This window comes from Streptomyces zagrosensis, assembly GCF_014203645.1.
Taxonomy (GTDB): Bacteria; Actinomycetota; Actinomycetes; order Streptomycetales; family Streptomycetaceae; genus Streptomyces; species Streptomyces zagrosensis.
The window spans coordinates 113,858-171,528 of record NZ_JACHJL010000013.1 but is presented as its reverse complement, the minus strand read 5'-3'; the positions used below and the strand labels follow the sequence as shown (position 1 = coordinate 171,528).

The window sequence follows — 57,671 nt, the reverse complement described above, 5'->3', positions numbered from 1 at the left end:
CGCACCGCGGGCGACGACATCGCCGAGGCCATGGCGCTGCTCGGTATCCGCCCGGTGTGGGACGAGGCATCCCGCCGCGTCACCGGACTCGAACCCATCGCGCTCGACCAACTCGGCCGCCCGCGCATCGATGTGACGCTCCGCATCTCCGGTTTCTTCCGCGATGCGTTCCCGCACGTCATCGGCCTGCTGGACGACGCGGTACGGCTCGCAGCCTCGCTCGATGAGCCCGCCGCCGACAACTACGTACGCGCCCACACCCAAGCCGACCTCGCCGAGCACGGCGACGAACGCCGCGCCACCACCCGCATCTTCGGCTCCCGGCCCGGCACCTACGGCGCGGGCCTGCTCCAACTCATCGACAGCCGCGACTGGCGCACCGACGCCGACCTCGCCGAGGTCTACACCGTCTGGGGCGGCTACGCCTACGGCCGCGGCCTCGAAGGCCGCCCGGCGCGCGCCGAGATGGAAACCGCCTACAAGCGGATCGCGGTAGCGGCGAAGAACACCGACACCCGTGAACACGACATCGCCGACTCCGACGACTACTTCCAGTACCACGGCGGCATGGTGGCCACCGTGCGCGCGCTCAAGGGCACCGCCCCTGCCGCGTACATCGGTGACAGCACCCGCCCGGAGACGGTGCGCACCCGCACCCTGCACGAGGAGACCTCGCGGGTCTTCCGGGCCCGCGTCGTCAACCCCCGCTGGATCGAGGCGATGCGCCGCCACGGGTACAAGGGGGCCTTCGAACTCGCCGCGACCGTCGATTACCTCTTCGGCTACGACGCCACCACGGGCGTGGTCGCCGACTGGATGTACGACAAGCTCGCGCAGAGCTATCTGCTCGACCCGGAGAACCGCGCCTTTCTCCAAGAGGCCAACCCCTGGGCGCTGCACGGCATGGCGGAGCGGCTCCTTGAGGCGGAGAGCCGCGGGCTGTGGGCGGAGCCCGACGCGGAGACGCTGGCCGCGGTGCGTGAGCTGTACCTGGAGACCGAGGGCAACCTCGAAGACGGAGCGGCAGGCAAGGGGGGCGATGACTGAGCGGCTCGCCACCTTGGAGTCGGTGGCCTGGCTGTGCGTACGCGACGGCCGACTGCTCGCCGTACGCACCAAGGGGCGCGATCTGTTCTATTTGCCCGGCGGCAAGCTCGAACCGGGCGAGAGCGGGCCGCAGGCCCTGGCTCGCGAACTGGCCGAGGAACTGGGCGTGTTGGCCGACCCCGGCGCCCTGGTCGAGTCATGTGTCATCGAGGACGAGGCACATGCCCAAGGCGGTCGCCCACTGCGCATGACCTGCTACACGGGCCCGGCCACGGGCGAGGCGCGCCCGGGCCGGGAGATCGCCGAACTTGGCTGGTTCGGGGCCCGTGCGGAGCACGCCACCCGCTGCGCACCGGCGATGCGGCAGGTTTTGACGCGCCTGGCTGCTGATGGACTGGTGACGCGCTAGCCAGTACGCGCCCACGGTCGCGGTCCCGCGGTGCGGGAGGTGCAACAAGGCCGCGGAGGGCGCGGTGAGGACGGGAACAGCACCGAGATAGACCCGCATCGGGCGGGGCGCGGCCGAAAGGTCGCGCCCCGCCCGATGTCTGTCCACCGCGCCCCATTGGCCCCCGGCCGCGTGCCCACACATCGGCGGATACCTGAGCTTTGGTCCGCTCGACACTGCGCTGGGGAAACCAAGAACCACTGTTCCTGCCGTAATATGACCAGCACTCATCTGGCCGCAAGGCAAGGGTCGAGATCCGCGCGTGCGCGTCAGCTCAGTGGGGGGAGAGTTCCGCACTCGCGCGGATTCCAACTCATGAGATGAGGTGGCGAAATGGTCGCTACGCAATCCGGTCACGAACGCTCTGACTGGCTTCGTAAGGCGGCTGGGCGATTGGCAGTGGCCATCGGAGCGAAAGCTCTGTGGGTCCTTATCGTCAAGCTGTTCGACCGTGCCGGAGTTGATGCCTGACTCCGGGTGAGGCGGAACAGGTCCCTCGCCACCCCACGCGCACCGAGGCGGCAGCCTCTCGCAGCGAGGGAGGGGCCTCCGCCTCGCTGTCCTGTAGGGCCCCTTGGGCCTTGGGCCGTCCCGCTCGCCCGCCGGCTCTCGGCACCTGCGCGGTGGGTCACATTGCATGTCGTAGGACGCCCGCCGCGGTCCGGAGGCGACACCTTCCCTTCACACGAAAAACGTGTTGACCCGGGCCGGCCAGGCCGGGGTACGTTTCTCGCATGCATAACCCACAGATCTACGGCTGATACGGCGGCGGGCGCAGCGCCTGTCCCGCCCGCGCCCAGGCGAGTGCGCAGTGTGACCGGCTCTGCCGTCGCGCCGCACCCCGGGTGCCGGCTTGTCGTATCCACCACCCGTAGGACTGCACCGGGAGAACACCCATGTCACGCCAGCGTGCCCATATCGCCATGATCGGCATCCCCGCCGTCAGCCACACCCTGCCCAGCCTGGAGATCATCCGGGAGTTGGTCACCCGTGGCCACCGGGTCACCTACGCCAACGACAAGGCCGTAGCCGACCTGATCATCCCGACCGGCGCCCAACTAGTCCCCTACCGCTCGACGTTGCCGGTGAGCGACAACGACTGGCCGCACGACCCGATCGCCGCCATGAGCCTGTTCCTCGACGACGCCATCCAGATGCTTCCGCAACTACGCGTCGTTTACGCGGACGACCCGGCGGACGTCTACCTGTACGACATCGGCGGCTACGCCGCTCGCGCGCTCGCCGAGGCGCAGGGCGCCCCCGCCGTGCAACTGTCTCCCAGCTACGTGGCCTGGGCCTCCTTCGAGGAGGAGGTGGGAGCCCAGCTCAGGCAACTTCCGGGCGCCGACGCGTACTTCGAGAGGTTCACGGCGTGGCTGGCGGAGTGCGGTGCCACGACGACGGACGCCGAGAGCTTCGGGGGCCGGCCGCGGCGGGCGGTGGCCATGATTCCGCGGGCTATGCAGCCGCACGCCGACACGGTTGACCCGCGGATCGTGAGCTTCGTCGGGCCGTGTTTGGACGGTCCGGACGGCCCAGACGGCTCAGACGGCCGTGCGAACCAGGGCACCTGGACGCGTCCAGCCGACGCCGAGAACGTGCTGCTGATCTCGCTGGGCTCGGCCTACACCCGGCAGGTGGAGTTCTACCGCCGGTGTTTGGTGGCCTTCGGTGACCTCCCCGGCTGGCATGTGGTGCTACAAATCGGCAAGTACACCGATCCGGCCGAGTTGGGGCAGATTCCAGACAATATCGAGGTACACGCGTGGGTGCCGCAGGTGGCGATCTTGCGGCAGGCCGACGCGTTCGTCACGCACGCCGGGATGGGCGGCTGTAGCGAGGGGCTGCACAGCGGCGTCCCCATGATCGCCGTGCCGCAGGGCGCCGATCAGTTCGGCAACGCCGACCGCCTGGTCGAGCTGGGGGTGGCCCGCCGCATCGACACCGAGGACGCCACGGCCGATGCGCTGCGCGCGGCTCTGCTGGAGCTCACCGCGGACCAGGAGGTCGCCCGCCGTCTCGTCTCGCTGCGCGACCAGGCTCGGGCGGAGGGCGGTGCTCGGCGCGCAGCCGACCTCATCGAAGCGGAGCTCTCGCGGGGCTGACCTGCGCCCGGCACCCTTCCACCTCCTTCCGCGCCATCGCGGCGTGGTGATGGCGGCGGGCCGCGGCGGGCTTGGGGCGTGGCCCCGGCTCGCCATGTGCCCCGCGGCTCGCCACGCGGCTGCGGCGGGCCGCTAGTCCAGGGTGGGCCATGCGGGGCGGTGGACCAGTTCGATCCACTCCTGGTCGTACACGCCCGGTACCGTCCTGCCCGCTGCGAGCCAGTGCTCCGCCAACTCCGAGTAGATCGGCATCACGGGCGGTTGGGGCCGCGGTGGCCCGGGCGGAAAGTCCACGCGTACGGGCTGGCTCACCAGCATCGGCGCGGGCATCGGCTGAGCCACGGGCCCGGGCATCGGCATCGGCTGTGGCTGTGGCTGTGGCTGTGCCCTCGGCATGGAATGTGCCATCGGCGCCGGTGGGGGCAGCGGCCGACGGCGAACCGTTTCCTCATGGGTGGTGTACTGCGTCTGCGCCTCAGTGGATGGGCCCAGGGGGCGTCGGCGGTGGGGCGAGGTGGCGCGCCGCGTCGTTGTCACACCAGACCAACGGCGACCGGCGTACGCCGGTCACGATGGGGGCTCCTGCCTCACCCACATCGGCGGACGCTCGAACGGGACATCGATGGCTTGATCGGCGTCCGTTCGTGCGGCCGTAATGACGGCTGTGGAAGGGCCACCAGATTGCCGCGGCGACGCGCGGGGGAGTGGACTAGACCTCTGGAGCGGTACGGGGTACAAATAAGACGCGCGGGAGATCACTGTCCGCGCTCCACAGCGCCCGTTGGGAGGCACCTACATGTCGGCGACGACTGCGGCTCAGCACAACGATCAGCCGGGCCGGATCATGGCCGGTGAGATGGCCGAGCAGCCCGAGGTACTGCGTCGCATTCTGCGTGAGGGCGCGCCGCGCATCCAGGAGGTGGCCGCGGCCATCGCGGCCCGCCACCCCCGCTTCGTCCTGCTGACCGCGCGCGGGACCTCGGACAACGCCGCCCTGTACGCGAAGTACCTCCTTGAGGTGCAGCTCGGCCTGCCGTGCGGGCTCACCTCGATGTCCACGACCACGGCGTACGGGGCCAAGCCCGACCTGCGCGACGTGCTGATGATCACCGTCAGCCAGTCCGGTGGCTCGCCCGATCTGGTGGCCTCGGCCCGGGCGGCCCGCGAGGCGGGGGCGATCACCCTCGCGGTCACCAACAACGCCGGATCGCCGCTGGCGGAGGTCTCCGAGTACCACATCGACGTGCTGGCGGGCGAGGAGAAGGCGCTGCCCGCGACGAAGACGTACACCGCCGAACTGCTGACCCTCTACCTGTTCGTGGAGGGGCTCGCCGGAGGCGACGGCGCGGCGGCCAAGGTGCTGCCGGACCTGGCGCAGCAGATCCTGGCCCGGCAGGAGGAGGTGCGCATCCTGGCGGGGCGCTACCGCTTCGCCGAGCGCATGGTGCTCACCTCGCGCGGCTATGGGTACCCAACGGCCAAGGAAGCCGCGCTCAAGCTGATGGAGACCAGCTACATCCCCGCTCTGTCCTACTCCGGCGCCGATCTGCTGCACGGCCCGCTGGCCATGGTGGACAACGTGTCGCCGGTCATCGCCATCGTGACGGACGGACGCGGCGGCGAGGCGCTCCAGCCGGTCCTTGAGCGACTGCGGGGCCGCGGCGCCGACCTGGTCGTCATCGGTACGCAGGCGGAGGCGGCGAAGGCGTCGGCCGGATTCGCGCTGCCCACCGAGAACGTGGCGGAGGAGGTCCAGCCGATCCTGGAGATCCTGCCGCTACAGATGCTGGCGTACGAGGTGACCATCGCCCGGGGGCAAGACCCGGACGCGCCCCGTGCCCTGGCCAAGGTCACCGAAACCCACTGAGCCATGTCATATCGCCGTGGTGTGCCGACGGGCAGCGACAGCGCTCGTCGGCCGCCGCGTGCTCGGGCCGTCGCCGTGCCCGGCACTTCCTACCCTCGCTGTTGAAAGGCTTTCCATGTCCCTCGTGATGTCCCCGCTGGCCGGGCGTGCCATCGGTCTCGCCGCTGTTCCTGACCCGGTGTTCTCCGGTGCGATGGTCGGCCCCGGCACCGCCATCGACCCGGTACGCGAGGAGGGCGTGGCCGTCGCTCCCGTGGGCGGCGTCATCGTCTCGTTGCACCCGCATGCGTTCGTGGTCGTCGATGGGGAGGGCCACGGGGTGCTCACGCACCTGGGCATCGACACCGTCCAGCTGGCCGGCGAGGGCTTCGAACTGCTGGTCAGCAAGGGCGACACCGTAGAACTTGGCGACCCGGTGGTGCGCTGGAATCCCGCCGAGGTGGAGCGCGCCGGGAAGTCGCCGGTGTGCCCGGTGGTTGCCCTTGAGGCCACCGCCGATGCGCTCAGCGAGGTCGTGGAGGAGGGGGAGATCGCCCCGGACGGCGTTCTCTTCCGCTGGCAGTAGAGCAAGAGCGGGTGGCCGTGGCCACCCGATTGAGGTGCGGGGCGGGGCAACCGCCCCGCGTCGGCGTGTCCGCGCCACATACGCGGACGCGGATGCGCGGGTTTCGTCGGGTGGAACGGGAGATGGGTGTGATGGAGACGGTGCTGCGTGGCGTCGGGGTGAGCGACGGAGTGGCGGTGGGCGAGGTGCGGCACATGGGAACTGCCGTACTGGAGCCGCCAGTGCGCAGTGTCGCGGCCGATGAGGTGGAGCGGGAACAGGCGCGCGCACGGCAGGCAGTGGAGTGGGTGGCCGCCGATCTGGTGGCCCGGGGCAACCTGGCGGGCGGTGAGGCGCAGGCCGTACTCGAAGCGCAGGCGCTGATGGCACGGGACCCGGACCTGGCCACCGATGTGGAGCGGCGAATCGCCGATGGCGGCACGGCCGAGCGCGCGGTGTACGACGCGTTCGCCTCGTATCGGGTGCTGCTCCTTGGCGCGGGTGAGTATCTGGCGGGCCGGGTCGCGGACCTGGACGATGTACGCAACCGGCTGGTCGCACGACTGCTGGGCGTACCGATGCCGGGAGTGCCCGACAGCGACCATCCGTATGTGCTGGTCGCACGCGATTTGGCGCCGGCCGACACGGCGCTGCTCGACCCGGCGCTCGTGCTGGGGTTTGTGACCCAGGAGGGCGGGCCCACGAGCCACAGCGCGATCCTCGCGCGGGCGCTCGGGGTCCCCGCCGTGGTGGCGGTGCCCGGCGCCGGGGAACTGGCCGAGGGCACGCTGGTGGCCCTTGATGGCGCCGATGGACAGGTGGTGGTCGAGCCGAGTGCGCAGCGCCGTGCCGAGTTGGTGGCACGGGCCGAGCAGCGCCGGGCCGCGGTGACGGCGATCAGCGGACCGGGCGCCACGAGCGACGGGCACGCGGTGCCGTTGCTGGCCAACATCGGCGGCGTCGGGGACGTGGCCGCCGCTGTGGCAGCCGGCGCGGAGGGGGTGGGGCTCTTTAGGACCGAGTTCCTGTTCCTGGACGACCATCGCCAGGCGCCATCGGTAGCGGTGCAGGAGGAGGCGTACCGGCAGGTCCTGGAAGCCTTCCCCGGCTCGCGAGTGGTGGTACGGGCGCTGGACGCGGGCGCGGACAAGCCGTTGGACTTCCTGACCCCGGCCGAGGAGCCGAACCCGGCCCTTGGCGTGCGGGGCCTGCGTACTCTTTTGGAGCACCCCGACGTGCTGGCCGGGCAACTTGAGGCGCTGGCGCGAGCCGCGAACGGGCTGTCGGCGCAGCTTGAGGTGATGGCGCCGATGGTCGCCGACCGGGCGGACGCGGCGGCCTTCGCCGCCGCATGCCGCGCGGCCGGGTTGACCGCCAAGGTGGGCGCCATGGTGGAGATCCCCTCGGCCGCCCTGCGAGCGAGCGCGCTGTTGCGCGAGGTGGACTTCCTGTCGCTGGGGACCAACGACCTGGCGCAGTACACCTTCGCGGCAGATCGACAGACCGGCTCCCTGGCCCGGCTTCAGGACCCGTGGCAGCCCGCGCTGCTCGACCTGGTGCACGCCGCGGCGCAGGCGGCGCAGCTAGCGGACAAGAGCTGCGGGGTGTGCGGGGAAGCCGCCGCAGACCCGCTGTTGGCCTGTGTTCTGACCGGCTTGGGCGTGACCAGCCTGTCCATGAGCTCCACCGCCATCGCGCGCGTACGGGCCACGCTGGCCCAGCACACGCTGGGGGAGTGCCAGGCAGCCGCCCGCGCGGCCTTGGCCACCGACACCCCGCAGGACGCGCGCCAGGCCGCGAGGAACGCCCTGGGCGTTGCCTGACGGCCCAGTCACCTTTGCGGTGGCCCTGCTTGCGCGGGCCGCGTAACACGGCTTCTCCAGCACGGCCTTCGCGCGCCGGCCGGACCGCTCTCCCGCGGCCCGGCCGGCGCGCCGTCATGTGCGCCCCCGCTACCGCTCGCGCGAAGCCGGCTGCGTGCCGTAGCCGCGCTGGGCCAACGCTCCGTCGAGTACGTGCTCCACTCCCATCCGGTAGGTGTACGCCGCTTCCAACTGCCGTGATCGGCCCGCCAACTTGGACAGGTGCGGGAACGTGGCCGCGTCCCGATCGGCCGTGGCCACTTCGATGGAGTGCGGTGGCTGCTCGCGGCTCGGCTCGTGGGCCCCCGCCCCGAGGTTCAGATCGGGCCGGGGCACGGTGGACATGACCTGACCCGCCGTGAAGTACCAGATCGTCTGGTGCGTCCAAAACGCGCGCTCATCGCTCAGCCCGAGGCTGACGAGTGCGGCCACGATTTCCTCGGTCATCCAGATTGCCGACACGCCCACCAGGTCGCCGCGCGCGACGATGGGCACCACCCACGGGTTGTCCGTGAACGCCTGGTGCATCAGCGTGCACGCCGCCATGAGCCGTTCCCGGGGTTCGTGTGGCAACGCAGGTCGCGGCAGGTTTCGCGCGACGTGTTCCAGAACCAGGGTCAGCAGTTCGTCCTTGTCCCGCACATGGTGGTAGACGGCCATCGCCGTGCTGTCGAGCGCGATGGCCAGCCGTCGCATGGTGAGCTGTTCCGCGCCCTCCTTGAGGATGATCGCGTACGCCGCCTCGACGATCTGCTCCCGTGACAGCCGCGGTGGCCGCCCTCGCCTTGGTCTAGCCGTGCCGTTGCCGGTCAGCGCTCTGCCCTCATCGTCTCGCCCTCATCGGTCCGCCCCAACTCTCCTTGCCTGCGCCCCGCCCGCCCAGGTCATGCGGGGAAGGCTTGAGGATACTTTTATTATACGTGTACGTTAATTCTCGTCGGGGCGATTCCACGCGGTCGGGACCCGGGTTCGTCGGCGTACGCCGGGCCACGGCGCGATCGGCCACGTCCGCACATCACCGCAAGGGGGAGCAGCATGCGCGAGGAGGGGACGGTGGCCCCGCACGGCGGGCACCGCGACGAGGAGCCCGCGGGCAAAGGCGGGGCGGCCGAAGGGCCAGCGAGCGCCGACCAGGCAGCGCGGGGGAGCACCCCGGTGGGCGACCAGGACAGGGCCGGGGGTGCCACGCTGACCTGCGAACCTTCCGGTGACCCACGCGGTGGTCCGGCCCGCGGTGCGGTGCGGTACGGGTGGGTGCTCGCGGTGGTCGTCGGCGTGCAGTTCATGGTGACGCTCGATGCCTCCGTGGTGAATGTGGCGCTGCCCGCGATGCGGGACGAGTTGGGGTTCACCGAAGCGGGACTGCTGTGGGTGGTGAACGCCTACACCCTGGTCTTCGGCGGCTTCCTGCTGCTCGGCGGGCGGGCCGCCGACCTGTTCGGGCGCCGCCGGGCGCTGTGGCTTGGGCTCGCGCTGTTCGGCCTCGCCAGCCTGGCGGGCGGGCTCGCGCAAACGCCGCAGACGCTGGTCGCGGCGCGCGCGGTGCAGGGGCTCGGTGCCGCGGTCCTCGCGCCCGTCGCCCTGACCATCGTCACCACCGTCTTCCCCGCATCGGGCCGGGCCCGAGCGCTCGGGCTGTGGAGTGCGGCGGGCGCCGCCGGGGGCGCATCCGGGGTGCTGATCGGCGGAGCCCTGACCGAATACCTCAACTGGCGCTGGGTGCTGTTGATCAATGTGCCGATCGTGGTCCTTGCGTTCGCTGCGGGGCGCGAGGTGCCCGATGGGCGCCCCGCGCAGCGGCCCCGCCTCGACCTCGTCGGCGCGCTGCTCGCCACATCGGGGCTGGCCGCGCTCGTCTACGGCGTGGTACGCACCGGAACCGACGGCTGGACCTCGGCGGCCACCCTGCTCACCTTCGGCCTGGCAGCCGTGTTGCTCACCGCCTTCACCTGGCAGGAACTACGCCGCGCCAAGGAGCCGTTGGTACGCCTTGGGCTGCTCGCCCGCCGGGCCGTGGGCGGCGCCAACGTGACGATGCTGCTCCTCGCCTCCGGCCAGTTCGCCAGCTTCTACTTCGTCTCGCTCTACCTCCAACGGATTCTCGACTACGGCCCAGCCGTGACGGGGCTCGCCTTCCTCCCCTTCTGCGTCGGCTTCACCGCCAGCGCCCTGCTCTCCAGCCGGCTGTACGTACGCACCGGGCCGCGGGCGCTGGTGGTGGCCGGGACGGCGGCCGGAGCGCTCGGGTTGCTGTGGTTCAGCCGCATCGACATCGACGGCACGTTCCTGGGCAGCATCCTCGGGCCTTCCCTGCTCACCAGCCTCGGCATCGGCGCCTGCTTCGTGCCGCTGGCCAGTGCGGCAACCACGGGGGGCGTGGCCGGTGAGGCGGGCATGGCATCCGGCGTACTCAACAGCGCACAGCAGGTGGGCGGTTCGCTGGGGCTCGCGGTGACGGCGAGCGTGGCCACCAGCCGTACCGATGCGGCGCGCGGCGACGGTGACGGGGCGCTGGCCGCGCTCAACCACGGGTACGGCACCGCGCTGCTGGTCGCGGCCTGCCTGCTCGCAGCGGCGGCGCTGCTGTCCTGGGTGCTGCCCGGCCGCCAGCCAGGGCCAGCCGCCGACACGGCGGGAGCGGGCCGGGCGGCGCCCGAGGCCAAGGGCTGACGGCACAGCGCGGCTGCTACGCCGCCAGTCGCCGCCACGCTGCTCCGCGCAGCAGTCGCAACCCGTTCAGGCCCACCAGCACGGTTGACCCCTCGTGGCCCGCCACACCGAGCGGCAGCGGCAGATGCCCCACCAGGTCCCAGACCACCAGTGCCCCGATGCACACCGAGGCGATGACCAGGTTCTGCCGTACCACTCGGCGCGCCTGCCGGGAGAGGGCCACCACCGCCGGAACGGTGCGCAGTTCGTCGCGTACCACCACGGCGTCGGCGGTCTCCAGTGCCAGGTCCGCGCCGGCCCGGCCCATGGCGAGGCCGCTGTGCGCGGCGGCGAGCGCGGGGGCGTCATTGACGCCGTCGCCGACGACGAGCACCTTCTGCCCGGCCTCCTCCCAGCCTCGTACGGCCGCCACCTTGTCCTGCGGCAGCAGGCCGGCCCGTACATCGGTGATGCCCGTCTCATCCGCGAGCCGCCTGGCGGCCCGTTCGTTGTCGCCGGTGAGCAAGGCGGGTTCGGCGCCGGTGAGTTGGCGTAGCGCGGTGACGGCATCGGCCGCACCCGCGCGCGTACGGTCCTCGATGGCCAGCACGGCGGTGGGGGAGCCGTCCACGGTGAGGACGACGGCGGTACGGCCCGTGCGCTCTTCATCGGCGACCACCTTCCACGCCTCGGCCACCCCTGGCGGGAGGCCGGCCACGTGGTGTGGCGCTTCGGCTGTTGTCTGCGTCACGTCGGACGCGGGGTGCGGCATGTTGGGCGGCCGTCCCCACACCGGTGCGGCGGCCTGCGGCGCCGTCCCTGACGCGCCCCCCAGGACCGCGGCCGGGCTGCCGACCCGGACCTCCCGCCCCCCGATGACCGCGCGGACCCCGCTGCCAGGGGCGGAGTCGAAGTCGTGCGCGGACTCCAGGGCGAGACCACGTTCGAGCGCCGCGCTCACCACGGCTCGCGCCAGGGGGTGCTCGCTCGGGTGCTCCGCCGCCGCGGCCAGCGCCAGGGCGGCATCCGCGGCGGCCTCGCCGTCCTGGTCGGTCGCGTCGGTCGCGCCGGCCGTGCCGTGGCGCCCGGGCGCCACAAGGACACGCACCGCCGCCACGCGCGGGGCACCTTCGGTGAGCGTGCCGGTCTTGTCCAGCGCCACCTGGGTCACCTCGCCGAGCCGCTCCATCACCACGGCCGACTTGACCAGGACGCCGTGCCGCCCCGCGTTGGCAATGGCCGAAAGCAGGGGCGGCATGGTGGCCAGGACCACCGCGCACGGTGACGCCACGATCATGAAGGTCATGGCGCGCAGCAGTGTCGCGGTGAACTCCGCGCCGAACGCCAGCGGGATCGCGAACAGCGCGAGGGTGGCCACGACGACACCGACCGAATAGCGCTGCTCGACCTTCTCGATGAACAACTGGGTCGGGGCCTTCGTTTCGCTGGCCTCTTCGACCATCGCCACGATGCGGGCGATGACCGAGTCAGACGCGTCCCGATCCACGCGCAGCCGCAGTGCGCCCGTGCCGTTGAGGGTGCCGGCGAACACCGTGTCCCCCGGCTGCTTGGCCACCGGCAGCGGCTCGCCGGTGATGGTCGCCTGGTCCACATCGCTCGCGCCGCTGATCACCGTCCCATCCGCGGGCAGCCGTTCACCGGGACGTACCAACACCGTGTCATGGACCTGCAGTTCCGTGACGTTCACGCGTTGCTCGGCGCCGTCATCGGCCAGCCGCAGGGCGGTGGCCGGTGCCAGGTCGAGCAACCCGCGCACCGAATCGGCCGTGCGCCGGGTCGCCAACGCCTCAAGGGCGCCGGAAACGGCGAAGATGACGATCAGCAGCCCGCCGTCGAGGAACTGGCCGATGCCCGCGGCGCCCAGCGCGGCGACCACCATCAGCAGATCGACGTCGAGTGTCTTGTCCCGCAGTGCCTGGAGGCCCGCCCAGCCCGGTTCCCAGCCGCCCGCCGCGTAGCTCAGCGCGTACAGCGGTCCCCATACCCAGGCCGGGGCCCCGGCCAGGTCCAGCGGGAAGGCCAGCACAAAGGCGAGCGCGGCCAGCGCGGCCCAGCGCACTTCGGGTAGGGCGGCGAGCCGGGTACGCCGCGGCGGCGGTGCGCCGCCAGGCCTGGTGGAGGAGGGTGCGCGGTGCTCATCGACGAGCTGGGCTGCCATGGCGGCGTACCTCTCGGAGGGCGAGGGCGGGCGGACACCCTCCACCATAGCCGTATACATGAAGAGGTCTTCACGTGTAGGTATCCGGCCATGACTACGATGGCGGTATGGGACACGGAGCTAAGGGCGAGACCACGCGGGCGGGACTGCTGGACGCAGAATCGGCCGCCACCATCGCCGCCACGCTCCAGGCCCTCGCGACGCCGTCGCGGCTAATGATGCTCACCCGGCTGCGGCAGGGCCCGTGCCCGGTCACCGAGCTGGCGGAAGCGGTCGGGATGGAGCAGTCCGCGGTCTCCCACCAGCTACGGCTGCTGCGCGCTCTCGGCCTGGTCACCGGTTCCCGACAGGGCCGCCGTATCGTCTACAGCCTCTACGACAACCACGTCGCCCAACTCCTGGACGAGGCCGTCTACCACATCGAACACCTACGCCTCGGCGCCCGCGACCTGCCCTGACCGGGTCAGCTCAGGACCCACGATGTGCCCATGGGGTTTTGGTGCCACAGCCGATGTGTCCCGTCGCCGGCGACCGTAAGCCCGAACTCGTCCCAGCCAGGTCGCCCGTTGTCCGTCCACCACGACCAGACCCTCTCGACGGTTTCCCAAACCCCATCGCCCAGCTCACAGAAGAGGGGATGAGCCCCCTCCTCCTGCACGTACACGGCTTCCCCCCAGCGGCCATCGGGCAGCACCAGGCGGCGCATCGACTGACCCTCCTCGATGCCGTACTGAAGGTTGACTCCAGGAAGATGCGCGGCAAGCAGGAACAAGAAATGGTAGTTGTCGAAGTCAGCCATCGGTACGGCTGTCCTCCCTTCAGCCGCCGACGACAGATCGGCCTCGAAGGCGTCGGATCGTTCATGCCTGGCAGGCATGAAGGAGCCTCCGTGCGCCAGGAAGCGGCCTTCGAGAACGCCCTCCTCCTTGGCGTCTTTGGCGTCCAGAACCACCAGTGCCGAGCTGATCGGACCGAAGACGTTGGCGATGACGCGTCCGCCCGGAGCGATGGCCTGTCGGATCGTGTCCGTCACTCGTGGCAGGCCGAAGGAGAAGACGATCCTGTCGAACTGCCTTTTCCAGCTCCATTTCGTGGCATCCGCCTGGATCACCGTGGGGTTGTGTCCCAACGTGTCCATGCGTTCCTGCGCCAGCGTGGTGGAGCCGATATCACTCGTCACCAACTGGCGTGAGTCGCGCAGGCAGTGCGCGATCAAAGCGGCCTGGTATCCCGTCCCCAGACCCGCGTCGAGAACATCGTGCTCTGATTCGATGCCGAGGGTTTCGAGCATCCGAACGACCAGACCGGGTTGCGTGCTTGACGAGGTGGGAAATCCGTTCCAGCCGCCGTCCACCTGTTTGGCGGTCTTCGGGTCGAGTTCTGTGACCAGGGTCGTGTTCGAGTAGATCGGCGTCAGCCACGCGTCGCCGTCAGTCTCCGTACGTGCCACCCACAGTGTCGGTGCGCCTCCGTGATTCTCGAAGTAGTACGGCAGGAAGACGTGACGAGGCGTGCCGATAACAGCCTCTCGCAACCGGGGCGACTTCACGTCCTCGCGGTCTTCGAGAGCGGCGACGAGCTCGCGTGCGGGACGCGCCCAGTTCACGTTTGACACCAGTCCTCCAGGGTTCGGGAAATTTCGGTGGCCAGGGGGAGGTCGGGGGAGTTGGCCCACGCCCACTGGCCGGACGGATTGGCCTCCAGGAAGATCCACTCCCCGCAGGGTTGGACGATGAAGTCAGCGGCGAAGTAGGCGAGACCCATAGTGGCGGCGTAGTGCTTGAGCGAGGATTCGACCGCACAGGATATGGGGATGCCCCGAGCTTTGCCCTGTCGGAGCTGATGGTGCTCCCGCCCTGGCGTAAGCAGGGCGTCTCAACTCGACTCCACGAAGCGCTGATCGGGGCGTGCCGACAGGAGGCACGGTCCACGCTGCTTGTCGATGTCACGCATCCCAAGGTCGTGCGTCTGTACGAGAGCTGGGGATACGGAAAGGTTGGTGAGCAAAAACCGTTCGAGGACTCACCGGTCTTTGCGGTGATGGTCAAGGAGCTGGCACGCGGCTGATCAGGTGACGTTTAACCTCCTCGGCTTTCCCGTGGCTGAGGGGTAGTTAGGGGAAGTTCACGCACCTTACGTGGAAGTGTGCGGACTCGTTTCCGGCCCCAGGCGCACAGGGGGAGACACGTCGCGTACGTACGTCCGATGCCACCAGGCGCCGGTTTCGCGGAGTTCGTGCCAGGTGGTGAAGCGATAGCGGTACAGGCGGACACGGATATGCGTAGGCGGCTGGTCCGGAAACGGATTGTCGCGGATGAGCCTCATGGTGTCCGGGTCGTTCATGAGGAGTCGTTCGATGAAGCCGTCGAACCAGGAGCGCCCGTAGGCGGGGGACAGGGCCACGAACCAGAGCATCCAATCGAGCCTCCAGTGCCAGGGTGCCCACTGCCGCGGCATCCGGCGTACGTCGCCCGGCTTGCCGTAGAAGCCGTACTCCTGCCACGCGGCGTCGTCGGCGGTGACGGGCTGGACGTTGGTGCCCTCGATGATCAGCTCGTGCCGATGCCGGTTGACGCTGCCGAAGGCACCGTAGGCGCCCGCGATGTGCAGGGAGTTGAACGAGGCGTTCATGCGCTGCTGTTTAACGATCAGATTGCGCGCTGGCCAGTAACTCAACACCAGCACCAACGCCGTCGCGGCAATCACGATCACGGCGAACCACACCGGTGGCCCGCCTCGCTCCGCCGGGTCGGACAGCCCCGCCAGATCGCCGATCAGGCGTCCATCGACGACGGACAGCGCCAAGGCGACGGTGATCCAGTTCAGCCAGGCGAAGTTGCCCGACAGCACCAGCCATAGCTGCGTGACGACGATGGTCAGCGCGGCGACGGTGGCCACCGGCTGCGGGGTGAACAGCGCAAAGGGGACGATGAGTTGCACCACATGGTTGGCCGCCGTCTCCACCCGGTGCAGGGGTGTGGGCAGCCGGTGGAAAAACCAGCTCAGCGGGCCCGGCATGGGCTGGGTCTCGTGGTGGAAGTCCAGGCAGGTCAACTCGCGCCAACAGCGGTCCCCCCGGATCTTGATCAGGCCGGCGCCGAATTCCACCCGGAACAAAAGCCAGCGCACCAGCCACAGCACAAGGACCGGCGGATCGGTGCGCGCGTTGCCGAGGAAGATCGCCAGAAATCCGGCCTCAAGGAGCAGCGACTCCCAGCCGAATCCGTACCAGGTCTGGCCGACGTTGACGATGGACAGATACAGCGCCCACAGTCCGATCCACATCAGTACGGCCGCCCACAGTGGCACGGCGTCGGCGGCCCCGACCAGCACGGCTGCCGAAAGCGCTACGCCCAGCCAGGCGATGGCGGCGAAGAACCGGTCGGAATAGTGGAGCTGGAAGAGGCTCGGAGCGGAGCGGAACGGCACCCGTGCCACGAACCGCGGCACGGGCGTCAGCCCATGCTCGCCGAGCAACGCCCGGAACTGTGAGGCCGCCACGAGGAATGCCGTCAGGTAGAGAGCGGCCAGGGTGCGTTGGAAGGCCAGTCGGCTCCACCAGTAGTCGCCCGCGGTGAACCACTCCATGCCGCACTCTCCTTGCGCCTGTCCTGCTGCGGGAGTAGCTCATCCGTACCATCCCGAGGCGCAGAACGACCCCGCTTCCCGCAGCGACCGCGTGTCGCCCGCGCCCCGAGTGGCCGACTGCCGCGGGTGGCCGGTACGGCGGCGCCGAGTGCATGCGCGGGCCCGACGCGCCGCGTGCCCGCCCGGGTCGGCGCGCTGCACAGCGTGCCGGCCCGGGGCACCGCGTGCTATGGCAGGCCGGGGCCCTCGCAGGTCAGGCCGGGGGTGGGGAGGGCGCCGGTGAGGAGATATGCCGCCGTGGCCCGGTCCACGCAGGGGTTGCCGCGGCTGGCGAAGACGCCGTGGGAGTAGTCGTTCCGCAAGGTGATCAGGCGGGAACCCGGCATGCGGGTTGCCAGTTGCCTGGCCCCTTCCAGCGGAGTGACCGGGTCGTGCTCACTGGCCACAAGGAGCGCGGGCGCCGCGTTGCGGCTACCGAGTGGGGTGCGCTGGCGCGGGTGGTGGTGCCAGTACGCGCAGGCCGTCGCCTCAAGACCGGTCAGCAGGGGCTGGGGATCGAGCCGCCGCAGTGCGCGAATGTCCGATATGACCCGGCGTGGGCTCGGGCCTGGGCCGTCCGCGCACTTCACGATGCGGTTGGCCGCCTCGTAGTTGCGCGAGGATGCGCCGTCGAACGACTCCTTGGGTCGCAGGCTGGCAACGTTGCCAGCCCGTAGGTAGTCGCGCAGGCCGTCGCCGAGCGGAGCCCAACGCTCGGTGCGGCCGAGCGCCCGGTAGACCGCGCGGTCGAATGCGGCCGGGCCGAAGCCGTCCACCGGCCGGGCCGCGAGGCCATCGCGTACGCGCTGATAGGACGCGCGCACCTCAGTGGCCGTAGCGCCGAGCCCGTACCGTTCCGGGTCGCGGGCCAGCCAGCCGAAGAGCACCTCGCGCTGCCGCACCAGGGCCCGAGCCTGACGGAGGTCGAAGTCATGCCAGCCCCAGGGGCCGACAACGCTGTCCAGCACCATCCGGCCGGTGCGCTCAGGGAAGAGCGCCGCATACGCAGCGCCCAGGTAACTCCCGTAGGAGACGCCGAGGAAGTGCGTTCGGCGCTCACCGAGCGCGGCGCGTATCGCGTCCATGTCGCGTGCCGTTGCCTCGGTGGACAGGTGGCGCAGCGCCTTGCCCGCGCCGGTGGCGCAGTCCCGTGCCAGTTGGCGCAGCGAGGCGAGGTGGCGTCGCTCGGAGTCGGTGTCCTTGGGTAGCGGGTCGGTGCCGGAGTCTTCGAAGAGGCCACCCATGGGGCCGCAGTTGGCGGGGGCACTGTGGCCCACGCCGCGAGGGTCGAAGCCGATCACGTCGTACGCGCGCCGCACCTGCTCAGGGAGCTTGGCGCGTTTGGTCACCGCGTAGGGCAGCCCGGAGCCGCCGGGGCCGCCCGGGTTGACGAGGAGTGCACCGCGCCGTTCGGCGGAGGTGCCCGATGCGCGGACCCGGGAGACGGCGATGTGGAGTTGCGGCCCGGCGGGGCGGGCCCAGTCCAGCGGCACGCGCACCGTGCCGCACTCGACTCGTTCGGCGCCGGGCGGGGCGGGCACGGAGGCGGGGCAGTCCCCGAAGTCGATGCCCCCAGGCGAGTCGGGCGAGTCGAGCGAGCCGGATGAGCCGGGCGAGTCTGCTATGCCGGCTATATCGGGTATATCGGGTATGCCGTGCGAGCCGGCTGGTGTCGTCCGGGCTGAGGTCGTGCTGGCCCCGGTCGCCGCGGCGTGGGCCGGGGGGAGTGGGAGGGCTGGCGCGAGGGTTATGGCGCTTGCCATGAGAGCGCCCAGAGCGGCGGCTCGGCTGCGGTTGGTTCTGACGTGGCCAGCGGTGGTTGGCGCACCGGCGGCCGTGGTCGGGAAGGTTTCGGGCACGGCGAAGCTCGCAATCAAACATAAGTGGTTCAGTCAGATGACAATGAAAATGATTATCGGTAGCGTGTGCCTCCGGTCAACACGGTCCCGGTCGCCGGAGGACTCTCCTCGGTGTGCCCGGGCCCCAGTGCGTCATGGCAAAAAGGAGAGTTGTGGGTCACCTTCTGATGATCGAAAGCTGGGTCGGGTCCATGAGCCGGCTGCTGCCGCGCGCCGTGCGGGAGAGCGGGCACGAGTTCACATTCCTCACCCGTGACCTGCACCACTACCTACGCAACGCCCCCGAGGGCGTCGCCCACCCGCTGCTCGGCGCGCGCCATGTACTCACCGCCGACACCAACGACCTCAACGCCCTGTTGCCGCAGGTGGAACGGCTGCACTCGGCCCTCAACTTCGACGGTGTCCTCACCTCCTGCGACTACTACCTGCCCGCCGTTGCCGAGGTCGCCGCCCGCCTCAAGCTGCCAGGCGCCTCGCCCGACGCCGTGGCGAACGCCTGCCACAAGGACGCCACCCGGCGCGTGCTGCAAGCCGCAAAGGTGCCAGGGCCGCGCTTCGCCGTGTGCGCCGACTGGGCAGCCGCGGCCGATGCCGCCCGAGAGATCGGTTATCCGCTGGTCCTCAAGCCGGTCGATCTGTGCGCGGGCATGTTCGTACGGCGCGTTGACGACGAGGGCGACCTCTCCCGCGCCTACCGGGCTCTCGCCGACTTCCCCGTCAACGCACGCGGCCAACGACGCGCCCCCCAGGTGCTGCTCGAAGAGCTCCTCGAAGGGCCCGAAGTCAGCGTGGAAACCGTGTCGTTCGATGGCAAGACCCAGGTCGTGGGCGTCACTGACAAGAGCGTCGGCGGGGCACCGGCGTTCATCGAGACCGGCCACATGTTCCCCGCCGCGCTGGACACCGAGGCCACAGCGACCGCCGCCGACACCGCGGTCGCGGCGCTGGCCGCGCTCGGGCTCGACCAGGTCGTGGCGCATACCGAGATCAAACTCACCGCGCACGGCCCCCGCGTCGTTGAGGTCAACCCCCGGCCCGCCGGCAACCGCATCACCGAACTCGTCCGGCACGTCACCGGCGTCGATCTCGCCGCCGCCTTCGTGGACGTGGCGCTGGGCAAGACACCGGATCTCACGGTCCGCGACACCGGCCTGGCCAGCGCCGCCATCGGCTTCCTGGTGCCGGACACGGCCGGCGTCCTTGAGGACATCGAGGGCGGCGACGAACTCGGCGGCCAGCCCGGCGTCTTGGAGGTCCAGCTCGCAGCGCCGGGCACGGCGGTCAAGGCCGCCGGGAGCAACAACGAATACCTCGGCCACGTCATGGCGGCCGACCCCGATGGCAGCGGCGCCCGCGCCCGTGTCGAGGACCTGCTCGCCGGGCTGCGCCCGAAGGTGGTGGTCCGATGAGCATCACGCTGCACGCCGCCAGCGGCTACGACGACTTGCTCCGCCGCGTACGCGCCGGGGAGTTTGGGCCCGACCCCGCAACCCAGCAGGTCTCCGTCGCCTTCACCACTACCCAGGCCGTACGGCACCAGGGGCGCGGCGGCGGCTACCGCAACGAGGTGCTGAGTTTGCGCCTCGCCGAGGCAGTCGGCTCCTGCGCCGTCGAGCCCGGCACCCTGCCGGCCGCCGCTCTCGACGACTGTGTCGGCGCCGACATCGCCACCTTGCTCGACCATCCGCTGCCCGCCGTGCGTGTAGCCGCACTCGACGCCTACCTACTCCACGCCCTTCCGCACGCAGCGGCCCCGGACGCCCGCCCCTACCCGCTGCCGAGCGGCAGCTCGCTGGAGAAGTCGCGCGCCCGCGCCCGCGCCGTAGCGGCCCTGGTCAACGCCGAGTCCGTGCAGCGCGTGTTGGTCATCGGGGTCGTCAACTCGCTCCTTGAGGCGCTACGGGCGCGCGGCATCGGGTACGTCCCCTGTGACCTCAAGGGCGGCAGCACCGAATGGGGAGAGCAGATACGCACCGATGCGGCGGCCGAACTCGACGGCTGCGACGCCATATTCGCCTCTGGCATGACCCTGGGCAACGGCAGCTTCGAGGAACTGCGCCAGCACGCCGTACGTCACGGCAAGCCGCTGGTGATGTTCGCCCAAACCGGCAGCGCCATCTTGCCCCGACTGATCGGTGCGGGCGTCAGCGCCGTGTGCGCCGAGCCGTATCCGTTCTTCTGGCTCGACGGTGGTCCGGGAGTCATCTACCGCTACGGGGTGCCCTGTTGACGACCACCACGCTGGCTCCGGCCGCTGGCCACGAACTACTCGCTCTGCTCGGCCGCACCCCGCTGGCCCGCGTCATGGCCGAACTGCCCTGCCCGCACCCCGGCTTCTGGGCCAAGCTCGAAGGACTCGGCGCCGGCGGCATGAAGGCGCGGGCAGCCGTCGCCATGCTGCTAGGCGCCAGGGAGCGCGGCGAACTGGCCCCGGGCGCGCCCGTGGTGGAGTCCACATCGGGCACCCTCGGCATCGGCCTGGCCTTCGCCGGACAGGCCCTCGGGCACCCCGTGGTACTGGTCTGCGACAACGAACTCGAAACGTCCATGCGGCAGTTGCTTCGCGCCTACGGGGCCCGCCTGGAGATCGTCGAGCGACCCGCCCCCGAGGGCGGCTGGCAGGCGGCCCGCATCACGCGGCTACGGGACGTGTTGGCCGGGCTGCCCGGCGCGTACTGGCCCGACCAGTACAACAACCCGGACAACATCGCCGGCTACGCCTCGCTCGCAGCCGAACTCGCGGTCCAACTCGACCACCTGGACATCCTGGTGTGCAGCGTCGGCACCGGCGGGCACAGCGCCGGCATCATCGGGCCGCTGCGCCGCCACTGGCCCGCGCTGCGGCTGATCGGCGTGGACGCCACCGGCTCCACCATCTTCGGCCAGCCCGCCAGACCGCGGCTCATGCGCGGCCTCGGCAGCAGCATTCACCCCCGTAACGTCGCCTACCACGCCTTCGACGAGGTGCACTGGGTCGGCCCCGCCGAGTCCGCCGACGCCTGCCGTCGGCTAGCCCGGTCCAGCTTCGTCAGCGGTGGGTGGAGCACCGGTGCCGTCGCGCTTGTCGCCGCGTGGGCTGCCCGCGTCCACCCGGGCGCCGTCGTGGCCACCGTCTTTCCCGACGGCCCGCAGCGATACCTCGGCAGCGTCTACGACGACGACTTCACCACGGCGCACGGCATCGACCCCACCACCGCCGCCACCCGACCCGTGGAGATACCGCACCCCCGGGCCGTGGAAGCCGCCGGGTGGGCGCGCTGCACCACGGTCATCGACCCTCTGGAGGGCACCCCATGAAGACCACCTTGCGCACCACCCGGCTGCAACTCGCCGAGCCGCTGCGCATTTCCCGTTCGGTGATGGACGCCCGCGACGCGGTGTGGCTGTCCATCGAACACCGCGGTCTGCGCGGCCATGGCGAGGTCGTCGCCAGCGTCTACTTCGGACTCGACACCGAGACCATCGGACGGCTGCTGACCGACGCCGCACTCGACCTCGCCCGCTACCCCGACCCGGAGACGGCGCTCGGAGCCGTGCGCGCCAGGGAACTGCCCGCCGATGGCATGCCGCCCGCGATCGTCGCCGCGGTCGAGGCGGCCCTGCTCGACCTCGTCGGCAAGCGGGCCGGCGCCCCCGTGCATCATCTCATCGGCACGCTCACCCCGCCCGTCGCCGCGACCGCCCGCACCATCGGCATCACCACCGCCATCAGCGCCGCGGTGCGGGCCCGCTGCCTCGCCGAGAACGGCTTTCGCACCATCAAGGTCAAGGTGGGCACGGCCGATGCCGAGGAGGACTTGGAGCGGGTGCGCATCATTCGGGCCGAGGCCCCCGGCCTGCGGCTGCTGCTCGACCCCAACGGCGCCTGGACCGTCGCCGAGACTCACGAACTGCTGCCCCGGTACGCCGATCTCGGCGTCGAAGCCGTCGAGCAGCCCATCGCCCCCGGCGACCCCGACGCCCTCGCGGCCATCGCGGAACGCTCCCCGCTGCCCATCATCGCCGATGAGGACGCGGTGAGTTACGAGGACGTACGCCGCCTGGCCGGCCGGGTCCAGGGCGTCAACGTCAAGCTCGCCAAGTGCGGTGGCGTGCACGCCGCGCTACGGATCGGCGAGCTCATCGCCGGCAGCGGCACCTCCCTCATGCTCGGCTGCCTCACCGCCAGCTCGCTTGGCATCGCGCCCGCCGTCCATCTCGCCGACCGGGCCCGCTGGGTGGACCTGGACGGGCATTTGCTGCTCGCTGACGACCCGTGGACGGGCATAGGCGGCACCGACGGCATCGTCCGCGCAAGTGCCCGCGCCGGCTTGGGCGTACGCCCCGTACGGCCGGACGCCCGCGAGGAAGGCACGGCCGAACGGCCACCCCGACAGCGCGCCTGAGCGTACTGACTGCCGGTCACGAGCGAGCGCCGGCCAGTGAGCGCGGGCCCGCGCTGTGCCCGGCGGGCCAGGGCCGGTCCGCCGGGCACCAGAGCGCGCCGGCGCACGGGCCAAGGCCATGCCGTACGCGAATCGAACTCACGCCGCTCACGAACCAGGCCAGACCCGCCCACTCTCGCCCACCCCCACCCCAGACCCCACCCCCACCCCAGACCCCACCCCACCCCAGACCCCACCCCACCCCCAGCCCCGCCCAGACCCGGTCTACGCCGCCATGCAGTAACCCGACTCGCGCAGTTCCGTCAAACCGGCCGGGCCCGCACGACCCGTCCACTCACCCCCCGCATCCGTACCAAGGAAGAGGACACACCGTGAAGACCTGGAGTGAGATGCGCGGCTTTCCGCTCGCCATCCGCCTCCTGCTGATCAACCAGCTCGGTGTGAACACCGGCTTCTACCTGCTCATCCCGTATCTCGCCACGCACCTCAGCGAGGACTTGGGAATGTCGGCCGCCGTGGTCGGGATCGTCCTTGGCGTACGGAATCTGAGCCAACAGGGCCTGTTCATCATCGGCGGGTCCGCAGCCGACCGGCTCGGCGCACGCGGCGTGATCATCGCCGGATGCGCGCTGCGCACGGTCGGGTTCGGCCTCTTTGCGCTGGGCGACGGGTTGCCGGTGCTGCTTGCCGCGTCCGTACTCAGCGGGCTCGCGGGAGCGCTGTTCAACCCCGCGGTACGGGCGTACCTGGCGCAGGAGGCAGGAGACCGCAAGGTGGAGGCGTTCGCGCTGTTCAACGTCTTTGCCTCCACCGGGGCGCTGATCGGACCACTGCTTGGCAGCGCGCTGCTGCTCGTTGACTTCCGAGCCTCCGCGCTCACCGCCGCGGCGATCTTCGCGCTGCTCACCGTCGCCCAGGCCATGGTGCTCCCCGCACGCAAGGTGCCGCCCACCCAAAGCAGCGTGCTCAGCGACTGGCGCGAGGTGGTGGGCAACCGGGCCTTCCTCGCCTTCTCGCTCGCCATGGTCGGCATGTTCACCATGGAGAACCAGCTCTATCTGCTGCTACCCGACGGGGCACGGCGTGCCACTGGCTGGGAAGGCGCCGCCGGCCTCGTCTTCGTCGTGGGCACGGTGGCCAACCTGACGCTTCAAATGCGCATCACCGGCCGCCTCAAGGAGCGGGGGGCACGGGCCCGCTGGATCAGCGGCGGGCTCGCCCTGATGGGCCTGGCGTTCGTGCCGCCGCTCCTGGTGACCGGCGCAGGCGCACCGGATGGCACGGTGGCCGCGGTGCTGGCGCTGCTGCCGGTATTGGCGGGGGCGCTGCTGCTCTACCTCGGCGTCATGATTGCGCAGCCGTTCGTGATGGAACTGATCCCGCAGTTCGGCCGCTCCCAACTGACCGGCACCTACTTCGGCATCTTCTACGTCGTCTCCGGCATCGCCGCTGCCGTGGGCAACACGGTGGTCGGCTGGGCCATGGACGCGGGGGAGCGGGGCGGAGCGCACTGGCTGCCCTGGGTGTGCTGCGCCGGCTTCGGACTGGCGTCGGCCGGCGGGGTGGCATGGCTGCACCGGCTGCGCGTACTGCCGGCCACTGGCCGTAGCGCTGCGGGCACCAGGCCCGAGGACCCGGCAGCGACCGGACCGCGGGCCGGTCGCCCACGAGGGGCGGACGCACCCGCTGCCACATCGGAGCCCGACCGCACGCCCGTCGTACGCGCGCAGCTCGGCAATGCCTTCAGGCGACAGCGCCCAAGCGACAGCAGCAGCTCCAGCGGCTCCAGCGACAACACCACGGGAGTACGACGATGAGCGACCCGAGCGCACCCACCACGTCGACCGATCAACCAATGCCGACCACCGAGGCCGGGCCGACCGCCGAGGCCGGGCCGATCGCCCAGGCCGGGCCGGTCACCGGCGCCGGGCAGCCGGCCAGCGGCAACCTGCTCACCGACAACCCGGAGCTCTACGAGGCGCGGTTCCCCGACGTACAGGGCCTTGCGGCGCGCTGGACGGAGGCCATGTTGCGGGCGCACGGCGCGGGCCCGCGCGTCCTTGACCTCGGCTGCGGCACCGGCAGGGACGCGGCACGGCTGCACGCCGCGGGTCGCAAGGTGGTGGGGGCCGACCTGTCCGCGGCGATGCTGGCGTACGCCCGGCGCGAGCACCCAGGGCCCGACTACGTCACCGCCGATCTCCGCGGCTTCGACCTGGGACGAGACGCGTTCGACGCCATCACCTGCCTGGACAGCGCCTTGCTGTACTGCCACACCGGGGAGGAGCTCGACGGGCTGCTGACCTCCTGCCGCCGGGCCCTGGCGCCCGGCGGACTCCTGGTGGCCGAGATGCGCAACGGGGCCTTCTTCCTGGGCAATACCGAACTCCTCGACGCCCCGACACACGGCGCGGTGAGCTGGCAGGGCACCACCTACCAGTTCGTCACCACGCTATGGGTGGACCGCGCCGCCCAACTGCTGCGGCGGCGCCGGGTGTGGACCGCCGAAGGGCTGTCTCACGCGGCACCGCCCCTCGAACAGCACTCCGCCTGGCGACTGCTCTTCCCCCAGGAGCTGCGCCATCTGCTGGCCGCGCACGGCTTCACCGTACGAGCGCTGCACGACGGCCCGGGCCCGCGAACGGAGCCCGTCTGGCACGAGGACAGCCCACCACCAGGCGACCTTGCGGACGGGGACCGGCTCCATCTGGTCGCCCAACTCACAGCCAGCTAGCTCCAGCGGCCAGCCCCCTCCTCCTGGCCTTCGTAGACGTCCCACCCGTCCCCCTACGCTCCCCCTTTCGCCCCACCACGCACCTGCACCAACCCGCACCTGCACACCATGCAAAAGGAGTCCCCAGTGACCGAACCCGCTCAGCACGACCGCTCTGCTCCCGCGTTCCCCGCCTTGCAGCGCCGTGGCTTTCTCGCCGTCGGCGCAGCGGCCGGGCTCGGCGCCCTCGCGCTCACCGGTTGCGGCGGCTCCTCCAGCGAAGGCGGCTCCTCGGGCGCAGACGGCAAGCCGAAGCGTGGCGGGCGGCTGCGTGCCGCGTTCGCCGGTGGGGGCACGGCGGAGACCCTCGACCCGCACTTGAGTAACCTGTTCGCCGACGCGGCCCGCGCCAAGGCCCTCTTCGACAAGCTCGCCGACTGCGGCGCCGACATGTCCGCCCAGCCCCGGCTCGCCGCCAAGTGGGAGCCGGACACGAAGTTGGACCGCTGGACCGTCACCCTGCGCAAGGCCACCTTCCACGACGGCAAGCCGGTCACCGCAGACGATGTGCTCTTCAGCTACCGCCGCATCGCCGACCCCGACAAGACCTACCGCGCCAAGGCATCCCTGGAGCCGATCGACCTGAAGGCGAGCCGCGCCGTCGATCAGCGGACCATCGAGTTCCGGCTCAAGCGGCCCACCGCCGAGTTCCCCAACATCTTGGCCGCGTTCGGCGCGTACATCATTCCCAGCGGCACCGAGAAGTTCGACCGGCCGATCGGCTCAGGCCCCTTCCGGTTCGTCTCCTTCGCCGCCGGCCGCTCGTGCACCGTGCGCCGCTACGACGACTACTGGGAGGGTGCCCCGCACCTGGACGAGCTGGAGTTCATCATCGCCAACGAGGAGTCCGCGCGCATCAACGCGCTGCTCGGTGGCCAGATCGAGTACGCGCACGAGCTGAACCCCGCCACCGCGCGCGCCCACGAGGACAGGGGACAGATCGACATCGTGCGGCTGCGCAACAGCGCCATGCAGGCGTTCGCGATGAAGACCGACCGGGCGCCGTTCGACGACAAGCGGGTGCGCGAGGCGTTCTTCCTGATCGCCGACCGTAAGGAACTGGTGGACGGCGCGCTGTCCGGGGCGGGCGAGATCGGCAACGACCTGTTCGGCAAGGGCTACGAGTATTACGCCAAGAGCCTGCCGCAGCGCGAACAAGACCTGGACCGGGCGCGCCACCTGCTCAAGCAGGCCGGCGCCGACGACCTGCGCATCACCTTGGACACCTCCGACGTCGCCGCCGGATTCACCGAGGCCGCCGGAATCTTCCGCGACCAGGCAGCCAAGGCCGGCGTCAAGATCAAGGTGAAGACCGGCAGCAAGGACACGTACTGGAGCGACATCCTCGACTCCGGCACACTGTGCTGCTACCGCTCGGGCGCCATGCCCATCGAGTCACACATCTCGCAACGGCTGCTCACCGACTCCTCCACCAACGCCACCCGCTGGCGGCGCAAGGACTTCGACGCCCTCTACCAACAGGCCCAGTCCACCCGGGACAAGCAGGCCCGCACCGCCGTCTACGAGCGCATGCAGCGCCAACTGCACACCGAGGGCGGCTTCCTGGTGTGGGGCTTCGCTGACTGGATCGTCGGCACCGCGAAGAAGGTGCGCGGCGTGGCGCGCGACGCGCCCGCCAACACGCTGGACTGGGCTCGGTTCGACACGGTATGGCTGGGATGAGTTCGCTGCGTTCCTGGCTCGCCCGGCGGCTGCTGCTCGGCGTCGCACAGACCGTGGCCGTGGTGCTGCTGGTCTTCGCGCTCACCGAGGCGCTGCCGGGCGACGCCGCCGTCGCGCTGGCCGCCGACAACCCCGACCCGGAGCGGATCAAGCAGATCCGCGAGGCGATGGACCTGGACCGGCCCGCCATCGAACGGCTCGGGGACTGGGCGGCCGGCCTGCTCCACGGTGACTTCGGCACCTCGCTGGCCTCCGGACGGCCCGTCGCCGACTACCTCTCCGATGGGTTCGGCCCCACGCTGCTACTGGCTGGGCTTACGGTGGCGCTGCTGATCCCGGTAGCGGTCGGGCTCGGCGTGCTCGCCGCACGCCGTGAGGGCGGCGCCGCCGACCGGCTCATCAGCTCGGTGACGCTCGGCGTGTACGCCGTGCCCGAATTCGCCTTCGGCGTGCTCCTGGTCACCGTCTTCGCGCTACGCCTGGACTGGTTGCCGCCCACCGCCGTTGGCTACGGCACCGATCTAGCGAGCCATCCCGCGGTCCTGGTACTGCCCGTGATCGTGCTGCTCTCGCGGCCGGTGTGCTCCATCAGCCGACTCGTACGGGCCGGCATGATCGACGCACTGTCCGCCCCGTACGCCGCGCAAGCCCGCCGCTACGGGGTCAGTGGGGCCAGAGTCCGCTACGCGCACGCGCTGCCCAACGCGGTGGCTCCCGCGGCCCAGCAACTCGCCCGTACCGTTGACTGGTTGCTGTGCGGCGTCATCGTCGTCGAGGCCCTGTTCATCATTCCTGGCCTCGGCACGGTGCTCATGGACGCGGTAGCCGCCCGTGACGTGCCGGTGGTGCAGGGCCTCGCGGTGATCTTCGGCCTAATCGCGGTGGTGCTCAACCTCGCCGCCGACCTGGTCGCACACCGCTTCGCACCCCGCACGGGGGTGGCCGCATGAACCCGCTCGCCACCACAGGGCCGGACACCGCCCGTACGCCGGCGGCCCCGGGAACCGAACCCTCGGCTCAAGGGCGCGGCGCGCCGCGCAAGTTGGCACCCGGCCGGTTTCTGCTCGGCCTGCTCATCGTCGCGCTGCCCCTGCTGCTCGCCCTGCTCGGGCCGCTGTTCGCGGGGGACGCGGGAGATCGCGGGGTCTCCTTCACCGTTGGCGACGGCCACTGGCTCGGAACCGACTTCGTCGGCCGCGACGTATGGCGTCAGGTGCTGCTCGGCGGCCATTCGGTGGTGCTCGTCGCCCTGTCGGCGACCGTGCTCGCCTACGCCGTCGCCCTGCCGATCGGCCTCGCCGCGGCCCTCACCCATCGAGGCTGGCTGGAGGAGGTGCTGATGCGACCGCTGGACGTGCTGCTCGCCATCCCGTCGCTGCTACTCGTACTGCTGGTCGCCTCCGTATACACGCCGGGGGCCGCCGGGCTTGCCCTCCTGGTGGCGCTGGTCAACATCCCCGACGCCGCACGCATCGTTCGGGCATCGGCGGCGGAGGCCGCCTCCCGCCCGGCCGTGGAGGCGCTGCGGATGCAGGGCGAGACCTGGCGGCGGATCGCCATCGGGTACGTCGGCCGCTCGATGCGACGTACCCTCGCCGCCGACGCGGGCGTACGCCTGACGGGCGTGCTGTACCTGGTGGCGACGGCGGCGTTCCTCGGCGTGGGCGTCGAGCCCGACGCCGCCGACTGGGCCGTGATGGTGGACCGTAACCGCACCGGGCTGTTCATCCAGCCGTGGGCGGTCGTGGTGCCCGCGCTATTGATCGTGGCGCTGTCGATGGGCACGAACCTGCTGTTCGACGCGGCGCTCGCACCGCCCGCCACCCGGCGGCGCACCCGGCGTGCTCGGCGCACGGCCTTGGCCGCCCGGCGGGCCACCCGCAAGGACCGGCGCGGTGGCGGCAGCAGCGGCAGCGGCAGCGGTGGCAGTGCCGGCAGGGGGCATGGCAGTCACGCCGAAGGCACCCCGGGCCCCGACGCCGCCACCGGCGATGGTGCCCAGCCACCGGGCGCCCCTGTCGATGCCCCTGCCCATGACCCTGCCGGGGCCTGCGCCCATGACCCCGCCGATGCCCCGGCCCATGATCCTCCGGACGGCCCGGCCGGAAGAGAGGAGAAGCACAGGTGAGCGTCGATGCACAGACCGTTGCCGAGGTCAGGGACCTGCGGATCGAGGTGGCGGGTCGGGCCATCGTGGACGGCGTGAGCCTACGGGCGCGTTCGGGCCAGGTGACCGCGTTGGTGGGCGCATCCGGCAGCGGCAAAACCACCACGGGCCTGGCCCTGCTCGGTGAGCATCCGGCAGGCGCAACCGTCACCGGCGAGGTCCGGGTGGCCGAAGGGCTGGTGGGCTATGTGCCGCAGCACCCCGCGGCCGTGCTCAACCCGGCTCGCCGGGTGGGCGCCCTGCTCGCGGACATCGCCCGCGGGCAGGTGCGTGACCTGCCGCGTGGCCAGCGTCGGGCCGCGGCCCGCGCAAGCGTTCTGCACGCCCTGGAATCGGCCCAGCTCCCGGACGGGGCCGAGGTGATCAGGCGCTATCCGCACCAACTCTCCGGTGGTCAGCAACAGCGCGTGGTACTGGCTCAGGCGCTGCTGCTCGGCGCGCGCGTCATCGTCGCCGACGAGCCCACCACGGGGCAGGACGCGCTGACCAAACGCCGGGTGGTCGGGGAACTGGCGGCCGTGGCCCGCCGCGGCATCGCCCTGGTGCTCCTCAGCCATGACCTGGACGTCGTGCGGGAGTTGGCGGATGAGGTCTTCGTCATGTGCGAGGGCCGCGTCGTCGAGCACGGCCCGGCCGCCAGGCTCTGGGCCGACCCCCAGCACCCCTGGACCCGGGAGCTCCTGGCCACGTTGCCGGTGGCCGCCGATGACCGGCTGGGGCCGGCCGCCACGGCCCGTACCGCCCCGCCCCCTGCACATGTCGAGGGGGCACCGCAGCGAGCCGCTGGCGAGGAAGCAGGCCCGGCACAGATCCCGGCCGCTACGCCGGGCCGCGCGACGGGCCCTGCGGCAGCCGTGGCGTCCAGCCAGTGGCCGCCCGAAGAGGCGGCACCGGGGGCGCTCACCGTGCGCGGCCTCACCGCCCGGCACCGTGCCACCGGGCGCCGCGGCACCGTTGCCGTGCTGCGGGATGCCGAACTCGCCGTCAGCCCGGGGGAGTGTCTGGCCGTGGTGGGCCGGTCGGGCAGCGGCAAGACCACCCTGGCGCGGTGCGTGGCCGGGCTGCATCGCTCGTACGAGGGGGAGGTGCGGCTCGACGGCGCCGCGCTGCCGCGCAGCCTGCGGGAGCGCTCACGGGCGCAACTGGCCGCCGTGCAGTACGTCTTCCAGGACGCCCACGCCGCCTTCGATGAGTATCGACCGGTCCTTGACCAGGTGGCGCGCACGGCCGTACGGCTGCGCGGCGTCGATCCACAGGCCGCGCACGAGGAAGCTGCCGCGACGCTCGCCGAGACCGGCATCGGCGCGCAGCTCGCGGCGCGGCGCCCCGGTCAGCTCTCCGGTGGGGAGCTGCAACGTGCGGCGCTTGCCCGCGCGTTGCTCGCCAGACCGCGGGTGCTGCTGTGCGACGAGATCACCTCGGGCCTGGACACCGTCACCCGGCGCGGCATTTTGGAGCTCCTGGTGACGTTGCTGCGCGAGCGCAGCGATCTGGCATTGGTGCTCATCACACACGACCTGGAGACGGCCGCGCTGGCCCATCGGGTGGCCGTGCTCGACGCGGGCGAGATCGTAGAAAGCGGATCGGCGCGGCAGGTGCTCACCGCGCCCCGGCATTCCTTCACGGCCTCGCTCGTCGCGGCCAGCCGGGCGTACGGGCTCGGCCCCGCGGCACCGGCGGATGCCACGGAACACCCCGTGTCCCCGTAGCGCCATACCCGCCGTCGTATGGGCGAGGGCGGGAAACCGGGGACGACGGGGGCAGCGGGACCGAGACAGACATGGGCCCTGGGGGAGGTGGCGGCTCCGGAAGGTTGACTTAAACGTTTGTTTAAGTCGTACGTTCCTCTGGAGCCGCTGATCAGGCGGTGCACCACCACCGAGGAGTCCCCATGGACATGGAAGTCACCGCCTGGACATCACTGCACCATGTGATGAACGCCAAGAACGACAAGCGTCCGTTCTCCAAGGCCGCCCTGCTGCGCATCGCACGGTTCGCCCGCCCACACCGCTCGCTGCTGATCAGATTCCTGGTGCTGAGCGTGGTGACCGCGGCCCTCGCGGTCGCCACACCGGTCATCGCAGGACGGGTGGTCAACGCCATCGTGGAAGGCGACGCCACGAGCAAGGTCGTCTGGCTCGCCGTGTCGATCGCCTTCATCGCGGTGGCCGAGGCCGGGCTCGGCGTCATCCAGCGCTGGTTCTCGTCCCGTATCGGCGAGGGGCTGATCCTCGATCTGCGGACCGCGGTCTACGACCATGTGCAGCGGCTGCCGATCGCCTTCTTCACCAGGACCCGCACCGGGGCGCTGGTGAGTCGGCTCAACAACGACGTGATCGGTGCTCAGCGGGCCTTCAGCGACACGCTCTCGGGCGTGGTGAGCAATGTGGTGACGCTGCTCCTGACGCTCGGCGTCATGCTCAGCCTCTCTTGGGAGGTCACCCTGCTGGCGCTCGTCCTGCTGCCGATCTTCGTACTGCCCGCCCGTCGCATGGGCGCCAGGCTGGCCCGCCTCCAGCGGGAGGCTGCGGGCCACAACGCAGCGATGAGCACCCAGATGACCGAGCGGTTCTCGGCGCCTGGCGCCACCTTGGTGAAGCTGTTCGGCCGCCCGGCGGAGGAGTCGGCCGCGTTCGCGGCACGGGCCCGGCGGGTGCGGGACATCGGGGTGCGCAGCGCGATGGTGCAGACGGTGTTCATGACGGCCCTGACCATGGTTTCAGCGCTCGCCCTCGCCATCGTCTACGGGCTCGGCGGCTACTACGCACTGCGTGGCACGCTCGACCCGGGCGCCGTTGTTGCCCTCGCCCTGTTGCTGACCCGCCTCTATGCCCCGCTGACCGCCCTGGCCAGCGCCCGGGTAGAGGTCATGAGCGCCATGGTGAGCTTTGAGCGGGTCTTTGAGGTGCTCGACCTGAAGCCGCTGATCGCCGAGAAGCCGGACGCCCGCGTGCTGCCTGACGGGCCGGCGTCGGTCGAGTTCGACGCAGTGGACTTCGCTTACCCGTCTGCGGACAAGGTCTCCCTCGCCTCTCTCGAAGAGGTCGCCACCCTCGACACCCGAGGCGGCGAGCAGGTGCTGCACCAGGTGTCCTTCCGGGCCGAGCCGGGCCAGATGGTCGCCCTGGTCGGATCGTCCGGCGCTGGCAAGTCCACCATCGCCCAGATCCTGCCCCGGCTCTACGACGTGGACGGCGGAGCGGTACGCCTCGGCGGCGTGGACGTACGCGACCTGACCGCCGACTCGGTGCGCGACACCATCGGCATGGTCACCCAGGACGGGCACCTCTTCCACGAGTCCATCCGCGCCAATTTGCTGCTGGCTCGGCCCGCCGCCACCGATGACGACCTGTGGGACGTGCTGCGCCGGTCCCGGCTCGACGGCCTGATCGCCGCTCTCCCCGATGGGCTCGACACCATCGTCGGCGAGCGCGGCTACCGGCTCTCCGGCGGCGAGCGCCAGCGTCTGACCATCGCCAGGCTGCTCCTTGCCCGGCCCCAGGTGGTCATCCTCGACGAGGCCACCGCGCACCTGGACTCCACGTCGGAGGCGGCCGTGCAGGAGGCGCTGGCCGAGGCCCTTGAGGGCAGGACCGCCGTGGTCATCGCCCACCGGCTGTCCACCGTCCGGGCGGCCGACCTGATCTTGGTGGTGGAGGGTGGTCGGATCGTGGAGCGCGGCACCCACGCGGAACTGCTGGCCCAACACGGTCGGTATGAGCAGCTCTACCGCACCCAGTTCGCAGACACGGACACGGACGCGAACGCGAACGCGAACGCGGGCACGAGCATGAGCACGGACGCGGGCATGAGCACGGACACGAAGCCGGCTGCCGGGGCGCCCGCCGGCGCCGAAGGCCCCAGCGGTGCGCCGGCGCCGCTGACCGCGGCGGCCGGGTGAGCGCCCGCCGCCGGTCACGGGCCACTGCGCCCGGCCCGTGCCACCACGCCGATGCCCTCCCCGTCACCGTGACGCGGAGGGCATCGGCGTACGAGGTCGCAGTGCCGGCGCCGGCGTCGTACGAGGGCGGCGTACGGCACCGGCTCACGGGTGTACGGGTGTGTGGGTGTACGGGGCCGGGGTGCGGTGTGGCGCGCGGATGCGCGGTTCCCGTGTGACTGGCCCGCGGCTCCCGTGTGAACGGCCCGCGGCTCCCGTATGGGTGCGTGTCAGCCACCGAGCCGTGGGCGCCACACGACGCGCCACGCGACGCGCTACAGGCCCGCCAGCCCTGCCAGCGTCCTCGCCTGTGCCATCTCCTCCGCGCCGTCCGCGATCTCGCCCATGGCGGCGAACCACAGGGCGCTCTCCACCGCCCGCGCCACGGACCAGGCGAGGAGCCGCCGTGCGTCCTCGCCCACCACGTCGGCGACCAAGGCGTACCGGTCGGCGAGCACCGGTCGCGGATCGGCGAGCTCGAATGGCTCGTCCAACTGCGTGAGTAGCGGCCACGCGTCATACGCCGGATCGCCGACCATCGGCTTGGGGTCGATGGCCAACCAGGGCCGCCGCCCGGCGGCAAGCACGTTGCCCGGGTTGAGGTCGCCGTGCACCACGACCTCACGCATGGCGGTCCCGGGCAGGGTACGCAGCAGCTTCACGCCGATCGCCACCAGCGCGGGGTCATAGCCGGGCGTGAGCCGGGTCATGCGCTCCTCCACCTGCCTGGCCCACTCGCTCGCCACCGCCGCGACCCGCTCCAGTCCGCTGTTGGTGGGCGGCGGCGCGGACCACAGACCGTTCAGCAGCTCGGCCGCCGCCGTCAGCCGCGCCTCGGTTGGCACGTGGGCCGCGTCGCCCAACTCGATGCCTGGAGTGCAGCGCTCGACGAGCAGTGCGTACCGTCCGGAGTCGGCGGCGAGCAGCCGCACCGCGCCGTTGCCGTCCCAGCTCCGCAGCCCCGCTGCCTCGCCGGACGCCTCGCGGTGCGGCCAGGTGAGCTTCAGCACCGCAGCGCCGCCGCCGGGCAGCGTCGCGGGCGCCACCCACGAGCAGCTTCCCCCGTGGATCGGCGGACCAAGACGCAGCGACCAGCGGTCCCGGAACTCCCCGATCAACGCGGGCAGCCCCGCGAGCCAGGTGCGGCCGGACGCGGTCTTGGACATCTCGGTGACCACGGGCAAACCGGGTGGGACCAGCGCGGCATCGGCCGGGCCGGCGGCGCTGGGCGTAGCGACTCGGGGCGAGGGAGCGGATTCGATCGGCATGGTGGGCGCGATCGGCGCGTGGGGCGCCGCGACGCTAAGGCCCCCGGCCTCCACGGCGGGGGATGAGGTGGTGGCGGATGCTAAGGCGTCCGGTGCTGACGAGGGCGGCATGTCGGCAGCGTAAGCCGGAAGTGCGGACGAAGGCGCGGAGGTTTTTTCGGCCCGATGGCTGACAATCGATGACGTCCAGGGCCCGCCGTATCCGCCCCGGTGCCAGCCCCGGCGCGCCCGCGCACCGCGCCACGGCCACAGGCGGCCCCCGCGTCGCGATGTCGGAGGCGGGGCCGATCATGGAGGGATGACCGACTCGTTCGTGCGGGTGCGCGGCGCCCGCGAGCACAACCTCCGCAACGTGGCCGTGGACATTCCCCGCGACTCCCTCGTTGTCTTCACCGGAGTATCCGGCTCCGGTAAGTCGTCGCTGGCTTTTTCCACCCTGTACGCCGAGGCCCAGCGCCGCTACTTCGAGTCCGTCGCCCCGTACGCCCGGCGCCTGATCCAGCAGGTCGGTGCGCCCAAGGTGGAGGAGATCACCGGACTGCCGCCCGCCGTCGCGCTGGAGCAGCGGCGCTCCGCGCCCACCACCCGCTCCTCCGTCGGCACCGTCACCACGCTGTCGAACTCTCTGCGGATGCTCTTCTCCCGCGCCGGGACCTACCCGCAGGCCACGAGCGAACGCCTGGACTCCGACGCGTTCTCGCCCAACACCGCCACCGGGGCTTGTCCCGAGTGCCATGGGCTCGGCCGGGTGCACCATGTCACCGAACAGTCGCTGGTGCCCGACCCTGACCTGAGCATTCGACAAGGGGCCATCGCCGCCTGGCCGGGCGCCTGGCAGGGTAAGAACCTCCGTGACATCCTCGCGGCGCTCGGCCACGACACCGACAAGCCCTGGCGCGAGCTGCCGCCCGAGGCACGCGAGTGGATCTTGTTCACCGATGAGCAGCCGGTGGTCACCGTTCATCCGGTACGCGACGCGACACGCATCCAACGCCCTTACCAGGGCACATACATGAGCGCCAAGCGCTATGTGCTGCACACCTTCGCCGACTCCAAGAGCGAGACGCTCCGCAGAAGGGTGCGCCAGTTTCTGGTCAGCGCCAACTGCCCGATCTGCGCCGGCCGCAGGCTGCGGCCCGAGGCGCTGGCGGTCACCTTCGCCGGCCACAACATCGCCGAGCTGGCCGCACTCCCACTCGACAAACTGGCCCAGGCCCTGCGCCCGGCCGCCGAACCCACCACGCCGGCCACCGAGCACGCAGGCCAAGCCGCCCAGCACACCGCCCCCATCACTGCCCCCACCACCTCGGCCCCCGCCATCCAGGCCCCCACCGGGCTGGACGGCATCGCAGCCGAGGTCGCCGCGACGCTCGCCCGCGACCTCATGGCCCGGATCGAGGTGCTGACCGAACTCGGTCTGGGCTACCTCAGCATGGACCGCCCGACCCCCACTCTCTCGGCGGGCGAGCTCCAACGACTCAGGCTCGCCACCCAGTTGCGATCCGGTCTCTTCGGTGTCGTGTACGTACTGGACGAGCCGTCCGCGGGGCTGCATCCCGCCGACAGCGCCGCCCTGCTGACGGTGCTCGACCGGCTCAAGGAAGCCGGGAACTCGCTGTTCGTCGTCGAGCACGAGCTGGATGTCGTACGGCGCGCTGACTGGGTGGTGGATGTCGGGCCGCGGGCCGGTGAGCACGGTGGCCGGGTGCTCTACAGCGGCCCGGTGGCCGGGCTTGCGGAGGTCACCGAGTCCGTCACCCGCGCGTTCGTCTTCCCCGACGCGCCCAGTGCGCCGGCCCGTACGCCCCGCACACCCTCCGGATGGCTCGGCTTACGGGGCGTACGCCGGCACAATCTGCGGGGCCTCGACGTGGAGTTGCCGCTCGGTGTGTTCACCGCCGTGACCGGAGTCTCCGGCTCGGGCAAGTCCACCCTGATCACCCAGGTGCTCGCGGAGGTGTTGACCGATCATCTCGGTGGCGTGCTGGAGGGGACCGACCAGGCGGACCCGGAGCCGCAATCCGCATCCGCGCAAGGGCAAGCGCCCGACGACGCACCGGTGCGGCTCCCGGCGGCCAGCGGGCTGGCGGCCGTGGACCGGCTGATCCGCATCGACCAGCGCCCCATCGGCCGCACACCGCGCTCCAACCTGGCTACGTACACGGGCCTGTTCGACGCCGTACGCAAGGTCTTCGCCGCCACCGACGAGGCCCGCGCACGCGGCTACCATGCGGGCCGGTTCTCCTTCAACGTCGCCAGCGGGCGCTGCGAGACCTGCCAGGGGGAGGGATTCGTCGCCGTGGAACTGCTCTTCCTGCCCGGTACGTACGCGCCCTGCACGGCCTGCCATGGGGCCCGCTACAACCCGCAGACGCTGGAGATCACCTACCGGGGCGCCACCATCGCCGACGTCTTGGAGCTGACGGTCGAGGCCGCGGCCGACTTCCTCGCCGATGTGCCCGCCGCGCTGCGCGGGCTGCGGGCGCTGCGCGAAGTGGGGCTTGGCTATCTGCGACTTGGCCAGCCCGCCACCGAGCTGTCCGGCGGTGAGGCGCAGCGCATCAAGCTGGCCACCGAACTCCAGCGGGCGCACCGGGGGCACACCGTATACCTGCTGGACGAGCCCACCACCGGGCTGCATCCGGCCGACACGGCACTGCTGCTACGGCAGTTGCATGGCCTCGTGGACGCGGGCAGCTCCGTCTTCGTGGTCGAACACGATATGGCCGTTGCGGCCGGGGCCGACTGGGTCATCGATCTGGGGCCCGGTGGCGGCGAACAAGGGGGGCACATCGTGGCCGCAGGGCCCCCGGCGGACGTCGCCGCGGCCCAGACCAGCGTGACGGCCCCCTACCTGGCGGCGGCGCTGCACGGGTGACGCCGCTCGGCGTGTGGCCTCGCCGACGAACGCACCGCCGACGAGGCCACGGCACCCGACCACACCAGACGGATCAGGCCGAACCGTGCCCGTCCGGGCCCGTTGAACCGGCCGGCTTGGTGCCGCCGGACGGGGGCACCGCAGACTTCGCCAGCTCGGAGTGCCGGTAGGAGTACGCGAAGTAGATGACCAGGCCGAGCGCGAACCAGGCCGCGAAGCGCACCCAGGTCTGCCACTGGAGATAGGTCGTCAGCCAGATGGAGGCACCCACGCCGATCAGCGGCACGAGCGGCATGCCGGGGCAACGGAAGGTGCGCGGTAGGTCGGGCCGCCGGTACCGGAGCACGATCACTGCCACACACACCACCGCGAACGCCAGCAAAATACCGATGTTCGTCAGCTCCGCGGCCTCACCGATCTTGACGAATCCGGCGATCCCGGCCGATGCGAAGCCCACGATCCAGGTGACCCGGGTCGGCACCCGCCGGGTGGGATGCGTCTTGGCGAACCACTTGGGGAGCAGCCCGTCCCGACTCATGGCGAACCACACCCGTGTTACTCCCAGCATGAAAGTGAACATCACGGTGAGGATGCCGATGATCGCGCCGACCGCGATGACATCGGCGAGTCCGCCGAGCCCCACGGACTTGAACGCCGTGGAGAATCCGCTTTTTGGGTCCACCTTCGTGTAGTTCTGCATACCCGTCAATACAAGGCAGGCCAATACATACAGCACCATCGAAATGGCGAGCGAATACAGGATCGCCTTGGGCATATGGCGCTGCGAGTCCTTGGATTCCTCCGCTGCCGTGCTCATTGCGTCATAACCGAATACGGCGAAAAAGACCGTTGCCGCGCCGGTGAATGCGCCCCCGACTCCATACGGGAAGAACGGCGAATAGTTTCCGGTGTCGATATGGAAGAAGCCCACCACGATGACGAGGAGCACTACCAGCACCTTCAGCACCACCACGACCATTTCGAACCGGGCCGCGCTTTTGATGCCGAGGTTCAGCAGATACGCCACGAAGAGGCAGAGTACCACCGCGAACAAATCGACTTTATGGCCGCCGCCCGTACCCGGTGCGCCCAGCATCCAGTTCGGCAAGTCGGCCCCCATCTCCCCCACTAGGAAGGAGAAGTAGCCGGAGATGCCGATTGCCACGACCGCGATGATCGCCGTGTATTCGAGAAGCAGGTCCCAGCCGATGAACCAGCCCACCAACTCCCCAAGGACCGCGTAGCCATAGGTGTAGGCAGAGCCCGCTTTCGGGATGAGGCCGGCGAATTCCGCGTAGGAAAAGGCAGCCGCCGCGCTCGCCACCCCGGCGATGAGGAACGAGATCAATACGGCGGGTCCGGCCGTCCCGTTGGCGACGGTGCCCGCCAGTGTGAAGATCCCCGCGCCGATGATGCCGCCGACACCGATGGCGGTGAGTTGCCACAGGCCCAGACTTCGGGTGAGTTGTTCGCTGGCGTGGCCTTCGGTTTCTTCGATGCTCGCGATGGGTTTGCGACGCAGTACGCCGTGCCCTGGTCGGAGTCTGGCCATGATGTGTCCTCTCCGCCGACAGCTGACGGCGGATCATGATGGCCCAGCGCGGGCGGCGAAGAAAGACGGCGCTCCGTTCGAATTTCCTTCGCCTCCGCCCCGCCCCGCACCGGCGCCTTCCCCACGGACCTCTTCCGCCCCCGTCAGAGGGCGTTCTGGCGCGGTGCCGTTGCCCTTACGCTCCCGCGCCGGTGACCCGCCGGTACTCGCCCAGAAAACGAAAGCGCCCCAGGTCCACTCGGAAGAGGAACAGTCCCTGGTCCCCCAGTACGGCCGTGTCCGGCTCGAACCGGATCTCCTTGGTAACCCCCTGGTGTGACACCTTCGGTAGCCGTCTGACCAGCGACTCCCGCTCGGCTCCCGAGACCCCAAGTTCCCGTAGTCCGCGCGCCACATAGCCCACCACGTCGTACGCTTCTGCCGCGTAGCGCGGCGGGGCGGCCCCGTAGCGCTGGCGGTACGCCGCGGCGAACGGCCGTGCTTGTGGGTGCGCGGTGGCGTCGGTGAAACAGGAGCTGATGAGCCAGCCGTTCGCCGCAGCGCCGGCCCTGCGCAGGAACGCCGGCTCCAGCGCGGGTTGCAGCGCGAGCCGATCACCCTGGAAATTTACCCGGTGCAACTCCTTGGCGAGCGGGATGGCGCCCGCCAGCAGCCCCCCGTACATCACCGCGTCCACCTTCGCGGCCAGCAACTCGGCCACCGGGGAACGAACGTCCCCGGAGCCGCGCGGAATGGTGACGGTGCGCGGTGGCGTGGGCAGGCCGCTGCCCCGCAGGGCGCCGTGCATGCCTTGGATGGCCTTCCAACTGTGCTCGCCGGCGTTGCGGTCGTCGATGAGGCCAACCACGGTGCCCCGCGCCGCATCGCGTGGCCGGGTGCGATGGGCGACATGGGCGAGCAGCGGGACGATCAGACTCCCGTCGCTTGGCCTGCTGGCCAGGTAGCTGCGGCACTCCAGGTGCGTCACCTTGTCCGTGCCGACCGAGACGCTCACCACGGCGAGTTGCCCGTCGCTGTACGTCGGGGCGACGGCGATGAGGGTTTCGTCGCTCGTCGGGCCGATGACGGCCAGCACCTTCGGATCGTCACACAGCCGCCGTGCGACGCTCTTCGCGCGGTCCGGGCTCCCGCCGTCGTCCACTACCCGCAGCGCGAGCGTGAACGGCCGGTCCTCGCGCGCGTTGAACTGCGCGACCGCCAGTTGCGCGCCCCGTTCCTGCGCCCGACCCAGCGCGGCGCCGGGCCCGGACAGGTCCGCGTGGACGGCGAGGGTGTAGCGCGGACCGCTGGCCGCCCTGGTGTCCGCCGTCGCGGGCTCGCCGCCCCGCAGCGCCGCCCAGGCACCGATGCCACCGCTCACCGCGAGCACTCCACCGGCCGACGCGGCGGTCAGCCACCTGCGGCGACTTGGCCCCTGCGCGCCACCCCCGCCGCCGGGCGCGTGCGCCCGCTCACCCTGCGCACTCGCGCCGCCCAGCGCGCCACTCGGGCTGACCACGGTGGCATCGATGCCGGGCAGCGCCAGCATGGCCGCCGAACGCTCCGCGATGAGCCGGATCACCGGCCGGGGCAGCCACGGCGTGTCATGGCCAGACCAGGCCAGGCCCGCCGTGAGGTGTTCACGTAGCTCCTGCGTGCCGGGCCGGTGCGCAGGGTCCTTCGCCAGGCAGGTGGTGAGGAGCGCCAGCAGCCCATCGGGCACGCCCCGCATATCGGCTGGGCCGTGCACGGTGCGGTACAGCATCGCCGCCGGTGAGCCCGTTCCAAACGGCCGCCGCCCGCTGGTCGCGAAGGCCAGCACACAGCCGAGCGAGAACACATCGCTCGCTGGCCCCACGCCCGGCCCGCGTGCCTGTGCCTGCTCGGGCGAGAGGAAGCCGGGGGAGCCGATGACCATGTCGAGGCCGGTCAGCGCCGTGTCGTTGGCGGAGCGCGCGATGCCGAAGTCGATCAGCCGGGGCCCGTCGAGCGCGAACAAAATGTTGCCCGGCTTCACATCGCGGTGCACCAAGTCCGCCGCGTGGACCGCGCCCAGCGCCTCACAGAGCCGAGCCCCGAGCTGACGCGCATACGGCTCGGCCAGCGGCCCGAACGAGGCAACGGCCTCGCCGAGTGCCGGGCCAGGCACGTACTCGGTGGCCAGCCAGGGCGCCTCGGACTCGGTATCCGCATCGGTGACCGCCGCGGTCCAGGGGCTGCTTACCCGGCGGGCCGCGGCCACCTCGCGGCGGAACCGGGCCCTAAACGACGGCTCGTCGGCCCGGTCAGCGAGGATCACCTTGATGGCCAGCAGGCTGCCGCCGGGGGAGCGGCCGAGATAGACGACGCCCATGCCGCCGGCTCCGAGACGGCGCAGCAGCCGGTAGCCGGCGATGTATGACGGATCGGCGGGGCCCAGTGCCTCCATGGCTAGGCAGTCCCCGCCGCGGCGTCGCCGATGAAGACGAATCGTCCGCGCTTGACCTCGTAGAAGAAGGTGCCACCGGGCAAGCCGTACTCACCGTCCTCGGCCGTGAAGGCGATCTTCTTGGAGATTCCGTCGTACTGCGCCGTGCGCAGCCGCGCCAACAGCGCCTTGCGGGTCGGCGGCCCGCTTTCGGGCCCAGCGCCCGGCGTTGCGCTCGTCGACGGTGTGCCGCCGCTTTTGCCGGGGGCGTCCCCGACGAGTTCTTCGATGGTGCGCAGCAGCAGGTTGGCCGCGTCGTACGCCTCGACCGCGGTGGCGGGTGGGGTGGCGTTGAACCGCTTGCGGTACGCCGCGGTGAAGCGCGCCGCCTCCGGCTTGGCCACTGGATCGATGAAGGTGGAGGTCAGCAGCCAGCCCTCCGCGGCGCCCCCGGCCTCTTTGAGGAACAGCGGATCGACCACGGCCTGGGTGGCGAGCTTGGGGCCGGTGAAGCCCGCCCGCTGCAACTCCCGCGCTACCTCGGCGGCCCCGTGCGCCCCGCCGCCGAAGACGATCGAGTCCACGCGCTGGTCGAGCAGGGAGCGCACGATGGGTCGATAGTCGGTGGACAGCGAGCGCAACACGCGAGGCACCACCGGGTGTTGTAGAGCCTGGAGGGCGCCGGCGACGGCCCGGGTGGTCATCCAACTGTAGTTGTCCGCAGTGCGGTCATCGATGAGACCGGTGCGCCGGGTCTTTGTCCCGCCGCTCAGATACGGCCCGATGGGCAGCGCGTGTCTGGCGTCGCTCGGTCGTGTCAGCAGCAGTGAGCGAGTGGATACCCCGCTCGGCCGCTGGTTGCCGAGGGAGACTCCCAGCATCGCGAGGAGGGCCTCGTCATAGACCTCGACGGCCTCGATGGCGGTGTCGTCGGTGGTGGTACCTATGACGGCGAGAACGGAGCGATCGGCGACCAGCTTGGCGGCCGTCGCACTCGCCCGGTCCTGGCGGCCACCGTCGTCGGCGGTTTCCAGCCGTAACTCGAACCGCTTGTTACGGCGTGCGTTGAACTGGTCGATGGCTAACTGGGCGCCGGTGCGCTGGGCGTTGCCCGCGGGGGCGTGTGCGCCGCTCAGGGCCGCGTGCAAGCCGATCGCGTACACCGGTAGCCCTGAGGTGTTGCTCGCTTCCTTTTGGCCTTCGTCGTCCCTCAGCGTGGCCCAGGCGGCGAAGCCACCGCCGGCGGCAAGCACTGCGCCCCCAACGATGGCGAACAACCGGCGCCGCGAGGTCGCGCCGACCACGCTCGCGGGCGCGGCCTCGTCCGCTGGGGGGCCTTCGTCCGGTGGCGGTGCCGTGCTGACCGCGGTGGGTTCGATGTCGGGCAGGGCCAGCATTGCGGCGGAGCGGGTGGCCACGAGGTGGACGAGGTGCTCCGGCAGCCAGTCGCCGCCACCGTCCGGCAGATGGCCATCGGCCAGCTCCCGCCGGACCTCGGCCGCGGTCGGCCGCAGTCCCGCGTCCTTGGCCAGGCAGCGCTCCAGCAGGGGCAGCAAATCCTCGGGCGCGCCGGCCAGGCCCGCCGGGTCGTGCACCGTGCGGTAGAGCATCGCCGGCGCATCGCCGGTGCCAAACGGCGGCCGGCCGCAGGCCGCGTAGGCAAGGACGCATCCCAGCGAGAAGACATCGCTTGGCGGCCCGATCGCGGCCCCGGCGGCCTGTGCCTGCTCGGGGGAGAGGTAGCCGGGCGAGCCGATGACCATGTCGGTGGTCGTGATGACGGTGTCGTCCAGCGCACGGGCGATACCGAAGTCGATGAGCCGCGGCCCATCGAGTGCCAACAGCACATTGCCCGGCTTGAGGTCCCGATGGACGAGCCCCACCGCGTGCACCGACTCCAAGGCCTCGGCCAGCATCGTGCCCAGGGCACGCACCGCGTCAGGTGGCAGGGGACCGTGTGCGGCGACGGCCTCGCCCAGTGCGGGCCCGGCGATGTACGCGGAGGCCAACCAAGGGGCATCGGCGTCGGTGTCCGCATCGATGACGGGCACGGCCCAGCGGCTGCTGACCTTGCGTGCGGCGGCCACCTCGCGGCGGAAGCGAGCCCGGAAGCCGTGGTCGTTCGCGTGTTCGGGGTGGATCACCTTGACGGCGAGCAGCTCACCCCCAGGGGAGCGGGCGACGTAGACAACGCCCATGCCACCTGCGCCGAGGCGGCCCATGATGCGATGGTCGGCGATCCGCGACGGATCGGCGGAGCGTAACGGTTGCATGAGTGAGGTCCCTTGCCCACACGGTCACCGAAGCGGTCACCACAAGCCTTCGCCCGCGCCTGTCGCTTGCGGGCGCCTGCCGATAAGCGCCGACAGCGCGGCGCTGGATCAGATGAGTGTGTTCTTGACGTTCGCCAGGATCTGTACTAGCGGAGTGCGCAAAATGGTGTCGAGTTCCTCGGCGGTATGCCCTTTGCTGCCCTTGACGGTCACGGACACGGTGACCGGGCCCAGCCGGGCGGTTGCCCAACCGTAGGGAGACGACTGCCCCATCGAACGGTTGGTGTAGGTGCCCGTCTCCCAGATCATGTCGTCGTTGGCCTTCTGGCCCCTCTTGCCCCATGGGCTTCCGGTGGAGATCAGGCCGCTGACCTCCTCGTCCGCGCTGAGCTGCTGCCGCGGGCAGCGCAGCACCTCCTCCAAGGTGGTGGCCATCTCCTGATCGGCGCTGTCGATGTCGCGGTGTACGGACACCACCGTGACGCCCTCCACCGGGCCCTTGCCGCCCTGGGCCGGGAGCTTGCTGTGCTGGGCCAGACTCGTCAGCGCCCCGCGCGGCAGCTTCTCGCGCTGCCACACGCACCGCTCATCCAGGACCGCCCAGCGCCCCGGGTCGTCCTCAAAGGGCGACTCTCGGGCGAAGTCGGGGCCAAAAACGGTCGGTTCGACCGCCGCCTGGCGGGCGAACCGCAGCGCTTCGGCGGAGGTGGCTGGGAACTTCCTCGGGCTGAGCGTGTAGTCAGGGGCGGTCGGCACCGAACTCGCTGACCTCTTCGTATCGTTGCCAGGTCCAGAGTCAGGGCCCACGGCGGAAGGCGAGGACGAACGGTCACCGTCCCTACTGCTGCTCCGGGCGTCCGGCGTATCGTCCGTCGATGAGCACCCACCGACCAGCACCAGCGCTGCCGATGCGGCGACCGCACCATGAACAGCCCTACGAACACTCACAGTTCGCCCCTCCCCAAGGCTGAGCCATCGGGCCCACTCTATGGCGCACAGGGTCACTTGGGGATCACCTTGCGCCACTGTCTTTCCCCTGGGAGCCGTCCACCTCCCATATATCGGACACTCGGCAGCGACGAGGGCTGCGTGCGGACGAGGGCGCCCTGGCCCCGCAAGGCGCTTCCTCAGCGCTGCACGGCAGGCGGCCAGACCTCACGCGAGAGGACTCCCAACACATACGCCCTGGCCACCAGCGCCGTCCGGTTGGGCACTCGCCACCGCCGCGAAAGCCGGGCCACGTGGTAGTTGACACCATCCACCGTCAACCCCAGCGCCTTGCCCATCGCCGCTGTCGTCGCCCCGGCAGCGGCCAGCGCCAGCACCCGGCCCTCCACCGGGCTCACCGCGGCACGCTCAGCCGAAGGGGCGGGAATCTCGTCACCGACGCGCAGCAGCACCAGCAACGCGGGCGGGTCCGACGTCGCGTCACCAACCGGATCGATGCGCCCGCACGCTCGGCACCGTCGCCGCCCACCCGCCAGCGGACCCGTACCGGATAGCGGGACCGATAGCCGAGCCGCAGCGCCTCACCGGCCCGACGCAGTTGCGCCGTGTCGCGCGGCCGAAACAGATCAAGGAGATTGCGACCGCACAGCCGCCCGGGCGCAACACCCCACTGGCCGGCCATGGCGGGGTTGGCAACGACGACCTCACCGTCGGCTCGACACAACGCCACCGGCAGCGGCAGCCGGTCAAGCAGCGTCAGAAAGTAGTGGTCCCACCCTTCCCCCTCGCCGCACTCCGCCGGGCCGTCCGCGCTGCCCTTGGTCATGGCCCTGCATGTACTCCGTTCGCAAGTGCGGTCAGCGTTAAACCACTGCACAATCATGCAGTTAACGCACGCCTTCCCACCGCCCCGCCGCCCGGCCATGCTCACGGATCGCGGCACCTGGGCACCCATCCCCAGCGAGCCGGCGACGTCGGCGCAAGCGACCTGCTTGCCTTGATGCTCAGCACCAGGCACCCATCCGACAACACCACCCTCGACCTCGCCAACATCCGCAACCAGGTCATCACGTTCCTGATCGCCGGGCACGAGACCACCTCCGGCGCCCTGTCCTTCGCGCTCTCCTACCTGCTCAAGGACCCGACCGCGCTGCGCCTCGCGCAGCGCGAGGCCGACGAGTTGTGGGGTGATGACCCGGACCCCGCCCCCTCCTTCGAGGACGTCGGGCGACTGTGCTTCGCCCGACAGGTGCTCCAGGAGGTGCTGCGGCTGTGGCCCACCGGGCCCGTCTTCACCCGCCAGGCGCGCGAGGACACGCTGCTGGGCGGCCGATATCCGCTGCCCGCCGGGCAGCGGATCTCCGTACTCATCCCGATGCTGCACCGGGACCCGATCCGGGGTGACAACCCCGACCTGTTCGACCCCGCGCGTTTCACGCCGGAGGCGGAGCGAGCGCGCCCCCGACACGCGTACAAGCCCTTTGGGGCCGGTGACCGCGCCTGCATCGGGCGGCAGTTCGCGCTGCACGAGGCGACCTTGCTGATCGGCCTGATCGCACACCGCTACCGGTTGGCGGACCAGTCGAACTATCGACTACGGGTCAAGAAGACGCTCACCCTCAAGCCGGACGGCCCTACCCACACCCCCACCGCCCGCACGTCCGCCGACCGGGCCGCGAACCGCTCCGCGCTCGGCCTGCCCCTCGGGCCGGCGGCGCAGCCGCAGACCGTACCGCCGCCAGGCACCGGCCTACCCAGCCGCGCTCGGCAAGGCACCGGGACGCTTCTTGTCCACGGGAGCAACCACGGCACCTGCCGAGAGTTCAGCGAGCAACTCGCCGAGGAGGCCGCGGCGCTCGGCTGTGGCACGGAGGTGGCTGCGCTCGACACCTACGCCGACGCGTTGCCCACCGACCGACCGGTAGTGATCGTGGCCGCCTCGCACAACGGCAAGCCAACGGACGACGCCGCGCGCTTCCTGCGCTGGATCGAGGAGGCCCCACCGGACGCGGCACAGGGCGTGTCCTACGCGGTGCTCGGTGTCGGCGACCGCAACTGGGCCACCACCTACCAGCGCGTCCCAACCCTCATCGACGACCGCATCGCCGAACTCGGCGGCACCCGCCTGCTGCCGCGTGTCGAGGCCGACGCCTCTGGCGAACTCAGCGTGACGGTACGAGAGTTCGCTGACCAACTACGGGTCGCCCTGCTCAGCGGCTACGGGGACGCGACGGCCACCGTCGCCGACGCGCCCCCGCGCACCTCGGTGACACCGTCACCGAGGTGCGCGGCGGACCGCTGGACGCGCTGGCCCAGCGGCACGGCCTGACTTCGATGACGGTCACCGAGACCCACCACCTCACCGCCCCCGGCCGCCCCCGGCCCAAGCGCTTCCTGCGGCTCGCGCTGTCCGCACAGATCCGCATGGCGGCCGGCCGTTACGTGGAAGACGTCTACGCGGGAGGCTGAACGACCCGCCGACCGCCGGGCCGCGTCAGTCCACGACGCTGGTGGCACCGAAGATCGCGGCGTGCTCCAGCACGTCCTCCGCCGGGTCGTCCACCTGCCCGATGGAAATCAGCGACCAGCGGGGGCCGTTGTCGGAGTGGTTGTGCGTCTCGTCGGCGTGGGCGGTGCCGGCTGGCAGCGCCCACACCAGTGCCATGGCGCCGATCGCGGTCAGCTTCTTCTTATCCATGTGATGTCCTCGCCTTGCCTGTTCATCGGACTGTGCTCCGACCTGCGTATCCACTCGGACGGTCCAAAAGTCACGGGGAGACGCGCTGCGTCATCCGATCCGGTCGCCGTGTCCTGCTGTGTCGTGCCGTGTCGTGCCGTGCCGTGCCGTGCCGAGCGAAGTCGCGGTTCGGCACACGCCCGGCCGGTCGGTGTTACGCGGCAGGCGGGGCGTCTTGCGGTGGGGCGGTGGCCGCACCGGGCGCCGACCCGTTCGTCGGGGCGCCGTGGACGTACAGCAGGCGGAGACCGATGAGGCCGTTCACGATGGTCAGCGCGCCGCAGGCGAAGAGCACCAGGGAAATGTCAGAAACGAGACCAAGAATGAGCCCGGCGAGCAGGGTGCCGACGAACGCCCCGGTAAAGGCGATGGCCCGGCAGGCCCCCGAGACGCGTCCCAACAGGTCGGGATCGCATATCGATTGCCGAAAGGCCCGCCAACAAACGGTGTAGACCACGATGAACACGGTGAGTACGGCATGGCCGCATATCGCCGTCACCACCCTGCCGCCCAGGGGGATGATCGCCACGCCCACTCCTGCAAGACGATGGACAGCGCCATGACGCGCCCGTAGTGGCGCGACGGCGCTCGCCAGGCCAGGGCCACGGCGGTGGCTACCGAGACGGCACCCGCGATGGCAAAGGCGCCGCCGGTCCAGCCGGCCGACATGCCAAGAGTGGAGCGGAAGTAGTAGACGAGCACTGCCTCGTGTGCGCCGAGGACGAGGTTCGTTGAGGTGCTGAGGAAAATGCCGATGAAAAGACGACGTGAACGGCCCAGATACCGCACTCCCACCACGAGGTCTTGGAGAAGGGTGGTGGCTCGCCGATTCGCTTTCGGCTTGCTGGGTGTGGGGGTGTCCAGGCCGCGTAAGAGCACAAAGGCCGTGGTGAAGGCGATGCCGGTGGCGAGGACAACGGAGCCGGGGAAGGGGCTGGCGACCAGGAGGCCGGCCGCGGCCGGGCCGATGACCGTGGCGATGGTGCGGGTCGTCTCGGTCATCGAATTGGCGCGGGCCAACTCCTCCCGGGCGGCGAAGTGCGGCAGTACGCCATCGACGCTCGCGGCCGAGACCGAAGCGAACATCGACAGGACCAAAGCCGCCGCGGCGAGCACGGCCAGCCTCGCGTCCGGAAGGCAGAGATAACCGGGCAGGGCAACGAGGAGAGCGATGCCGGACCCGAGGTAGGTCAGGCGCAACAGATGTATTTTGTTTCCGCGGTCCGCGATCACCCCGCCGAATACGCCGAGCGCCGCCTGCGGGAGCAGCACGCAGGACTTGACCAGCGCCATGGTGCTGGCAGTTCCGCCCTCCAGAAAGACGAGCAGCGGAACAGCCAGCAAGTAGATCTGATCTCCGAGGACGCTTGCGGAGTAGGCCGACCAGAGGCGCAAAAACCGCCTGTTTCTCACCATCCCCTGTGCTCGGGCTACTTAGAGGCTGAAGTAGTCAACAGTGAGCCGCGGAATGTAATTGGAGATGTCCGAGTAGTACTGGACGATGCCGTCGTGGAACTGATCGTAGGAGTGCTTGAGGTCGTGCAAGTTGTTGACGGCCCGATGGACTTGCGTCGCGGTAACACTGTCACGCGTGGCGAGTGCCTCACCCCGTTGGCTTCAAGACGTCTCGCACGAAGGCGGCGTAAATGTGCCGACCCGCGTCCGGAATTCGGCTAATCTTTTGTGAGTAATGGTCTTTGCCGTAACGTGCATATGATTCTTTTACTACGGCCGAAAATGCAGTGGACCAGCGGCTTTTCTCGTGGTCGTAACCGTCGGGTCGGCGCCCGGCCGACGCTTGGTGGACCGTGTGGAGATCGACATACTGACGGTGTCTGCGCCGCCTATCGGAAAAATGCCGCATGAATCAACGAAGGAGGCTTCCCGGGCGTGACCCGCATCCTTACTCGTAGTGATCTGCTGTCCTTGCTCAATGCCGACGTGTGCCTACGGGCGATGCGGCGTGGCTTTCTACAAGCCGCGGCCGGGGTGGCGGCGCACAAGGTGGTAGCGGACCTACCCTTTCCCGGGGTGGCCACCGCCTTGTTACCCGGCGTGCTGCCCGGGATTCCCGCGTACACGGTGAAGGTCAACGCCAAGTTCCCGGACGCTGTCGGGCCCGCCCTGCGCGGGCTGGTGTGTCTACACAGCGGTCAGGACGGGGAGTTGCTGGCCGTCCTGGACTCGGCCACCGTCACCACCTGGCGTACGGGGCTCTCGGCGGCCTTGGCCACCGACCTGCTGGCACCCGCTGATCCGGCGGGGGAGGCGATCGTGGGAGTCATCGGTGCCGGAGCCCAGTCGGAGATGACGCTGACGGGACTGGCCCGCCTCCGCTCCTGGCGACGCCTGTTGGTCCACGACACCAGGCCAGAGCGAGCCACCGCGTTCGCCGAACGCCACGACGGACAGGTGGTCGAGACGGCCGGTGAGGTCGCGGCGGGTGCCGACATCGTGGTGCTGGCGACGTGGCCGACCCGTCCCGTGCTGGATCTGGCGGCCACCCGGCCGGGCCAGCATCTGACCTCGTTGGGCTCCGATGAGGCAGGCAAGCGGGAGCTCGCCACCGACGTGCTGGTTGCCGCCGACGTATACGTCGATGACCTGGCCCTCGCCCGGTCCGTGGGCGCCCTGGCCGCGGACGGCGCACCCCGGTCCGCCGTCACCCTCGCCAAGGCCCTGGCTGGCCACCAGCCGCCCGCTCCACGTGGTGATCGGCGCACCGTGTACGCACCTGTCGGGCTGCCCTGGCAAGACCTGGCACTGGCCTGGACCGCCTTCCAGGCCGCGCAGGCATGCGATGCGGGGGCCACCGTTGACTGGCTGGGCTAGTCCGCCGGTGGTCCGTCCCCCTCCTGGCTCGCCGCCGGGTCCTGTGGCTGTGTCGGCAGATGCACCGCTATGAGGGCGATCCCGGCCAGGACGACGTTCCTGATGGCGGCGTCCAGGCCGTTCCAGTCCTTTGACTGCCACATGGCAAACCACTCGCCCCCAATGGCGATGAAGCCCCCGCCGAACAGCACCAGCACCATGGCCAGGCCAACGGTGCTCGTACGGCGGGCCCGATCCAGTGGGCCGTGCCGCAAGGTGCACGCCCAGCACGCCGTGGCCCACAGCAGCACCAGCGCGGACAGCGTCTCCCAGACGATGATTGCCACATAGGCGATGTCCTGAAGGGCGCGGGACTCGATGGCCCGCCAGATCAGGTCCTCGTCCTGAAAGGTGGTGTCCATCGCCAGCACATGCCGGACGAACTCGCGGTTGGTGCCGAAATCGGTGATGTTGCCGAACGCGACGAGCGCCATATAGAGCGCGGTAATGCCGGTGAGCACGGTGGCCGCGAGCGGCACCGGCCGGAACGTGAGTTTGCTGATCATGGTCCCCTCCACTGTGTGAACTCGCCCCAGTGTCGGCGCTGTGGGCGCAGGGGGCCGCCGATTATCGGCGCTGTCAGTGCAGTGACCTGGTGCGGGAGGGTCTTGCCAGCCCCAGCCCCAGCCCCAGCAGCGGGCCGGAGTCCGTCGCTGGGGGCCTGTCGCTTGGGACCTGGGGCAGGCTGCGGGCCTGGAGCGGGCGCACGGGCAGGCGCCGGGGCGCCGAGGTTTGTCGTGGTCCGGCGCGGGGACCCGGTAACGGCGTCAGCGGCCATGCGCCGTCATCCGCTGTTCCCGATGCCTTGGAGCTGAGTGTGCACCCCATCCGGATCGTGATCGTCGGAGCCGGATTCGCTGGCTACCAGACCGCCCGCCAGCTCTCCCGCCAGGCCCGCGGCAAAGCCGATATCGTGCTGATCAACCCCAATGACTACTTCCTGTATCTGCCACTGCTGCCGCAGGTCTCGGCGGGCATCCTCGAACCCCGTAGGGTCTCGGTCTCCCTGACCGGCACGCTCCCCGGTGTGCGGCTCGTACTCGGCGAGGCCGACGCGGTGGACCTGGACAACCGTACGGTGGGCTATACCGACCCGGAGGGCCAGCGCGGCGAGCTGCGCTACGACCGACTCGTGCTGTCCGTGGGGAGCGTCAACAAACTGCTGCCCATCCCGGGCGTCGCCGAACACGCACACGGATTCCGCGGCATGCCCGAGGCGCTGTACCTACGGGATCACATGACCCGTCAGATCGAGTTGGCCGCCTCCGCGAGCAGCCCGCGCGAGCACGCGGGACGCACCACCTTCGTGGTCGTCGGCGCAGGCTACACCGGCACCGAGGTCGCAGCGCACGGCAAGCTCTACACCGACCGGCTGGCGCGGCAGACCGCCGGCCTGCCTGGCACACCACCGCCGCGCTGGATGCTGATCGACATCGCGCCCCGGGTGCTGCCCGAGTTGGACCAGCGGCTGTCGGAGACGGCGGACCGGGTGCTGCGGGCACGCGGCGTGGACGTCCGCACCCGCACCTCCGTCAAGGAGGCCACACCTGATGGTGTGCTGCTCGACGACGGAGAGTTCATCGAGACCCGCTCGCTGATCTGGTGTGTCGGCGTACGCCCCGACCCCCTGGTGGCCGGAATCGGGCTGCCCACCGAACGTGGCCGCCTGTGCGTCGATGAGTATCTGACCGTGCCGGGCCATCCCGAGGTCTTCGCCTGTGGTGACGCGGCTGCCGTCCCCGACCTGACCCGCCCCGGCGAGTACACGCCCATGACCGCCCAACACGCGGCCCGGCAAGGAAAGACGGCCGCGCACAACGTGGCCGCGTCTTGCGGGCACGGCACCCGACGCGCGTACAAGCACCACGACCTGGGATTCGCGGTGGACCTCGGCGGCGTACAGGCGGCTGCCAACCCGCTGCACGTGCCGCTCTCCGGCCCGCTGGCGGGCGCCGTTACGCGGGCCTACCATTTGATGGCCATGCCGGGTAACCGCGTACGGGTCACCAGCGATTGGGTGTTGGAAGCCATACTGCCGCGGCAGGCCGTACAACTCGGCCTGGTCCGCTCCGGCGCCGTCCCGCTGGACACCGCCGCCCCGGAACTGGCCCACGCCCCGAGCGCCTAAAACGCGTAGTGTCACAGGGATGTTGAGTGTGTGGCCATCGCCATGCTGATCGAACGAGGCTCGTACTCAGGCGCGCTGGTCATGCAGCGCGACCGCTCCAGATGACGCAAAGGCCGTGGCACTGGCGAGTTGCCATGATGATGCGTAGTCGTCCATGTGGCTTCCCCTTCACCATCGACGCCGACCGGGCGTCCGAATGCGTGTCGCCGCAGCATGGTGGAAGCGGTGCCGCACGCCGAAGGTGCCGTTGTGGTGCATCTGCGCCCCGACGCTGGCCCCGACCCATTGGCTTGCGGGGTCACTACAGTGAGCGTGCCGGGCCGCGCTGCCGCTCTACTGACCGGTCAACAGCTCGTCTAGGCGCTCGTAGCCTTCGCGGACGCCTACTTCCATGCCGCTCCTGAGCATCGCATCGCGGGTTTCGAAGGAGTCCATCATGGACGTGCAGGTGATCCGGGTGCGCCCAGCGACGTCCTCGAAGGCGACCGTTTCCAGGCTGACGGCATCCGGAAATCCCTCGTAGGTGAAGGTTTGCACGATGCGCTCGTTGAAGCGCACCTCGTGGAACACACCGTGGAAGCCGTACTCGGTTCCGTCGTCGTCGCGACTTACATAGCGATAGGAGCCGCCGCTGTGCGCGTCGTACCGGTCGATACGCATCGTGAGTTGACGCGGGCCGAGCCACTGGACTACCAGAGTGGGGTCGGTGTACGCCCGGAACACACGCTCCGGCGGAGCGTCGAACTCCCGGACGATACGGATGGTGGGCAGCTCGGGGGCGGCCACGATCTGCGTCTCGTTGGGGTGGTGCGTACCGGTGGTGCTCATGATGTCGCCTCTTTCGTTGGGGGGTCGGTCGCCGACTGCTCGTCCATCCCTTCAAGGAGGGCGTCGAGTCGGCGGAATCTTTCTTCCGCTTCGCGCCGGTAGCGCTCGATCCACTTCGTCATCAGGTCGAAGACCTCTGCCTCTAGGTGGCAAGGCCGCCGCTGAGCGTCTTTGCTGCGACTGACGAGACCGGCGTCCTCCAGCACCTTGATGTGCTTGGACACGGCCTGCACCGTGACGTCGTACGGCTCGGCCAGTTCGTTGACCGTGGCGTCTGCGCCGGCGAGCCGGGCCACGATGTCGCGCCGAATGGGATCGCTCAGTGCGGAGAACACCAGCGACAACGGGTCTGCGGCCACCTTGCCTCCCTGTGTTCAACCGCTTGGTTGAATACTGTCGAGTCCGCCCCTCTCTTGTCAACCAGTCGGTTGAATAAGAGGTCGTGTTCGGGACCGGCCCGGGTCGCGGAGCCCGTCCTTGAGCACCGCACACGCCCCTGAGCGCTGCGCATGCCGCTCTGCCCCACCCGCGCCTCACCCGCCCTGGTAGCCGCCGAGGCCACTCCCGTACGCTGTCGCGCGGTCGTAGCGGCAGCGGAGTCAAGTGGGGGCGGGACATGCGCAAGGCGGCATACCAGGGCACGGTGGTGCTTGCGGCACTGGCGGGGCTGATCACCGGGGCGGCCCCGGTCACCGCGGAAGACCAAGGCTCCAGCGCGGCCGATCCTGCGTACTCCGCGACGACATCGGTCGGCGTGCACAACGCGTACGAGAAGAGCACCTACCCCTACTTCGCCGATGCCCTCGACTCCGGCGCCGCGCTGCTCGAACTGGACGTGTGGACCAACGGGTTCGGCCCGGGGTGGCGGGTTTCGCACGGCAATCCGCTAGGCAACGACAACAACTGCGTAAACGCCGCATCGACCGCCGACCTCCGCGCCCAGCGCCGGAATCAGAGCCTGCCGGGCTGCTTGGCCGACATGCGAGCCTGGCATGACGCGCACCCCGGCCACCGCCCCATCGTGGTCAAGGTCGAGTTGAAGGACGGCTTCAACGACAAGCGGGGCCGCGGCCCTGACGAGTTCGACGCACTGCTCAACAAGAGCCTGGGCGACGCGCTGTACCGACCGGGCGATCTGACGGCGGGCCACGCCACTTTGGACGAGGCCGTACGGGCGCGGGGTTGGCCCCAACGCAGCGCGCTGGCGGGCACGTTCATCGTCGAGCTGATCCCGGGTACCGTCGAGGAGGGCAACCCGCTGGACACGTTGTGGACCGACCGCGAATACGGCATGCACCTGCGGGATCTGGCGGCGCGCGGCGAACTGGGCCGAGCCACCGCGTTCCCCGCCGTGCACGGCGCGGTAGCGGGCGATCCGCGCGAGCGCTACCAGGACCCGGCGATCCGGCCGTGGTTCGTGCTCTTCGACGGCGACGCGGCCACCTACGCCGGTAGCAGCATCGACACCCGGTGGTACGACCAGCGGCACTACCTGCTGATCATGACCGACGCACACAGCGTGCCGCCCGCGATCGACGGCACCCGTCCCACCGAGGAGCAGGCCCGCACGCGAGTCGATGAACTGGCCACCCGGCACGCGAGCTTCGCCACTGCCGACTGGTACCCACTGCCAAAGGTCCTGTCCACGGTCCGCCCGCGCGGCTGATCCGGGCCCGCTCGGCGATCTCATCGATCGAGACGTCCCACGGTCCGCCCGCGCGGCTGATCCGGGACGCGGGGACGTGAGGCTGATCGGGGACTCACGGGCGCGTGACTCATCCGGATCTCACGGACGCGTGCCGATCCGGAACTGATCCGTCCGGCTTTACCGGCGCGGGGTCGGGCAGTGGCTTGCGCCCGGTGTCGGCCACGTGGGGCGGGTGGCGGCCAGGCAACGCCGCCGGCGGCGACTACTCGTCCGGGTCCTCCAAGCGGAAGCCGACCTTGAGCCCTACCTGATAGTGCTCGACCACGCCGTCCTCGATCTGCCCGCGCACCTCCTTGACCTCGAACCAGTCGAGATTGCGCACGGTCTTCGCGGCGCGGCTGATCCCGTTGCGGATCGCGGCGTCTAGGCCCTCGTGCGATGTGCCGACGATCTCGGTCACCCGGTAGGTGTGATTGGTCATGTCTGCGCTCCCCGGTCACCTGGGTGCTGCCCTGTCCCCACCACCGTGCCTCACCGGTCCCCGTGGCGCGAGCCGAGGCGCTCGGGCCGAGTAGCGGCCACCACCGGGTGCGAGGCGTTGGCACGGCGGGGTTCGCTGCTCATGTGGCCAGGTCCAGCCATTCCCCGACAGCCAGCACGTGTGCACGCCGTCCGGCGTGTGTGCGGAACTCATTCTCCGGGTCGCGGACCTCGACGTAGCCCGCGATCTTGTCCGGCTGCTCCGCCTCGTAGTGCATCGGTACTGCGTACCGGGCGTCGAGGATCTCGGCCGCTGCGGCGGCCTGCCTCGGGTCCATCGCGGCGGGCAGCGGGCTCGGCGGCTGGAGGTGCGGCGCATTGACCACCGCGCCGTTGGCGGGTAGGAACACCGCGTCGAACGGGCTGAACCGGCGCGCGATGAGCCACCAGTAGCCGTGGAACATCGTGTCGCCGCCGTGGAAGACCCGCTGCCCGTCGGCCTGCACCACCCAGTTCAGCTGCGGATCGCCCAGCCCGTCGACGGAGGGGACCGCGGTGACGTGGAACGGTCCGAACTCGCGGGTGGACCAGGTATCCACGACCTCGGCGGCCAGCCGGTGCAGGGCCAGTTCGCGCTCGGCCAGCAGCGTCGTCACATTGTCCACGTCGTCACCGGGACCGGGCGCCGGTCGCAGCACCGGCGCCCCCGGCGCAATGACGTCCGCGAGCGCGGACGCGTCGGTGTGGTCCCGGTGGAGGTGGGTGACCAGTGCGGCGATGACCTTCCCGCTCGGCACCGCCAGCCGCTCGCCGGGCTTCCACCCCGTGAACAACGGTGAGAGGTCCCGCACGTAATCGATCACCAGTCGCTTGCCGTCCGCCTCGATCTCCAGCCCGGCCCAGCCCAGTCGGCGCACCCGCATCGCGCACTCCTTCGTCTCGGTGATTGCCGCAGAACTTAGCGTACGTGCGTTCGCTAAGGCAATAGCGAACGGTCGTACGCTATTCTGGCCGCATGTCACCACGACGCTCAGCGGCCGACGCGCAGGCCACCAGGGGCCGGATTCTCGGCCGTGCCGCCGAGATCGCCTCCGAGGAAGGGCTGGACGGCATCACCATCGGCCGGCTCGCCGAGGAGCTGGAGATGAGCAAGTCCGGGGTGCACAAGCACTTCGGCAGCAAGGAGATGCTTCAGATCTCCACGCTGGACAAGGCGTTCGTGGACTTTTGGCACCGGGTGGTCGAACCAGCACTGGCCGAGCCGCCGGGGCTGCGGCGGCTGCGCGCGGTGTGCGCCAACTCCGTGGGCTATCTGGAAGCGCCACTGCTGCCCGGCGGTTGCCTGCTGACCGCGGCGCTCACCGAGTACGACGGCCGCCCCGGCCGGGTCCACGACGCGGTGGCCGAGGTGTGGTCGCGCTGGCGCGAACAGCTGCGGGCGGAACTGGCCGCGGCGGTGGAAAGGGGCGAGCTACCCGCCGGGTTCGACATCGACCAGGCGCTGTTCGAGATTGTCGCCGCCGGGCTGGCACTGAACGCGGCCATGCAGCTTCAGCACGACCGGGCCGCCGCTGGCCGGGCCCGCCGCGCGATCGAACGGGCCCTGGACCAGTCCTGACCGCACGCCAGGCCGGGCACTGGCCGAGCGCGCCAAGCGAGAGGCCACCCGCAGCGCGGAGACGGCCTTGGGGCACCGCAACCTGCGAGCCCACCAGTCCCGAGGCAAAGGACATGCCTGAGCGGGTTACGGAACGACGGTAACCGGCCACCGTCCGGCCTTGACCAGCCGGATCGCCACCGAGCCGACGATGCGGTGCCCGGCCTGCTCGGACGCGCCCACCACCACCGCGTCCGCCTTGAGCCGGTCGGCCACGGAGACCATCCCGCTGAACGGATCACCGATGTGGGTGTGGAACTCCCAACGCACCTCGAAGACGCCGCGCAGCCGCTCCGTGGCCTCCCGCATCTGGGCGACCAACTCCTCGGCCACCTCGCCCGTCGTGTCCGCCACCGGAGCGCCAAAGGCGGCGCTCGCCGGCAGTACCGGCTGCACATAGACCACGGCGAGCAGCGCGTTTTGTCGCCTGGCCAGCCCGGCCGCATACGCCGCCGCACGCCACGAGGACTGCGAGCCGTCGAGACCCACGACGATGACCTTCGGGCCGTCCGTTCCGCGTTCGAATCCCGCGGGAGATGTATCTACCACGGATGTGAGGTTAACGGTCCGTACGATCCGGCTCCGACCCGGACACCGCTTCCAACCCACCCCACGCTGTCCAGCACACAGATACACAGACGGAACCGCCCACCGCACAGCCGGGGCCGCCGCCAGCCTTGGCGGTTCGGCTCGCGCGCGACCGCTCGTGCTGGGTGCGCCACGCGCAGGCGAGGGGAAGGAGAAGTGAGAGGAATCGGTATCCGTCGCTCTCTTTCTTGATTTTGAGTTGCCTCGGGCGCCCATTCCTTGTCAGCGTTGCTCTATAGGCGTGCCGCCGTGATGACGGCACCCGATGAGAGGTGGCCGGATGGACACCGCACC

48 protein-coding genes and 2 pseudogenes (2 of these 50 running past the window's edge) are annotated in these 57,671 nt (G+C 70.5%); 27 read left to right on the top strand and 23 right to left on the bottom strand.

The annotated features are described in order from the left end of the window. The 3 genes from cobN to FHS42_RS23670 form a co-directional block, all read left to right on the top strand. On the top strand, window positions 1-1,047 hold the 3' end of the coding sequence (cobN, locus tag FHS42_RS23680) for a cobaltochelatase subunit CobN (protein WP_184575158.1). It extends 2,601 nt beyond the left edge of the window; the window shows 1,047 of its 3,648 coding nt (coding positions 2,602-3,648); its start codon lies beyond the left edge, outside the window; it ends in the stop codon at window positions 1,045-1,047. After that, window positions 1,040-1,456: an NUDIX hydrolase gene (locus FHS42_RS23675; protein WP_184575157.1), complete on the top strand. Its 417-nt coding sequence runs from the start codon at window positions 1,040-1,042 to the stop codon at window positions 1,454-1,456. Before cobN ends, FHS42_RS23675 begins: the two co-directional genes overlap by 8 nt. A gap of 935 nt (window positions 1,457-2,391) precedes the next feature. Beyond that, window positions 2,392-3,600, top strand: coding sequence for a macrolide family glycosyltransferase (locus FHS42_RS23670; protein ID WP_184575155.1), 1,209 nt, complete (start codon window positions 2,392-2,394; stop codon window positions 3,598-3,600). Window positions 3,601-3,732: 132 nt separating this feature from the next. Here FHS42_RS23670 and FHS42_RS23665 read toward each other — a convergent pair whose 3' ends face one another. After that, window positions 3,733-3,942: a hypothetical protein gene (locus tag FHS42_RS23665; RefSeq protein WP_184575153.1), complete on the bottom strand. Its 210-nt coding sequence runs from the start codon at window positions 3,940-3,942 to the stop codon at window positions 3,733-3,735. A 454-nt stretch (window positions 3,943-4,396) separates the two neighbouring features. Between FHS42_RS23665 and FHS42_RS23660 the strand changes: the two genes are divergently transcribed. The 3 genes from FHS42_RS23660 (at window position 4,397) to ptsP (ending at window position 7,834) form a co-directional block, all read left to right on the top strand. Then, complete coding sequence (locus tag FHS42_RS23660) at window positions 4,397-5,467, top strand: SIS domain-containing protein (protein ID WP_184575151.1); 1,071 nt, start codon at window positions 4,397-4,399, stop codon at window positions 5,465-5,467. Window positions 5,468-5,582: 115 nt separating this feature from the next. Then, window positions 5,583-6,032 (top strand): PTS sugar transporter subunit IIA, encoded by a 450-nt coding sequence (locus FHS42_RS23655; protein ID WP_184575149.1) that lies wholly within the window; start codon window positions 5,583-5,585, stop codon window positions 6,030-6,032. A gap of 131 nt (window positions 6,033-6,163) precedes the next feature. Beyond that, window positions 6,164-7,834: a phosphoenolpyruvate--protein phosphotransferase gene (gene ptsP / locus FHS42_RS23650; RefSeq protein ID WP_184575319.1), complete on the top strand. Its 1,671-nt coding sequence runs from the start codon at window positions 6,164-6,166 to the stop codon at window positions 7,832-7,834. A 129-nt stretch (window positions 7,835-7,963) separates the two neighbouring features. Here the strand turns inward: ptsP and FHS42_RS23645 are convergent, their stop codons facing one another. Beyond that, on the bottom strand, window positions 7,964-8,623 hold the full coding sequence (locus tag FHS42_RS23645; protein ID WP_376772681.1) for a TetR/AcrR family transcriptional regulator: 660 nt from the start codon (window positions 8,621-8,623) through the stop codon (window positions 7,964-7,966). Window positions 8,624-8,908: 285 nt separating this feature from the next. Here FHS42_RS23645 and FHS42_RS23640 point away from each other — a divergent pair, with 285 nt between their 5' ends. Beyond that, a complete protein-coding gene (locus FHS42_RS23640; protein ID WP_246495290.1) occupies window positions 8,909-10,543 on the top strand; it encodes an MFS transporter in 1,635 nt (544 codons plus the stop codon). Window positions 10,544-10,559: 16 nt separating this feature from the next. Here FHS42_RS23640 and FHS42_RS23635 read toward each other — a convergent pair whose 3' ends face one another. After that, the gene (locus FHS42_RS23635) at window positions 10,560-12,701 is read right to left on the bottom strand and encodes a heavy metal translocating P-type ATPase (protein WP_184575145.1); all 2,142 of its coding nucleotides are present in this window, start codon (window positions 12,699-12,701) and stop codon (window positions 10,560-10,562) included. Between the two features lie 107 nt (window positions 12,702-12,808). On the opposite strand from FHS42_RS23635, the gene FHS42_RS23630 reads away from it, so the two are divergent. Continuing rightward, the gene (locus tag FHS42_RS23630; protein ID WP_184575143.1) at window positions 12,809-13,159 is read left to right on the top strand and encodes an ArsR/SmtB family transcription factor; all 351 of its coding nucleotides are present in this window, start codon (window positions 12,809-12,811) and stop codon (window positions 13,157-13,159) included. A gap of 5 nt (window positions 13,160-13,164) precedes the next feature. On the opposite strand, the gene FHS42_RS23625 is transcribed toward FHS42_RS23630, so the two are convergent. Continuing rightward, window positions 13,165-14,307, bottom strand: coding sequence for a methyltransferase domain-containing protein (locus FHS42_RS23625; RefSeq protein WP_184575141.1), 1,143 nt, complete (start codon window positions 14,305-14,307; stop codon window positions 13,165-13,167). Continuing rightward, window positions 14,304-14,465, bottom strand: a complete 162-nt coding sequence (locus tag FHS42_RS23620) for a hypothetical protein (RefSeq protein WP_184575139.1) — start codon at window positions 14,463-14,465, stop codon at window positions 14,304-14,306. Before FHS42_RS23620 ends, FHS42_RS23625 begins: the two co-directional genes overlap by 4 nt. A 12-nt stretch (window positions 14,466-14,477) precedes the next feature. On the opposite strand from FHS42_RS23620, the gene FHS42_RS23615 reads away from it, so the two are divergent. After that, window positions 14,478-14,768 (top strand): GNAT family N-acetyltransferase, encoded by a 291-nt coding sequence (locus FHS42_RS23615; RefSeq protein ID WP_312867010.1) that lies wholly within the window; start codon window positions 14,478-14,480, stop codon window positions 14,766-14,768. A 66-nt stretch (window positions 14,769-14,834) separates the two neighbouring features. Here the strand turns inward: FHS42_RS23615 and FHS42_RS23610 are convergent, their stop codons facing one another. Both FHS42_RS23610 and FHS42_RS23605 read right to left on the bottom strand, forming a co-directional pair. After that, a complete protein-coding gene (locus FHS42_RS23610; protein ID WP_184575135.1) occupies window positions 14,835-16,289 on the bottom strand; it encodes a lipase maturation factor family protein in 1,455 nt (484 codons plus the stop codon). 227 nt (window positions 16,290-16,516) lie between these two features. Then, entirely contained in the window at window positions 16,517-18,091 is a 1,575-nt protein-coding gene (locus FHS42_RS23605; RefSeq protein WP_184575133.1) for an alpha/beta hydrolase, read from the bottom strand. Window positions 18,092-18,339: 248 nt separating this feature from the next. Here FHS42_RS23605 and FHS42_RS23600 point away from each other — a divergent pair, with 248 nt between their 5' ends. The 11 genes and pseudogenes from FHS42_RS23600 (at window position 18,340) to FHS42_RS23550 (ending at window position 33,096) form a co-directional block, all read left to right on the top strand. Next, a complete protein-coding gene (locus tag FHS42_RS23600) occupies window positions 18,340-19,596 on the top strand; it encodes an ATP-grasp domain-containing protein (RefSeq protein ID WP_184575131.1) in 1,257 nt (418 codons plus the stop codon). Further along, window positions 19,593-20,417: a hypothetical protein gene (locus FHS42_RS23595; RefSeq protein ID WP_184575129.1), complete on the top strand. Its 825-nt coding sequence runs from the start codon at window positions 19,593-19,595 to the stop codon at window positions 20,415-20,417. The genes FHS42_RS23600 and FHS42_RS23595 overlap by 4 nt, the downstream gene beginning before the upstream one ends. Further along, window positions 20,414-21,484, top strand: a complete 1,071-nt coding sequence (locus tag FHS42_RS23590; protein ID WP_184575127.1) for a PLP-dependent cysteine synthase family protein — start codon at window positions 20,414-20,416, stop codon at window positions 21,482-21,484. The genes FHS42_RS23595 and FHS42_RS23590 overlap by 4 nt, the downstream gene beginning before the upstream one ends. Beyond that, window positions 21,481-22,572, top strand: coding sequence for a dipeptide epimerase (locus tag FHS42_RS23585; RefSeq protein ID WP_184575125.1), 1,092 nt, complete (start codon window positions 21,481-21,483; stop codon window positions 22,570-22,572). The genes FHS42_RS23590 and FHS42_RS23585 overlap by 4 nt, the downstream gene beginning before the upstream one ends. A gap of 371 nt (window positions 22,573-22,943) precedes the next feature. Next, entirely contained in the window at window positions 22,944-24,389 is a 1,446-nt protein-coding gene (locus tag FHS42_RS23580) for an MFS transporter (protein ID WP_312867009.1), read from the top strand. Window positions 24,390-24,427: 38 nt separating this feature from the next. After that, window positions 24,428-25,306, top strand: coding sequence for a class I SAM-dependent DNA methyltransferase (locus tag FHS42_RS23575; protein ID WP_184575122.1), 879 nt, complete (start codon window positions 24,428-24,430; stop codon window positions 25,304-25,306). A gap of 126 nt (window positions 25,307-25,432) precedes the next feature. Beyond that, window positions 25,433-27,028, top strand: coding sequence for an ABC transporter substrate-binding protein (locus FHS42_RS23570; protein WP_312867008.1), 1,596 nt, complete (start codon window positions 25,433-25,435; stop codon window positions 27,026-27,028). Next, the gene (locus FHS42_RS23565) at window positions 27,025-27,978 is read left to right on the top strand and encodes an ABC transporter permease (RefSeq protein ID WP_184575118.1); all 954 of its coding nucleotides are present in this window, start codon (window positions 27,025-27,027) and stop codon (window positions 27,976-27,978) included. Before FHS42_RS23570 ends, FHS42_RS23565 begins: the two co-directional genes overlap by 4 nt. Then, window positions 27,975-28,877: pseudogene (locus FHS42_RS23560) on the top strand (ABC transporter permease); the annotation flags it as partial. The gene FHS42_RS23565 and the pseudogene FHS42_RS23560, both read left to right, overlap by 4 nt. Window positions 28,878-29,152: 275 nt before the next feature. Further along, window positions 29,153-30,904, top strand: a complete 1,752-nt coding sequence (locus FHS42_RS23555) for an ABC transporter ATP-binding protein (RefSeq protein ID WP_184575116.1) — start codon at window positions 29,153-29,155, stop codon at window positions 30,902-30,904. Between the two features lie 182 nt (window positions 30,905-31,086). After that, window positions 31,087-33,096 carry an ABC transporter ATP-binding protein gene (locus FHS42_RS23550; RefSeq protein ID WP_184575114.1) on the top strand — a complete coding sequence of 670 codons (2,010 nt, stop codon included), beginning with the start codon at window positions 31,087-31,089 and terminating at the stop codon, window positions 33,094-33,096. Between the two features lie 314 nt (window positions 33,097-33,410). Here FHS42_RS23550 and FHS42_RS23545 read toward each other — a convergent pair whose 3' ends face one another. After that, window positions 33,411-34,514, bottom strand: coding sequence for an aminoglycoside phosphotransferase family protein (locus FHS42_RS23545; protein WP_246495288.1), 1,104 nt, complete (start codon window positions 34,512-34,514; stop codon window positions 33,411-33,413). Between the two features lie 187 nt (window positions 34,515-34,701). Here FHS42_RS23545 and FHS42_RS23540 point away from each other — a divergent pair, with 187 nt between their 5' ends. Further along, window positions 34,702-37,281, top strand: coding sequence for an excinuclease ABC subunit UvrA (locus FHS42_RS23540; protein WP_184575112.1), 2,580 nt, complete (start codon window positions 34,702-34,704; stop codon window positions 37,279-37,281). A 73-nt stretch (window positions 37,282-37,354) separates the two neighbouring features. On the opposite strand, the gene FHS42_RS23535 is transcribed toward FHS42_RS23540, so the two are convergent. The 6 genes from FHS42_RS23535 to FHS42_RS23515 all read right to left on the bottom strand — a co-directional run bounded on the left by FHS42_RS23535 (window position 37,355) and on the right by FHS42_RS23515 (window position 45,266). Further along, window positions 37,355-38,833 (bottom strand): amino acid permease, encoded by a 1,479-nt coding sequence (locus FHS42_RS23535; protein ID WP_184575110.1) that lies wholly within the window; start codon window positions 38,831-38,833, stop codon window positions 37,355-37,357. Window positions 38,834-39,008: 175 nt separating this feature from the next. Continuing rightward, window positions 39,009-41,240: a bifunctional serine/threonine-protein kinase/ABC transporter substrate-binding protein gene (locus FHS42_RS23530; RefSeq protein ID WP_184575108.1), complete on the bottom strand. Its 2,232-nt coding sequence runs from the start codon at window positions 41,238-41,240 to the stop codon at window positions 39,009-39,011. A gap of 2 nt (window positions 41,241-41,242) precedes the next feature. After that, complete coding sequence (locus tag FHS42_RS23525; protein WP_184575106.1) at window positions 41,243-43,492, bottom strand: bifunctional serine/threonine-protein kinase/ABC transporter substrate-binding protein; 2,250 nt, start codon at window positions 43,490-43,492, stop codon at window positions 41,243-41,245. A gap of 108 nt (window positions 43,493-43,600) precedes the next feature. Beyond that, a complete protein-coding gene (locus tag FHS42_RS23520; RefSeq protein ID WP_184575104.1) occupies window positions 43,601-44,248 on the bottom strand; it encodes a hypothetical protein in 648 nt (215 codons plus the stop codon). 371 nt (window positions 44,249-44,619) lie between these two features. Further along, window positions 44,620-44,838 (bottom strand): LuxR C-terminal-related transcriptional regulator, encoded by a 219-nt coding sequence (locus FHS42_RS37410; RefSeq protein ID WP_312867007.1) that lies wholly within the window; start codon window positions 44,836-44,838, stop codon window positions 44,620-44,622. Continuing rightward, window positions 44,835-45,266, bottom strand: coding sequence for a PAS domain-containing protein (locus tag FHS42_RS23515; protein ID WP_246495287.1), 432 nt, complete (start codon window positions 45,264-45,266; stop codon window positions 44,835-44,837). Before FHS42_RS23515 ends, FHS42_RS37410 begins: the two co-directional genes overlap by 4 nt. A 138-nt stretch (window positions 45,267-45,404) precedes the next feature. Here FHS42_RS23515 and FHS42_RS23510 point away from each other — a divergent pair. Next, window positions 45,405-46,849: pseudogene (locus FHS42_RS23510) on the top strand (cytochrome P450); the annotation flags it as partial. Window positions 46,850-46,934: 85 nt separating this feature from the next. Here FHS42_RS23510 and FHS42_RS23505 read toward each other — a convergent pair. From FHS42_RS23505 to FHS42_RS23495, 3 genes are all read right to left on the bottom strand, one after another. Further along, on the bottom strand, window positions 46,935-47,138 hold the full coding sequence (locus FHS42_RS23505) for a hypothetical protein (RefSeq protein WP_184575102.1): 204 nt from the start codon (window positions 47,136-47,138) through the stop codon (window positions 46,935-46,937). Between the two features lie 193 nt (window positions 47,139-47,331). Next, window positions 47,332-47,706 carry an MFS transporter gene (locus tag FHS42_RS23500; protein WP_184575100.1) on the bottom strand — a complete coding sequence of 125 codons (375 nt, stop codon included), beginning with the start codon at window positions 47,704-47,706 and terminating at the stop codon, window positions 47,332-47,334. Beyond that, the gene (locus FHS42_RS23495; RefSeq protein WP_184575098.1) at window positions 47,673-48,593 is read right to left on the bottom strand and encodes an MFS transporter; all 921 of its coding nucleotides are present in this window, start codon (window positions 48,591-48,593) and stop codon (window positions 47,673-47,675) included. The genes FHS42_RS23500 and FHS42_RS23495 overlap by 34 nt, the downstream gene beginning before the upstream one ends. Window positions 48,594-49,067: 474 nt before the next feature. On the opposite strand from FHS42_RS23495, the gene FHS42_RS23490 reads away from it, so the two are divergent. Then, a complete protein-coding gene (locus FHS42_RS23490; protein WP_184575096.1) occupies window positions 49,068-50,009 on the top strand; it encodes an ornithine cyclodeaminase family protein in 942 nt (313 codons plus the stop codon). On the opposite strand, the gene FHS42_RS23485 is transcribed toward FHS42_RS23490, so the two are convergent. Further along, complete coding sequence (locus tag FHS42_RS23485) at window positions 50,006-50,554, bottom strand: DUF2165 domain-containing protein (protein WP_184575094.1); 549 nt, start codon at window positions 50,552-50,554, stop codon at window positions 50,006-50,008. The genes FHS42_RS23490 and FHS42_RS23485 overlap by 4 nt on opposite strands. Before the next feature lie 311 nt (window positions 50,555-50,865). Between FHS42_RS23485 and FHS42_RS23480 the strand changes: the two genes are divergently transcribed. Then, the gene (locus tag FHS42_RS23480; RefSeq protein WP_184575092.1) at window positions 50,866-52,176 is read left to right on the top strand and encodes an NAD(P)/FAD-dependent oxidoreductase; all 1,311 of its coding nucleotides are present in this window, start codon (window positions 50,866-50,868) and stop codon (window positions 52,174-52,176) included. A gap of 333 nt (window positions 52,177-52,509) precedes the next feature. Here FHS42_RS23480 and FHS42_RS23475 read toward each other — a convergent pair whose 3' ends face one another. Together FHS42_RS23475 and FHS42_RS23470 are read right to left on the bottom strand one after the other, a co-directional pair. After that, window positions 52,510-53,004, bottom strand: a complete 495-nt coding sequence (locus FHS42_RS23475; RefSeq protein ID WP_184575090.1) for an SRPBCC family protein — start codon at window positions 53,002-53,004, stop codon at window positions 52,510-52,512. Then, complete coding sequence (locus FHS42_RS23470; RefSeq protein WP_184575088.1) at window positions 53,001-53,363, bottom strand: ArsR/SmtB family transcription factor; 363 nt, start codon at window positions 53,361-53,363, stop codon at window positions 53,001-53,003. Before FHS42_RS23470 ends, FHS42_RS23475 begins: the two co-directional genes overlap by 4 nt. A gap of 257 nt (window positions 53,364-53,620) precedes the next feature. Between FHS42_RS23470 and FHS42_RS23465 the strand changes: the two genes are divergently transcribed. Next, the gene (locus FHS42_RS23465; protein WP_184575086.1) at window positions 53,621-54,670 is read left to right on the top strand and encodes a phosphatidylinositol-specific phospholipase C domain-containing protein; all 1,050 of its coding nucleotides are present in this window, start codon (window positions 53,621-53,623) and stop codon (window positions 54,668-54,670) included. 244 nt (window positions 54,671-54,914) lie between these two features. Here FHS42_RS23465 and FHS42_RS23460 read toward each other — a convergent pair whose 3' ends face one another. Further along, window positions 54,915-55,133, bottom strand: coding sequence for a dodecin (locus tag FHS42_RS23460; RefSeq protein WP_184575085.1), 219 nt, complete (start codon window positions 55,131-55,133; stop codon window positions 54,915-54,917). Between the two features lie 139 nt (window positions 55,134-55,272). Next, a complete protein-coding gene (locus FHS42_RS23455) occupies window positions 55,273-56,055 on the bottom strand; it encodes an MBL fold metallo-hydrolase (protein ID WP_184575083.1) in 783 nt (260 codons plus the stop codon). Between the two features lie 92 nt (window positions 56,056-56,147). Between FHS42_RS23455 and FHS42_RS23450 the strand changes: the two genes are divergently transcribed. Further along, entirely contained in the window at window positions 56,148-56,750 is a 603-nt protein-coding gene (locus FHS42_RS23450; RefSeq protein ID WP_184575082.1) for a TetR/AcrR family transcriptional regulator, read from the top strand. A 126-nt stretch (window positions 56,751-56,876) separates the two neighbouring features. On the opposite strand, the gene FHS42_RS23445 is transcribed toward FHS42_RS23450, so the two are convergent. Further along, complete coding sequence (locus tag FHS42_RS23445) at window positions 56,877-57,338, bottom strand: universal stress protein (RefSeq protein WP_184575080.1); 462 nt, start codon at window positions 57,336-57,338, stop codon at window positions 56,877-56,879. 319 nt (window positions 57,339-57,657) lie between these two features. Between FHS42_RS23445 and FHS42_RS23440 the strand changes: the two genes are divergently transcribed. Further along, a protein-coding gene (locus FHS42_RS23440) for a DedA family protein (RefSeq protein WP_184575078.1) crosses the window boundary here: on the top strand, window positions 57,658-57,671 show its beginning. 691 nt of this gene lie beyond the right edge of the window; only the first 14 of its 705 coding nucleotides appear in the window; the start codon lies at window positions 57,658-57,660; its stop codon lies off the right edge, out of view.

Bases quoted from the DNA above. Each gene is read 5' to 3' on its own strand.
- FHS42_RS23675 (WP_184575157.1), top strand. From the start codon at position 1,040: ATGACTGAGCGGCTCGCCACCTTGGAGTCGGTGGCCTGGCTGTGCGTA.
- FHS42_RS23670 (WP_184575155.1), top strand. From the start codon at position 2,392: ATGTCACGCCAGCGTGCCCATATCGCCATGATCGGCATCCCCGCCGTC.
- FHS42_RS23660 (WP_184575151.1), top strand. From the start codon at position 4,397: ATGTCGGCGACGACTGCGGCTCAGCACAACGATCAGCCGGGCCGGATC.
- FHS42_RS23655 (WP_184575149.1), top strand. From the start codon at position 5,583: ATGTCCCTCGTGATGTCCCCGCTGGCCGGGCGTGCCATCGGTCTCGCC.
- ptsP (WP_184575319.1), top strand. From the start codon at position 6,164: ATGGAGACGGTGCTGCGTGGCGTCGGGGTGAGCGACGGAGTGGCGGTG.
- FHS42_RS23640 (WP_246495290.1), top strand. From the start codon at position 8,909: ATGCGCGAGGAGGGGACGGTGGCCCCGCACGGCGGGCACCGCGACGAG.
- FHS42_RS23635 (WP_184575145.1), bottom strand. From the start codon at position 12,701: ATGGCAGCCCAGCTCGTCGATGAGCACCGCGCACCCTCCTCCACCAGG.
- FHS42_RS23630 (WP_184575143.1), top strand. From the start codon at position 12,809: ATGGGACACGGAGCTAAGGGCGAGACCACGCGGGCGGGACTGCTGGAC.
- FHS42_RS23620 (WP_184575139.1), bottom strand. From the start codon at position 14,465: ATGGGTCTCGCCTACTTCGCCGCTGACTTCATCGTCCAACCCTGCGGG.
- FHS42_RS23610 (WP_184575135.1), bottom strand. From the start codon at position 16,289: ATGGAGTGGTTCACCGCGGGCGACTACTGGTGGAGCCGACTGGCCTTC.
- FHS42_RS23605 (WP_184575133.1), bottom strand. From the start codon at position 18,091: ATGGCAAGCGCCATAACCCTCGCGCCAGCCCTCCCACTCCCCCCGGCC.
- FHS42_RS23595 (WP_184575129.1), top strand. From the start codon at position 19,593: ATGAGCATCACGCTGCACGCCGCCAGCGGCTACGACGACTTGCTCCGC.
- FHS42_RS23585 (WP_184575125.1), top strand. From the start codon at position 21,481: ATGAAGACCACCTTGCGCACCACCCGGCTGCAACTCGCCGAGCCGCTG.
- FHS42_RS23575 (WP_184575122.1), top strand. From the start codon at position 24,428: ATGCCGACCACCGAGGCCGGGCCGACCGCCGAGGCCGGGCCGATCGCC.
- FHS42_RS23565 (WP_184575118.1), top strand. From the start codon at position 27,025: ATGAGTTCGCTGCGTTCCTGGCTCGCCCGGCGGCTGCTGCTCGGCGTC.
- FHS42_RS23550 (WP_184575114.1), top strand. From the start codon at position 31,087: ATGGACATGGAAGTCACCGCCTGGACATCACTGCACCATGTGATGAAC.
- FHS42_RS23545 (WP_246495288.1), bottom strand. From the start codon at position 34,514: ATGCCGCCCTCGTCAGCACCGGACGCCTTAGCATCCGCCACCACCTCA.
- FHS42_RS23540 (WP_184575112.1), top strand. From the start codon at position 34,702: ATGACCGACTCGTTCGTGCGGGTGCGCGGCGCCCGCGAGCACAACCTC.
- FHS42_RS23535 (WP_184575110.1), bottom strand. From the start codon at position 38,833: ATGGCCAGACTCCGACCAGGGCACGGCGTACTGCGTCGCAAACCCATC.
- FHS42_RS23530 (WP_184575108.1), bottom strand. From the start codon at position 41,240: ATGGAGGCACTGGGCCCCGCCGATCCGTCATACATCGCCGGCTACCGG.
- FHS42_RS23525 (WP_184575106.1), bottom strand. From the start codon at position 43,492: ATGCAACCGTTACGCTCCGCCGATCCGTCGCGGATCGCCGACCATCGC.
- FHS42_RS23515 (WP_246495287.1), bottom strand. From the start codon at position 45,266: ATGACCAAGGGCAGCGCGGACGGCCCGGCGGAGTGCGGCGAGGGGGAA.
- FHS42_RS23505 (WP_184575102.1), bottom strand. From the start codon at position 47,138: ATGGATAAGAAGAAGCTGACCGCGATCGGCGCCATGGCACTGGTGTGG.
- FHS42_RS23495 (WP_184575098.1), bottom strand. From the start codon at position 48,593: ATGGTGAGAAACAGGCGGTTTTTGCGCCTCTGGTCGGCCTACTCCGCA.
- FHS42_RS23485 (WP_184575094.1), bottom strand. From the start codon at position 50,554: ATGATCAGCAAACTCACGTTCCGGCCGGTGCCGCTCGCGGCCACCGTG.
- FHS42_RS23475 (WP_184575090.1), bottom strand. From the start codon at position 53,004: ATGAGCACCACCGGTACGCACCACCCCAACGAGACGCAGATCGTGGCC.
- FHS42_RS23465 (WP_184575086.1), top strand. From the start codon at position 53,621: ATGCGCAAGGCGGCATACCAGGGCACGGTGGTGCTTGCGGCACTGGCG.
- FHS42_RS23460 (WP_184575085.1), bottom strand. From the start codon at position 55,133: ATGACCAATCACACCTACCGGGTGACCGAGATCGTCGGCACATCGCAC.
- FHS42_RS23455 (WP_184575083.1), bottom strand. From the start codon at position 56,055: ATGCGGGTGCGCCGACTGGGCTGGGCCGGGCTGGAGATCGAGGCGGAC.
- FHS42_RS23450 (WP_184575082.1), top strand. From the start codon at position 56,148: ATGTCACCACGACGCTCAGCGGCCGACGCGCAGGCCACCAGGGGCCGG.